The organism is Gilliamella sp. ESL0232, assembly GCF_013346885.1.
Classification (GTDB): Bacteria; Pseudomonadota; Gammaproteobacteria; order Enterobacterales; family Orbaceae; genus Gilliamella; species Gilliamella bombi.
This window is the reverse complement of sequence record NZ_JAAEDW010000001.1, coordinates 288,357-345,267: the sequence shown is the minus strand read 5'-3', so window position 1 is coordinate 345,267 and position 56,911 is coordinate 288,357. Positions and strand designations below refer to the sequence as shown.

Below are 56,911 nucleotides of genomic sequence, written 5' to 3'. Positions count from 1 at the left end.
TTAGTAATGGTCAATAATGTCATAAAGATAAAAAAGATGAAATTTATCATCTGAATTTTTCGTATTTTTATCAATCTAAGATAATAAATAATGTATTTATGGCAATTTTTATAAACAAAGAATGAATTTTTGAGGAATTTACTTGATAATATTTTTTTACACAAAGAATAAATTAATGTTGTGTTGTGTTGTGTTGTGTTGTGTTGTGTTGTGTTGTGTTGTGTTGTGTTGTGTTGTGTTGTGTTGTGTTGTGTTGTGTTGTGTTGTGTTGTGTTGTGTTGTGTTGTGTTGCTTCTTTCATTCTACCATAACCTATTCAATATTTCAAGTAATTGTTTAATATAATATTTTTATATAGTGTATCGATTAATTTTTATAAAATCATTTTTGTTTTAGATAAAAAAGAAATATAGTAACTCACTAAAACAAGCCTATATTGTAAATAAAAAATAACATCATTTAAATATAAAATGCTGACCTTTTTGTTAAGATTTGTAAATATTAGCTTGGATATCTTTTACTTACAGTTAGAAAGAAAATTATAAAAAAGCAATGCATATTAAAGTTGTAATATCATCCGTTGATAATCTATCATTGAAAAAAATAGCTGTACCAATATATAAAGCGATTTACTATTAAATAATTTAAAAAATTTTAGTAGCTATAATATAACCGCTAATGTAATTATTTTTATATACCAATAATTTTTATAAATTCTTATTTATGTTAACGGCTTGCATAAATGGAAATAACATCGCCAGAATCAATATCTATATCAACATTTATATCATCTATAACTATTCCGCCTGCCCCAATGTCCATCCAATTATCTTGCGTTATCTCTTTCGAATAAAAACTTATTGTATAACAGCTAAATCCATTATTTATTCTTATATAATTATTAAAAGATATATAAAAATGATCGATATCGTATTTACATTTGGTCACAAATTCGCTTTTCTTTGCTGCTTCTATCGCTTTGAATAAAAAAGGCGTATACTTTTTATCAAGTTTAAAAATAGTACCTTCGTTCATTATATAAGTACTCCTTACCGAAATACTATATTGTACTTGAATAGCCACACCAGTGACTATTTTCTATTTAGAGATCACCAATAGATTAGAATTCTAATTCATCCCACCAAATATCGATAAGTGGGCTAGTTTTAACACTTTTTAGACCGTGTTCGTTTAGCCATTTTGTGACAATGTCACGATGTTCTTCGGTACAATTGCCTAGTTTTTGGGTGCAAATAATCCCTTTCCAATTTAAATAACCACTCCCCTCATAAGCTAAACCATTGGGTTGAACAGCCTCAAGAATAAACTGATCGACAATATTATCTAAAGTTTCTTCAGTTGTACCTTCTTCAAACGACCAACTAACGGTAAAACCTAATTCTTTAAACTCTTCAATGTGTAATTTTTTTCGTAAACGTCTGCTGCGATTTACCATAATAATTTCCTTCTTATTAAATATAAGTTTGCTTATTTTTAGTGTGATTATGTTTATTGGAGGTTTTCACACCATTTTGATTGGATTGCGACGATCGATTTGAAGATGAACTTCTTTTTTTTGCTGGCGCACGCCTTGGTGGCGATTTTTTTACAGGTTCAGCTTTAATTTTTGGATCAACTTCAAACCCTTTGGTTGTTAATTCTGGAATCTTTTTTTTAATTAATTTTTCAATTGCTTTTAATTGTGGCAATTCATCAATGCACACAAGCGAGAGAGCTTGCCCTTGATTCTGCGCTCGACCTGTTCGACCAATACGATGAACATAATCCTCAGCAACTTGAGGGAGCTCATAATTAACAACGTAAGGTAATAACTCTATATCAAGACCTCGAGCGGCAATATCTGTGGCAACCAATGCCCTAATTTGTCCGCTTTTAAAATCAGCTAATGCTTTTGTACGAGCTCCTTGGCTTTTATTCCCATGAATAGCTGCTGATTTAATGCCATCTTTCGTTAATTGTTCCGCTAAATGATTTGCACCATATTTGGTTCGTGTAAAAATTAACACTTGTTGCCACTGATTTTTACCGATTAAATAAGACAGTAGCTCACGCTTACGACGTTTATCAACTCGATGAACATATTGAGTAATTTGATCTGAAGCACTATTGGTTTTTGCTACAGCAACAGATTCAGGTGACTGCAAAATAGATTGAGCCAAAACTTTTATTTCATCCGAAAAAGTTGCCGAAAACATTAAATTTTGCCGTTTTTTAGGTAGCTTGGCAATCACACGACGAATATCATGTATAAATCCCATATCTAACATGCGATCAGCTTCGTCCAACACCAGTATTTTAATCGTTGACAGATCCACCGCATTTTTTTGCTGTAAATCAAGCAATCGCCCTGGTGTTGCAATTAAAATATCCACACCACTGCGCAATTTCATCATTTGCGGATTAATACTCACCCCACCAAAAACTACTAATGAACGAATGGACAAATAACGACTATAATCACGAATATTTTCACCTATTTGCGCAGCCAGTTCGCGCGTTGGGGCTAAAATCAAGGCATATAAAGGACGTTTGCCTTTTTTAGGTTTTGGATTATTAGCTTCTTTTGCTTGCTGTTCAATAAGTTTTTGTAATATTGGTAAACCAAAGCCTGCCGTTTTACCTGTTCCTGTTTGTGCACTCGCCATAAGGTCTTTACCAGATAAGATTACAGGTATAGCTTGTTGTTGAATGGGAGTTGGATCGGTATAGTTTTGTTCTTGAATTGCTTTTAAAATCTCAGTATCTAAACCAAGAGAGCCAAATGACATGAAATGTATCCTAAATAAATAAAAAATAAATTATTCATATGTATTATAAAGCAATTCAATAATATTTGTTTGATTATTTTGTAAATTTACTTATCGACTATTATGTATACTAATCCAAATTTTAAAATATTACACAAATCTTTACTTAAAATTATTGGAGCACCTTTAATATATAAATATGTTATAAAAAAGAGTATTGATTTGAATTGTGTTTACCTATTAAGATAGATAAATGATATTTATTATCATTTGCAATTATGTTAATATTTGACTCTTTAATAATAATTTACTGGATTAAACATGCTTTTAAACTTTAGCCACATTAAAAAGTTATTAATTGTCTCAATTTTATCGCTTTTTAGCTTTAATTGTTTTGCAAAAGATGATATCACTTTTGCAAACTTCCGAGATATACGCGATTTGAATCCACACCTTTATGGAGGTGAAATGTGGGCTCAAAATATGCTCTATGAGTCGCTTGTTCATTATAATCAAGATGGCACATTTTCTCCTTGGCTTGCCGAAAGCTGGGCTATTACAAACCAAGGAAAAACCTATACGTTTAAACTGAGAAAAGATGTTACCTTTAGTGATGGTGTTAAATTCGATGCTCACAGTGCAAAATTAAACTGGGATGCAGTCCTGTCAAATAAAGTGCGCCATACATGGCTTGAAATGGTACGTTTAATTACTGAAGTCAAAGCGGTAGATGATTATACTCTTCAAGTTAATCTGTCAGAGCCTTACTACCCGTTTTTGATTGAAATTGCAGTAACCAGACCCATGCGCTTTATTTCACCGAATTCAATGATCGATGGTGAAACAAAAAATGGCGTTAAATCTTATATTGGTACAGGCCCTTATATTTTAGGTGATCATAAAAAAGATCAGTATGCTGTTTTTAACGCAAATCCTAACTATTGGGGTGAGCAACCAAAACTGAAAACTGTTACCATGAAAGTTATAGCAGACAACCAAAGCCGTTTAATGGCACTTGAAAAAGGTGAAATTGATTTAATTTATGGTAAAAATATGGTGGATGCCGATTCATTTGAACGGTTTTCAGAAATTGATAAATTTCAAACATTAATGTCAAAACCTGTATCAAGCCGTATCGTATTGATGAATACCACTCGACCCGCTTTAAGCGATGCTAATGTGCGCCGAGCAATCGAACATATCATAAATAAAAAAGATATTTCGGAAGGTATCTTCAATGGTAGCGAAGCGCCAGCTGATACATTAATGGCTACTAATATTCCTTATGCAAATATTGGGTTAAAACCTTACGAATATAATATTAAATTAGCCGAAGAACTACTTGATAAAGCAGGTTGGCTAAAACAAAAAGGTCAGAATTACCGTCAAAAAGATGGCAAATCATTTGAAATAACTCTTTATTATGATAGCAATACTGCATCTCAAAAAACTATCGCACAATATATGCAAGATGAGTTTGAACAGGTTGGTTTAAAACTTAACATTCATGGAGAAGAAGAACAAGGTTATCGTGATCGCCAAAAAGCTGGTGATTTTGATATGGTATTTGATATTTCTTGGGGAATGCCTTATGACCCACAATCTTTTATGTCTGGCATGAAATTACCAGTATATGGTGATTATATGGCACAACAAGGATTGAAAGAGAAAGCTCAAATTGATGCAAGCATTAGTAAAGCATTAATTTCAACTGATGAAAAAGAACGTCAAGATCTTTACCGTTATGTGCTTGAAACATTGCATAACCAAGCGGTCTATATTCCGTTAACTTATGAACGCAACCGAGCTATCGCCATAAAATCACTAAAAGGTATTGAATTTGCTCCTTCGCAGTTTGACATTCCCTTTGAGAAAATGCATTTTTAATTTATTTTGTTAGTTAGTAATAATGTTAAATTACTTTTTTAAACGTTTAATTATGATGATACCGATTATTATCGGTATCTCGTTTATCGCTTTTCTACTTATTAATTTAGCCCCTTCTGATCCTGCTGAAGTAGCATTACGTTTAAATGAAATTATGCCCACGCCTGATGCTATTGAAAGTATGCGCCTAGAGTTAGGTTTAAATGAACCATTTTGGAACCGTTACATCAGTTGGTTATATAACGTTTTTCAACTTGATTTTGGTCGTTCTTTTGTACATCGAGATAGGCTAGTATTAGATGAGATCATTCGAAGCTTACAACCAACACTGCTTTTAGCATTATCTTCATTTATTTTTACGTTGATTATTAGTCTGATCTTAGGCATTTTATGTGCCATTTTTGTTAATTCAGTTTTTGATCATATTTTACGTATTATAATTTTTTTAGGCACGGCTATGCCGAGCTACTGGCTTGGGCTTTTATTTATCTGGTTTTTTGCTAATTATTTAGATTTACTTCCAACTAATGGATATGGCACATGGCAAAATCTAATCCTACCAACTTTAACGCTATCATTCGTTTATATTTCAACCTATATTCGTTTTATTCGTAATAACATGCTAGAAAACATGCGTAACTACTCCGTTTTTTATGCACGTAGCCGAGGACTAAAAGAACGAACAATTATTCTTAAGCATGTATTAATCAATTCGTTACATACCACTATTACCGCATTAGGGATGACAATTCCGCAATTAATTGCTGGCTCATTTGTGGTTGAATATATATTTTCCTGGCCAGGACTTGGACGGTTATGTATTGCAGCTATTATGAATCGAGACTACCCCGTTATCCAAGCTTATATTTTAATTATGGCAATATTATTTGTGGTATGTAATTTTATTGTCGATGTTATTCATCATTTACTAGATCCTCGTTTACGTGATAATGGTGGTTTGTCATGAATGTACTTAAGCAGGTTTGTAAAAATAAAACTGCATTATGTTGTTTAATTATCATTGCAACTATCATTATATTAGGTATTTTAGCCCCTTATATTGCACCATTTGATCCCAATAAAGTACGTATTATTCGTAAATACGCCCCAATGTCTGCTCAACATTGGTTAGGTTGTGATCATCTTGGACGTGATATTTTTTCAAGACTACTTTATGGCATTCGCTCCACGTTATTTTTATCATTATTAACCATGATTATTACCATTGTTATTGGTGCAATAATTGGCCTAATTTCAGGTTATAAACGAGGTAAACTTGATGAGTGTATTATGCGTTTATGCGATATTATGCTCTCTTTTCCTAGCCAAGTAATGATTCTTGCTATTGTAGGCGTACTTGGTGTGGGTATTGAGAACGTTATCATTGCCAATATTATGGTCAAATGGGCTTGGTATAGTCGTATGATTCGCAGCTCGGTTATCAAATATAGCCGTAAAAACTATATTTTATTTTCCCGAGCAATTGGCGCACCACATTCATTTATTATTCGCCGTCACTTATTACCAAATGTAATGTCAGAGTTAGTTGTGTTAGCCACACTAGATACTGGTTGGGTAATTTTAAATATTTCAGCTTTATCTTTCATAGGGCTTGGCATACAAGCACCAACTCCAGAATGGGGACTAATGCTAAGTGAAGCAAAAAACGTTATGATGCAGCATCCTATGCAAATGCTCTACCCCGGAATTGCAATATTAATTGTGGTTGCTGCATTTAATATGCTTGGTGATTGTTTACGTGACATTCTTGATCCTAAGGAAAAAACAGCATGAATAATAAATTACTTGAGGTTAAGAATCTTACTGTAACACTGGATAATGGCAAAACACTGCTTAATGATATCTCCTTTTGCCTTGAGCATCATCAATGTTTAGGTATTGTGGGCGAAAGTGGCTGCGGTAAAAGTTTAACTAGCAAAGCTATTATCGGTTTATTAGAGCCCTACTTTTCGGTTCAAGGCAAAGTTTTATTTAACCCTAAACAGTCTAAAATAACATTACAATCAAATGGTGATTTATTAAAACAAAACCATGAAACATTACGCCATATTCGTGGCAATGCTATTTCGGCTATACTACAGCATCCAATGAATGCTTTTGATCCGCTTTATTGTATTGGCAATCAAGTGGTTGAAACGTTATTGGCACATCTGACAATTAGTAAAAAACAAGCTATTGAAAAAACATTAACTATGATTGCTGACATTGGTCTTAATGATCCAAAACAAATCTTTAAGAAATACCCGCATCAGTTAAGTGGTGGCATGTTACAACGAATCATGATCGGAATAGCATTAATGCTTGAACCTGAATTAATTATTGCCGATGAACCAACCACAGCGTTGGATTCTATTAGTCAACTTCATATTCTGCAATTATTAAAAAATATCAAACAAAAATCGAAAACAGCAATGATATTTATCTCGCATGATTTAAGTGTTATTCACCATATCGCTGATCATATTATTGTAATGAATCAAGGCCAGATTATAGAACAAGGTAGTTGCGATCATATTTTTTATCATTCTAAAAATGATTATACACGTTACTTAATTGATACTCGTAAACAGTTATTAGCCAAATTTAACGACGTTATCCACCCAAATAGATTGGAGACTATCTAAATGACGCCGTTATTACAAATTAATAATCTCAAAAAATCTTTCTTACAACCTAATCAAGGTTTATTTAATCGCAAAAAAACGCCAATTATTAAAGATGTTTCTTTGTCTTTATACCAAGGCGAATGTTTAGGTATTGTAGGAGAAAGCGGAAGCGGTAAAAGTACACTTGGAAAACTAATTTTGGGGCTTGAAAAACCTGATAGTGGCAAAATTTATTTTAATGGGCAAGATATAGGACAACGTGCATGGCGAAAGTCTCCAATGCGACGAGAAATAAGCGCTGTGTTTCAAGACTACAACACTTCAGTTAACCCTTATTTTACCGCTGCTGAAATTATTGCCGAACCCATTTATATTTATGACAAACTTACTGCAAGCCTACTTAAAAAGCGAGTAATTGAACTATTAGAACAAGTAGGATTAAATGAATCATTTTATCATCGATTTCCCCACGAAATGAGTGGTGGACAATTACAACGTATCTGTATTGCACGAGCAATTGCCTGTTCACCTAAATTTGTTTTATTTGACGAGGCAGTAAGTTCACTTGATATTACTGTTCAAACTCAAGTTTTATCGTTATTAGTTGATCTGCAAAAACAGTTAAATTTAACAACCATTTTTATTACACATGATTTAGCGACTATCACTTATCTTTGCGATCGGGTGATCTTCTTTTATCAAGGACAGATTGTCGAACAAGTTGATAAAATAGCCAATTTAAATCAGGTTAATAATGTTTACTCTAAACAACTTCTTAAATCTATTTTAGGTTTTTAAATTATGGCAACTCAATCTATCGTTAATAAACAATATCGTTTTAAAGATTACTTAGCGTTAGTTATTCCGTTTATTATTTCAACTATTACAACTCCATTACTGGGCGTGGTCGATACCGCATTGGTTGGACATTTACCCAATCCAGCCTTTATTGCAGGCATTGCTGTTGGCGCTGTTATTTTTAATACTATTTATTGGCTTTTTGGCTTTTTACGAGTTAGTACCACTGGTTTTGCAGCACAAGCATTAGATGACCCGTTACTGTTGCGAGCATCTTTAATTCGCCCTTTATTTATAGCTATATTTTTAGGAATTATTTTTATCATTTTTCAACAGATGATATTTTCTTCCTCAATGCACATTATCAAACCTAATGAAGAAGTAAAGCATTACGCGGATATTTATTTCTCTGTCTTAATTTGGGGAGCACCGTTTGTTCTTATCAACTACGTTTTAGTTGGTTGGTTAATGGGAATGTCTAAAGTAAAGGCTGTGCTATTTCTACAAGTATTAATTAATCTGCTTAATATTATTATGGCAGTAATTTTTGTTTGGGGCTTTCATTGGAATGTGCAGGGAGTTGCCTTTGCAACACTAATTGCCCAAATAATTTGTACTTTGTTAGGCATTTGGTTTATTTATCGTAATTTACCGAAATCCAATCAACAAACTGATTTAAAATCGATACTATCTTGGCAATCATTAAAAGGAGTGATTTTAGTTAATACCAATTTGATGATTCGTACCATTTGTTTATTAATCGTTACCAACCATTTTATCTCGATTGGTTCGAGTTTTAGCACCGAAGTGTTAGCTGCTAATGCCGTTTTGTTTCAAATTCACTATTTAATGGCTTATTTGTTTGACGGGTTTGCCAATGCCTCAAGCGTATTTAGCGGTAAGGCGAAAGGTACTAAAGATATTAAGTTATATAATCAAACCTTACATTGGTCACTGCAAGCTTGTATTATTTGTCCTCTAATATTAATTGCTTTATGGTTTGGATTTAATACAACAATTATTAAATTATTAACCAATCAAACCGAAATCATCACAATCTGTTTGCAATATCAATATTGGCTTACTATCTTTCCTATTGTGGTTGCTGGTGGTCTTATCTATTATGGCGTTTTTTCTGGGATCAGTTACACTTCTTCTATTCGTGATTCTATGATTCTTGCCTTAATTTTATGGCTGATATCACAATATGTCTGTGTACCAATATGGGGAAATAATGGATTATGGCTTTCTTATATTTTATTTAGCTTAGGTAGAACTTTATTTTTAGTAATGTGGGTAAAAAAATCTAAAAGATATATTCTAAACTAAATAACCAATTATCTTTTGAAAGTCTAGAGTATTTATACCGTTCAAAGCATTAATTAGATAGTTTATATAAAAGATAATACAAAGCTTTTGTTTCTGAATTAACCTGTTGTGTAAGCAACTATACCATTTTGTATTTTTAAAATATATCGTATATTTTAAATAATTAAATCATAGCTATGGTTTAATAAACTTACGATTTGTTCAAACGGCACAGAACCGTCAAGCATTATTGTGATCCAGTGATTTTTATTCATATGATATGCGGGTAATATACCTGAAGTATTTTTTATTATAGAAATTAATTCAGGATCAGATTTAACATTAATTATTTCCACCATATCTTTTGAATTTAGACCTAACTTATTCTTTTCCACTGACATAATTAACCCCAACCATTTAGCATTAGTTTTATGTCTAATAACCTGATAGTTAGGATAATTTTCAAAAGGATAGTCAATTTGAATGTTGTTCAAAGTATGAGCATATTCAATTAATTTATTCTTAAAGCTTATTGTTATTTTTCTTTTTCAATTCACCCAATCTAATACAATAATATAAACAGTTTATTTAATATATAACATGCTAATTAAGCCTTATAAAATCATTGTTATACATAATAATATCAAAATAAAGTGTCAACAATAGCTATAAATTTAACCTATTTATTTTTGTTCTTTACAAATTTCATCTATTGATAACGTTGCTGGCACATTACGATCATCATTGAATTGAAAACGAAATAAAAACCGAATATCATAAGCACGTAATACTTCAATCACGTCTTGCTTATTACAAAATTGAGCATTAAGCCCAAGCCTGATATTTTCTGTAATGTCTACTATTGATACACTTTGGCTATCGGTCGGCATATTATATTCAAAAACAATATTATTAAGATTACCAAAAATGTTAGTTATTTCATAACCCGCATCCACTTTAACCGGAAATTCGCCACCTTCACCTAATATCGACCTTTTTGCACTATCGGCAAAAGCTTTAGTTATGTTTGCTGATGGTGGTAATTCAGCACTATACGCATTCGAAATTGTAAAAAGAGCAGAAAGTAACACTACCAATTTCATTAGCTTTTTCACTTCAATATTCCTTACTTTTAGATTTAACAGTCATATTGATTTTATTATAAAAAACATCTAAATGAAAAACAAATCAAATAAATTCACAACAAAATAAGCGGTTTATAAAATAACCATATGAAAAAATTGATATTTATACTTAATAGTCATATCGTTATACATACGTCACAATTAATTGCTGACAACTAAAAAATATCATTTTAAATCGATACAATCAAAAAAGGTAACCATATTGGCTACCTTTTAATAGTATTAACTGAATAAAATTACTTTTTATGTGGATGAGGATCTTTAACTGAATCACCCTGTCCAGACATAATATACCAACCATTTTTGCTGTGCGGTTTTTTATTATAATCAGGGCAAGGAGGTAACGATTTCTTACTTTGGTTAGAATAAATATAGCCACAGTCAGCGCACTTATAAGTGCCAGACGAAACATCACTACCGTATGGAGCAAATTTTTGTACCATTATAAGTCCTCCTAATAAATTAGTGATAAACCCAATGCTTATCACTGTTATATCTAAACGCTGATTTAAGAAAAAAGCAAGTGTAGTTTTTTAAAAATTGCTCAATAAACAAGTCTTTTTAGGTGATATAAAAACCATCAGGTAGATTATTGATTTTATTAAATTTTTATTTATCATTTGCCAAGCTGTTTGTTAATATTTCTAATTCTACAGATATATCTGAAATAGAAATCAAACAAGTTGTGTAACTATCCCCTAAAATAGTACAACAAAAAAGTAGAAAATTCTCTATGATAAAAGAAAAGGGGATTTAATAATGGATTTTATGTGTGACAGTAGTCGTAATCAACGTCGCTTTAGAACATTCAATGTCATCGATGACTTTAATCGTGAGGCGTTAGGGATTGATATTGCAGTAAGCTTACCAGCAGGAAGGATTACCCGCTACTTAGATAAACTGGCTGAATATCATGGGTATCCATTAAAAATACGGGTCGATAATGGGCCAGAATTCACCGGAAACACGTTTACTAATTGGGCAAAAACATGGTATAATTATAGATTACATCAAACCCGGTAGCCCTTATCAAAATGGCTATATTGAACGATTTATAACACCGAAAGACCGCATGAGACATTAAATAACATGACACCGATTGAGTATAAAAAACTAAAACAAGCAGCTTAATTTTCTACGTGAATTGTATACTAAGTTTGGGATATTTACAATATCATTCCATCGTATCCAATGTATGTAAAAGATTATCAGGTTTCTCTATCAAAAAAAGGTACTAGATTAATGAGTATTATATTTCCTGATTGGTATGACGATTTGTATCAATTTGAATGCGAATCTAAAGGTGTTATATTGAATTTTGAAATTACAGTAAATGGAAATACACGCACGTTCAATTTTTATGATCCGATACGGTTTATTCAAGATATGGAAGATGAAATAGCTGATATAGGATATTTTAAAGATGAATATGCTGTAGTTCTTAAAAAAGTAACAAAAGACAATATTATCAAATATTTATTGTCAATTTGATTTGTATGCTCGGATAACCATGATATTTGACCAGTTTATCTAGATAGTAAATAACACTACCAGCTGATAAGCTCACCGTAATATCAATATCTAATACTTCTCTTTTAAAGTCATCAATAATTACGTACTAAAACAACGTTAGCTTCGACTTCTATCATCCAAATTCATTGACCAACATTCACCTTGTTTGTTGGATAACGATTACTTTTCTAGTGTTCGAGGTAGAGTACGCTTTTTACGCTTTATTTGAAAATTAAGTTTTAACTCACAATACACCCAATAAACACGTTTGCAACTCTATTTATAGCGAGCTTTCCGATACAATAAAAAATTTCGGCCCACCAGCGTAAATGTTTTTCAGCTATATCACTTAATATCAAAATAATCATTGAATCATCCAATAATTTAGTTGGATAATAGTAAGTACAACGACTTAATACCACAATAGCGCGACTGATAGTAATTGATTTACAAGGATAATTATGGGACATTTTATCTTTAGAAAAATCTAAGATATATTCAATTTTGATGGTACACTTAATGAATAATAAAAAAATCCACAGTAGCAAAAAGAAAGAACCCGAATTGTTGAAATGAACTTACATATAAAAAATAAAATGTTACAAAATAAAGATGATTCAATTAAAGATACTTTTTGCTATTTATTATTTGAGATAGGTTTTTTTCATGCCAATCTAATTGAAATTACAATAAAAAATGCAGAAGAATATCTATATCTAGTTAAAAATGATATTGATATAAAAAACCTTTTAATTTGGATTTGTCAATGTGTAGACCAATGTTTCATTTCTCACCATGATAAGGATGATTATTATACTATAAAAAACTATTCTTCTGAAATTGAAAGCAAATGGAATAATGGCTGGAAACCAAGAATACAATCATTAATTTAAAAATTATAAAATATCAAAAAGTTACATCATAATTTAGTAATTTACATTACTACTCTTATTCCAACTAAAACAACTGTCCAGAAAAACTGACCGATGCAAATAGAGAAATACTGTCAGAATGTAGCTATCAGCTTTGAAGTAAGCACATTAAGGAAATTGGACAGGAATCCATAGAGCAACACCTCAGATATTAGGGACAATATTTAGACAAATAAACTGGCTTACATTACAATAATTTCAGATACAATGATCTGGAAATAGAACGCTTTATTCTGGCAAACCTGATTAGATTATTAGGTGGCTTGAATCTGTGTGCACCTAATGAATTTTAATTAGGTTTTGGTCTATTGTTGGGGAATTGTAATAAATCATAGATAATTAGAAGTAAAATATGCAGTGAACTAAATGCAAAAAGGCTCTTGTAACTGTACAAAATAAAACAGGTACAAAGGAACGTATCATTAGGATGATTTTAGTTGGAATGCGAAAATTGGAGCTCAGAATTCTAATGGCACGCATTTGCAGATTTATACCTATAGCGATCCTATGGCGGTGAAATTATTAGGATATTTTATTAATTATGAATAAGAGAAAATACAATAATCCTTACCATCCATTTCCCTATGAAATGAAAGGTCAATTCTTTGAAAGATTGGAAGAAAATAAAACTCGTTTTATTGAGATTTATTCTATTGAATATGAGAAACCTGAGGAAGAAGATGACGAATGGGAATTTTCCTTGTATTCACTTTATATAGATCAACTTATAAGACCAATAATAGATGAGAAAGAAGTGTTTTTTTTATATAAGCTGCGTACATATTATGCAGACCCCACATTAACGGATAATAATAGTGCATTCAATCAATCTATAACTTCATTTGAACAATATGTTTTTTCTAATTTCGATGAGTTATTAGAATATGTTGAACAACGATGGAGAATAGGATTAAGTGATTTTGTTCCAATTAATGAAACACATATACCTTATTGAAAAATAAATTGATAATACCTATAAGTAATACAAACTAATTATAAATAACAATATTACCAAAACCAAAAAATAATAGTGGCAGGCATTTAATTGATGAAAATCAATTTTATTAAATTATTCTAGCTATTTCTATTACATTATCAATATAAAATATTTAAGATAACGTTTAATTTATTATATATTTACAAATATTTTAATAAATAAGGAGTATTAAGTGTTAAGTAAAGCAATTAATTCATGGCTTGATGGCTATAGAAAAATGTTTCGTTATAAAGGACGTTCAACTCGTAGTGAGTTTGGATTTTTTATTCTTATTCAATGTATATTAGTATGGCTCTCTTTTGTACTGCTATTCAGTATGGACAAAATATTACCAAGTACTATATTAGGAATCTGTGTAATGTTAATTTTTATCGTTACTTTTCTTACAATATTGTCTTACAATGTTAGACGATTACATGATATAGGTACAAGCGGTCTGTGGTGTTTTGTTTATCTTCTCTGTCCAGGAGCTATAATAGGTGCATCTTTAATAATAAAACCAACTTCAGGAGAAAACCAATACGGACCTAACCCAAGAATATTGTCAAATTAGTAAAATACTCCTTCACTCCGCATGGTGAAGGGAGTACAATTTCCCCTATATTCAGCTCTATGTTCTTAACTATTTTATCTACCTCTCTTATTCTCAGTTTTAACATAACTTTCAACTAACATTTTAATGATTATAAATATCCTATTTTTAGTACAAAACTAACGTAGATAATGATATTGTTTATTTTCGTGTTTTATATTCAATAAATGCCATATTTAATACATCTTCCTAAAAATGAGCCCAGTCACAGTGACTTAGAAAACCAATATTACAGTGCCGGTTTCAAACAGTGATTGTTACAATATGGACTAAGGCAAAGTATGAGTCGAAGATGAAGCTGCTTTGATAATGCGGTTGTTGAAAACTTTTTCATATACTCACCCCCATATTATTCATGATTGTTACTATAAAAACAGGAAGCTGACTAACAAAGCACTATTTGAATATATTGAAATCTATTATAATTATATACATCATCAAGGTGGGCTCTGTCTAATATTTTGGTGAGAATCTAATTAATTGAATTGGTTAAATTTTTAAAAATACTGGAGAAAATAAATGGATTTAACTGATTTTCTTAGGACTGGGATATATTTGGGATTAAAAGTAGAGTTACCAGAGAAAGAAATATATTCTATTTTTCAAAAAAAAGATTTGGGTAAAAAATATTATTTTGATAAATTTAAAAAAAGTGAAGGTTTTTCTTATTTTTACGATTCACTGGAAATAATGGTTGTTAATTCCAAGATATATTCAATAGGATTTGATTTAGCTCGTCATCCAGTTACTTTATTGAATAATATAATCATATATTCTGAAACAAGTTTTGAACTTATTATGAAATATCTTGATATTGCTGATATAAATTGGTCTTTTGAAAAACAATATTGTTATAGTCGCGAATTAACAATCAAAACCGAAGGAAATGTTTTAATTGGTTGTGTATATAATAAAGGCAATTATTGGCTATCAAAATTCAAAACATTCAAAAAGTAAAAGGGGATTTTCTACTTTTTGACTGTACTATTTAAGGGAATAGTTACAATTGCAAAGATGAGTTAATAGCCAAAGCAGAAGCAATTGGTGTCTATGATTAATGCCGACAAGTTAAGGGATTTATTAATATTTATAATACAGGTAATCCCATAAATCGATTTTGTGGAAAACGCCTAATGATATTTTTAAAGGATCATTTCAACCATGGAGAGTAAACTTGCCGATGTTTTTCTACAGACTTTTTAGCAAGGACCAATTAAGCAACCAACCATCGCCATAGGAATAAAAATTGGAAATATAATCAAACCAATCATATCGCCCTGGATGTCAATATCTGATTCTTTTTTATGATTTGATTTAACAAATACAGTAATTGATTCTGGTAATAAATATTGATCAGATAATGTATTGGATTGCTTATAGAAGTTTCCTTTGGTTTTAAATAGAACTTGATAATAACCATCTCTCAAAATCGATTTTGATTTATATTTCGCTAATAATTTTTTATTGTTTAAGGCTTTTACCTCAGGAATAAAATTACTATATTGAGCAACAATTTCATCACTTAAATTTTCTTGATAAAATGTAATTGATACACTTTCAATATCATCTTTATTTTCAGCTAAAAAATCATGGTAGCTTTTAAGTTCTAGTATGGCTTCGGGACTAGTAAATTGATATGAGTATTCCTTTGATTCAGCAATAATCCCTACACTTTTTTCAACTTTTAATTTTATAATTGTGTCATTACTAGGCAAAATTTGCGTTTGCTTATTTGCACAACCACAAAGACAAAAAATAAAGATAAAAACAAGTTTTTTCATTAGGGTTTTCCTACTTCAAATATTTAGATAAGGATGAATCATTATTTTATGTTATCCCATTTTCTGTAAACTTATTGATTTTTTTAATATACAAGAATAAGTAAAATTAAAGAATAGACTTTTTGAGCTCCAATCAAATTTTCGATGCTTCTTGTTTGGCTTGATGAATGATGGCTTTAGCTATCCATTGCGATAGTGATATTACATTTTGATCATCAAGTCCCCAGATATCCTTGAGTACCATAAATATTTCAGAACCGTAAATAATTGAAATAGCATAAACTACTTTATCATAAAGCTCATTTGGTAGTTCAGCTTTGAGTGGGGATAATATTGTTGTAAGAGTTTCTTTACGATTACCTCGTACCAATTTTTCGGTTTGTGGTGATAATGATGACCGTTCTGTTGCCCACTGTTGTAATGAAACCCTTAATGCTGCACGTAGCGCCCCTTCATGCTTTAGCATTTGAGGAAAAGCAAAAGCTAAAAAATCATTAATACGTTCTTCTGCATTTTGTTTTTTTGATTGCCAACTAAAAATAGGTTCTAATGAACTTTCTACCACAGCTGTAATTAGAGCACTTTGTGTTGGAAAATAGCGGTATGCTGTTGCTCTGGATATACCCGATTTATCAGCAAGTTCAGTTATGGTAAGCTCACAGCCTTGTTCTAATGCTTCTAATGCAATATTAATTAAACGCTCATAAGTCCGTTTTTTTACGCCAACATATGTTGGGTGCGATACTAAAGTTTTCTGAGTCATTAAGAATATATTTAATTTATCGTAATTTTAAATATGATACTGCATTTTAATAAATTAGTTAAAATTTATCATTTCCTAAAAAAATGAGACTTAAATCTCATTTTTGATATATAATGTATGACAATTAATCACCCTTTTGTTACAAATATTTACCTAATTAACTCATTTAGGAGTAATAAATGGCATCAACTAGTACAATTTATTTGGTTACTACATTAGACACCAAAGGGCAAGAAATCGTTTATATTAAAAATATTCTTGATTTAAAAAATCTCAACTGCAAAATTATTGATGTTTCTACACAATCTCATCAATTTAATCATTTAGCAACTATCACAGCAGAAACCGTCGCTAGTTACCATCCAGACGGTAAACAGGCTGTTTTTTGTGGCGATAGAGGTAAAGCAATTGTTGCAATGGCTGAAGCTTTCAAATTGTTTCTGATGACTCAAAACGATGTAGAAGCCATACTAGGTTTAGGTGGTTCGGGAGGAACTGCATTAATTACTCCAGCCATGCAATCATTAGCTGTAGGAATTCCTAAACTAATGGTATCAACAATGGCATCTGGTGATATTTCTGGTTATATCGGTGCAAGTGATATTGCAATGATGTATTCGGTTACTGATATTGCTGGAATTAATGTCATATCTAGGAAAGTTTTAACCAATGCAGCTAATTTTATTGCTGGCTCAATTCTATTTAAAACCCAAGATACGATTGAAGATAAGCCTGCAATTGGTTTAACTATGTTTGGTGTCACAACTAAATGTGTTCAATCTGTATCAACTAAATTAAACGGGCAATATGATTGTTTGGTTTTTCATGCAACAGGCAGTGGTGGCAAAGCAATGGAAAAACTAGCTGATAGCCATTTATTGCACGGTGTGCTTGATATTACAACAACGGAAGTATGTGATTATTTATTTGGCGGTGTTTTAGCCTGCGATGAAGATCGTTTTGGTGCCATTGCAAGAAGCCAAGTACCTTATATTGGATCGTGTGGTGCACTTGATATGGTAAATTTTGCAAGCCCTGATACTATTCCTCAAAAATATCAAGATCGCCTATTTTATCCACATAATCCACAAGTGACATTAATGCGAACAACGCCAGAAGAAAATCAAAAAATGGCTAATTGGATAGCAAATAAACTTAATCAATGCCAAGGTTATGTCACTTTTATTATTCCTGAAGGTGGTTTTTCTGCTTTAGATATTGAAGGTGGTGCTTTTTGGTCACCAAAAGCAAATCAAGCATTTATTGATGAATTTGAAAAAACCTTTATCCAAACTCAAAAAAGAAAGTTAATAAAAACCCCTTATCATATAAACTCACCGCAGTTTTGTGATCTTATCATCAATGAATTTACAAAAATAATGAAATAAATATTTGGAGAATATTATGGGTAGTCAACGCACTCAATTGTTAAAAAAATTCCACGACATGATAGCTAAAGGTCAACCAATTATTGGTGGTGGAGCTGGTACAGGATTATCAGCAAAATGTGAAGAAGCTGGTGGTATCGATCTTATTGTTATCTATAATTCAGGGCGTTACCGTATGGCAGGTAGAGGTTCATTAGCAGGATTACTTGCTTATGGCAATGCTAACGAAATTGTAATGGATATGGCTAAAGAAGTATTACCAGTAGTTAAAAATACGCCAGTACTAGCGGGTGTAAATGGCACAGATCCATTTTGTCAATTTGACCAATTTTTAGATAAATTAAAAGAAGCGGGATTTGCTGGCGTGCAAAACTTTCCAACTGTTGGACTCATTGATGGCAACTTCAGAGCAAACCTAGAAGAAACAGGAATGGGATACGCTTTAGAAGTCGAAATGATCCGCAAAGCACATGAAAAAGATCTACTTACAACACCTTATGTATTTAGTGAACAAAATGCGATCGATATGGCTAAAGCGGGTGCAGATATTTTAGTACCTCATATGGGACTAACGACGGGAGGGAGTATTGGTGCAGAAACAGCATTAAAACTAGCTGACTGTGTGCCACTAATCAATCAATGGGCAAAAGCGGCTAAAGCAATTCGCCCAGACATTATTATTTTATGTCATGGTGGTCCTATTGCTACCCCTGAAGATGCTGAATATATTTTAAAAAATTGCCCTGAATGTAATGGATTTTATGGAGCAAGTTCAATGGAACGTTTACCAACAGAAATTGCACTAAAACAAACGACAGAAAGATTTAAATCAATTCAACGACACTAACAATAATATAAGCAATAACAGCGCAACTAATGTATCGCGCTGTTATTTTTTTAAGAGAAGTGAAATTCGTTAAACTTTATTCTGATCGAAACATTATATTATTAATATCTACGCATATTTGTTATATGGCAATTTAAATTTAACAGAAACCCTAATCCCATGTAAAAATATGCATAAAAGCTTCAACAAATCAGTAAATAGCAAAACCACCAACCACTTTCAAAATTATCTTCGATTTGAAATAATTGTTTAATAATACTATTTAAATAATAAAAAATGAGATTAGTCTAACAATTCCTTCTCAGAAAGATTAAAATTGATAAATATTATTGATAAACTGGCAAATATTTTTACCAGTTTAGGCTTAAATTAATCGCAAAGTAATAGTACTAAGCAGGAACAGATGAACACTCCCCCAAAATGGTTAAGGTTGTTAATTGATGAGAATTGCTCATTTGAACAACTATTAGCCAAACTTACGAAAGCCTTTAACTGTACATTTACTTATAAAAATGATAGTGGTATTGCTAAAGCTAAGTTAGATGATTTTACTATAATAATTCATGACAAAATTGATCGTACTTTTGACATCGTCCTTAATCCATCTTATATTCTTACATTCATGATTACAGAGGATAAATCTTCTAATTACCACGTTGAAAAGCATATTCAAACAACCTTAACCAATCATAGTATTATCTATCAACACTCACAAACCAAAGATCATGCCTATCCCATTGAACTTCCTTTTTGGCAAACGCCCAACGATGACATTGTCATAAAATCCAAAGGCGATGCTTTAACCGCCTATTGTAAAATATGGTATAAACCTGCCAAGTATTCTAAATTTACGGGTATATTTCAGTTTTCTAATGTTTGGGCAATGCGTTTTGAGCGAAACAAACAGTGTGCTTATTACAGTCATTGTGATAGCGATGATGTTAATTCTTGTTATTGGGTTGTTCCTGAATCATCATGGCTTGAGCAATTAGTCAATGAACGACAAACTCATTTCCCTAATAGGCAACAATATGATCGCGGTGACTATTGGCATTACATTATTCAAAGTGATTCATTCTACGTAGAAATCATCGCTAAACAGATCAAAATATCAAAAAAGCAATTAAAAGGTATTTTTTAAGATAAAATGGCAATATATAAAGGTCAAATCATAACTTGATATTCAATATACTATGAATCATCTAAATTTTTTTATAAACAACTTTATAAAGAAAGATAAAAAACAACGATATCACTTTCTCATTAATGGAAAGTGGCAGAAATTTACCAATAATATCAAATATCTTGATAAACATTTGAATCACCATTGTATAAGAATTGATAACAATGCTTTTGAAAAATTTACTCAAATTATAAAACACTATACCATTAAATCAGGATATTATTATGATGCCTATACCAATGGGATGGAAATATCAACCCATTGTCTAGATAATATTCATGATGATAGCCTACTTATCTGCCCTGATAACAATATTGCATTTTATTTTCATCATGATAATTGGATATGGTTTTGCCAAATAAAACCTTAAGCAGCATTATAGATAAAACAGGTAACCCAAAATATGCACTCATTCAATGATATAAATCAACTTTTAATCGACTGCATTAATCTACAGGATAATTTATTAAATAAACTCTATTTATTAGCTAATCTGCCTAAAGCCGTTGAATTAATTAAAACACATTTAACCCAAAAGTTTGATCCCTTGTTATTACACTTGATCAAACAATTTCCAGAAGCAATCAAAATAAGCTTATTACCTGAAATTATCAACATTATGCAATATTTAGATGGCAATACAAAATTATGCCAAGAGATTATTTTAAGTATCAATACACAGTGGCTAGAAAAACATCTTTGGAATTATATTATACCTATTTTAGGGCAACAGAATTATGAAACATTTGGTATATTGATGTATTTATTCAATTCATTTAGCCAGAAGTTATCAAAAAAATTGGCTATTTTAGCTTTACAAAGTGACGATAAAGATGTGCAAGAAATCGGTGAGTTTTATTTATCAAATAATAGATGCCTTTTGGATGATGCTCGAAGTAGCTTGATATGCTGATTACAACAGAATCGTTAAAATCATTTTTTAAGTTAATTGTACAAAGTAAAAAAAGGATTAATCATGCAGGGTTTTTTTGATAGATTAATGCTTGGTGAACTAAAGGATGTAATGATCGCTGGCTATATTGATTATGCTACCCTACCGATTTTTCACCCATTTTATGACAGATTATATTTTATTATTGATGAAGTTATTTTTGAGTTATATCTCAGTGAAGCAGGTATTATACAATATAATGAATTAACAGAAATTAAAGCATGGTTTACTTTAGATGATGATGACCATTTTTCATTGATGTCAATTTATTCACAATTATTCAAAACTGAGCAGGCTGTAATTATCACCGATATAACATACTCATCAATACCCTTCTCCTCAATGAGTATAAGTTACGTCAATGGTCAAGACTGCGGTAATTTACTTTTTGACCCAAATCATTTTTTTGGTTTTACATTTTTATAAAGGTTATAAATGTTAGATATTATTGATTTTATTGAATCATCATATAAAGATAATTCAGAGTTAAAACACAAACTAGAATTAGTCAAAAAATTAATTACCTACTTGTCTGAACATGATATCGACAGAACTGTTGGTGAGATTATACCTATCTTGGGCTGTAATACAGGTTATAGTGAATATCGAATCATTAATGACTGTGAATCGGATAACCCTTCACTGTGGTCTGAGTACCAATATAATGGCGAAAAGGTAAGGCTGAATTCTGGCGATATTGTACTCACAATGAAAAAATAAATTTTTGATAATGGGTTAGCACTATCAATAAGTAAATTAAGCAATAAATTAAGTGATAAAATGAATATAAAAAAATAAACGCACTATTTAAAAATAGACGTTTATTTTATTAGATTAATTTTGCTGGCAAGTTAAGTATTTATGCAGTTGCATTATTGCTATTTATTTCAACCACCAAAACATGACCTTGATCTTTCAAAAAGTATTCATCATCTTGTGGAGCGCGTAATGACATCATTTTATCATCACCCACCTCCATGGTATCGCCTGGCCTCATTGTTGCACCGCTATCACGCAAATACTGTAGGATATTGCCAAACATTTCAAAATAATATTCCCCCTCATCATGGCTATTGGCTAATACAGCAAAATCAGGCAAGCCAAAAATATCCGCACCATAAGTACGCATCCATACCCCTTTAACACCCTCTACCTCATATTTCACAAATCCACAAAAGAACGAGGGTAAGCAATAGCGTAAACTATCAATTCCATCTTTATCTGTAACCAATTTGCGAATAGTATTTATCGGTAGCGAAGTATGTCCATTTCCGTTAATCACAGCTAAAGCATTAAACTCCTCCAAACCAGCTGCTAAACGGGTTAAAGCAAGGTATTGCTCAAGTACATCTTGCTCATACCCAACATAATATAAAATTAAATGGCTATCATTATTGCGAATTTGCGCTTTGATATCCTGATTATAATGTGCAGGTGCAATACAAGTTTCTAATACCTCTGCAGGATATGGAGCATTGATACCGAATAGCTTAATCACGTGTTTTCCCCAACCAACTAAGATATAGCATCCATCATCTAACTGCCCCAATGGCTGTTGGCATTGGATATCTTTCATAGAAGAATCTATATTACGTAATTTATTTAATAAATTATTTTCATCAAAACAAAATTGTCCTTTAAAAACGACTCCTAATGCTAACGGTTCTTTAATCTCTGGATTTTCAACCAGATTCCCGCTTGCTTGTTGTTGCTGTGTTTTTTTGCCAAATAGGCGTGAAAAAATATTCATTTACTATTCCTTAATATTAAGTTTTTCTAAAATCTATTATTATCAATAAGGATACTAACCATTATATTAATAAATCTGATTTATACTAAAGATTACTCAACAAAGTATTCCATCACCAATACCATTCCACCATTTTGTAAAAAAGATTCTTGTACCAATGGATTACGCAATAACATTTTTTTGCCCTCAGTATCTTCAGTAGTATGACCTGCACGTATCATTGCCCCACTATCCCGCAAAGAAAGCAATAAATTATTGAACATGTTCATATATTTTTCTCCATCTTCATAACTATTAGCTAATATAGCAAAATCAGGAAAACCAAAAGCATCGGCACCATAAGTACGCATCCATATGCCATCAAAATGGTCAACATTAAATTCCTCAAATCCAATAAAAAATAAAGGTAAACAATTACGTAACAAATACACGCCTTTTTGTTCGGTTGCCAGTGCACTGGCAACATGAGTTGCTAAAATTTGATGAGCTTTTGCATTAATAAGAGCGCACATATCACTATGTTCAAATCCAACAGCAAACTGTGTTAGAGCAACATATTGTTCAACTAAATCCTCTTCAAAGCCAACATAGTACAACATTATATGGCTTTGATGATGATAAACTTGTTGTCTAAAATCTTGCCTTTTTTGACTACTTTCAATACAAGGTTCTAAAATTTCGGCAGAACAAGGGGAATTAAAGCCAACGATTTTAATAATGTGCTTACCAAAGACTGCATGTATATCAGCTCCATCAGCTATTTGCTCAATTGATGATTGCAAACTAATATTTTTCATTGATGAATCAATTTTGCGTAATGTTTTTAATAATTTATGTTGATTAAAAGAGAGTTTGCCATTGAATAGAACGATCAAAGATAAAGGATTTTCAATAGAAGAATTTGGCACAAAGATGTCATCTGATTGCTGGATTTCATTATCACCACGCCTAAACAAGCGAGAAAATAACCCCATTTTATATTCCTTATTAAATTCATCTTCTATTACCTAAATAGCACAAGCCTAATTGGGTACGGTTTTGTATACATTATATTTATATTGTAGAGTATTTAAAATACCAAACGATCAATTTTTTAACAAACATATCTTGGATGATTTTTAAGCTCATCGACTAAAACATCGATTAAACAACATTGCATCACTTTTATTACGTATAGCGTTAGGTATTATGTTTTTGGCGCATGGGTTAACTAAACTTCTTGTTTTAACCCCCTCTGGTACAGCTCAATACTTTGAATCTATTGGATTTACAGGATTTGTTGGTTATTTAACAATTGCTTTTGAAATTGCTGGTGGCGCTTTATTACTTTTAGGAATTCTAACTCGTATAATCAGCTCACTCACTGTTATTCAGATGATTGTTATAAGTTTTATTCATTCAACAAATGGCTGATCATTTAGCAATACAGGTGGAGGTTGGGAATATCCTGCTTTTATGGCTTTGAGTGCATTTAGTCTTGTATTATTGGGGACTGGAAAAATTAGCGTATTACCTCAAAGATATCATTCATTAACAAAATAATATGATCCTTCTATTGAATTGAACTCTCTAAACAATAACTTCCAGTACAAATAAAAAATATAGAAATTGCTCGTATTGTTTACAGTAATTTGAGAAAATATTATAAACAATACAAGCAGTTCCCATAAATTATTGTTTATAACATTTTTATTATTAGCATGAAAAATACAAAGAAGAATTACAGGTGAAATAGTATGAAAGAATATAGTTGGGTTTGGGTTTTTAAGAGAGACAATATTTCAATGGTATCTGCGGTGTTTTCGTCCCTTGAAAAAGCAGATAACTGGGTAAAGCTTAACAAATTAACAGGCGTTTTGACTAAAATGCCGATAGATATTGGTGGTTATGATTGGTGTATACAAAATAGTGCACAAATGCTTGAGCACTATCATTACCAAGAAGGTATTAGATAAAGTTATATTAAATTGTTAGGTTTGTTTAAACTCACTTTATTAGTAATAGCAAAATTTTATAAATACTATAATTGACATAAATCTTACCAAGAAAAATGATATTTAAGAAAATCAGAATATTAATAATATGATAAATAATGAAATAAAATTCTTGGCAACAAATATTAACTGTTATACCGAAGATCAAGTATTAATTATTGGTATCAGCAACGATCTAATATTTCCCAACAATTACTTAATATTATCTAGATTTGATGAAGATGAAGGTGATGTAGATGAATCAATAGGTATTCAAACTCATCTAACCGAAATCGAAGTAGCTAAAGCAGTTAAAAGTATCGTTTTGAAAAAAAATACACTTACCATAGAGATAAATAAACATAAAACCGAGCAAATACAGGCTAAAAAAATTATTATTGAATTTAATGAACTAGATAACACGTTGTTAATTAAATATATTAACGATATTTTCTCAGATAGTTCAGCAACTGTAATTATTAATGTATAAAAGAAGAAAAAAGAAAAATAACATGCTTTATCAACAAGAATTTATAGCTTGTATCACACAAAAAATATCTGAAAAACAAGACCTGTTAGACATTAGAAAATCACTTGTTTATTTTAAAAACAAAGGCATGTCCAAAAATTGTATGTATGTGTGCTTGCAAAACTTAACATATCCTAATAGTGAAGATATTATTTTAGAATTAATGGATTTTGTAACAGGTTTTTGTCATTCTGATTTGGCTGTATACTAACATCAAAAAGAATAGATGTAGCAATTATCAAGATATAAGTATTTACATCAAATCACCCACATTGCATAAAATGATACAAGTGCGTATGTAAATGTAATAAGCTATTCTTCTTCTGATTTAAATAAAGAAATATTTTCTATGAATCGGTTTATTAGAATTCGGAGACAGAATCAACCTTACCCTTTAAATAACAAATTCACAAAATCTAGGATGGGATCCTTAATGAAATTTATTTATAGAAATGATAAAACAAAATCGCTTCATTGGGAATTTTGTGAGAAAAATAAAGCTCCTTTTATAGAGTTAAGTATTATTAATCATAAATTCACTAATATCTTTTATGATATAAGCAATTATCATATCTCTTTAGAAGAAATTTCTGATGATATAAAAAAATTATATTTAGCTTACATCGAATTTTGTATGCTTTCCGATCCTATAATTGAAGATTCGTATAACCAATACTATTTTTTTAATTTAATCGTAAAAAGTGAGCATGCTAATTTTTTAGCAGAAAAATTATATGATTATCTTTTATTTAGATTAAGCAATTAAGTTAGAATATTTCCACTATTAGTCAGGTTTAATTAAATAGTAGTCAAAACAGTTAGGGCAATATTTTTCTAGCCAATTTTTGGCTCTTGCACTAATAAAACAGCCTAGTATTTCAATTCCCATAAAAAAATCAGAATCATCAAGTTCGTTGCCAACAAAAGTAATATATTCCGAAGGGTTTTGCATATCGATAAGTTTATTTTTGTTTAAATGAATTTGGCTTTCTATACTAGACAAGTAATAATCTGGCATATCCTGATTTAATTTTACATCATTAATGCCATCAAAAATTAAATCCACTGGTTCATATAGATCATCTAAATAATCAGTTATATCTTTATTCACATCCCATTTTGTCCAATCAAGATTAATAATTTTCTTTTTTTCTATTTCATACAAAAATTTAATGCCTTTTAATGAGGAATTTTCGATTAGTTCCTTTATTTCTTTTGTAAAAATAAAGTTATTACTTGAAAAATAAGCTTTTGGAGTAAAAGGTCCGGTACGTTCGATAGCAATAGACTGCTTATTTTCATCCCAAGGTGTTAACCCTGTCCAAAGTATATCGCCCCAGTCGCCCCAAGGAGCGGTTTTATTTTCAATTAAGAATAGGAAGCGCTGATCTTTTGATTTCATGATTATGTACTTTTACATTGACACCCAAATAAACGTGTTATGATACTAGAAATGACAGCCTATATTCCATAGATCACTTAAGCTTTTTGTCAGACAATTAATTTATTTTTTCATCAATGCTTATAGCACCACAAAAACGGTTGCATAGTTATTACATGCGCAGCTATATTTTTGTTAAAACATGGTCAAGCAAAAATCACTATCTATGAAACGATACTCTAGCCAGTTGCCAGATTTTTTACTGTATCCTTGTAATATAAAATTATTCTCTTCAAGCGATATTTTCTGAATATATTCAAAAAACTCTAATTCATGTTTGAATAACGTTTTCTGTTCAAAGCGATTATTCAAATGATTAACGATAAAAACATTTGCTTCAAAAAATGACCAATTAAAAATCGATAAACAAACATTAGTTATGCGTTGTTTTGTCTCTAATTGGTAAACTGATGCAAAATATATCTTAATTTCATGAGAAAATATTTTAGTAGCCAAGATATTGCAATCAGCTGTTTCTATATGTTGTATATTCATTTTTTAGCAGCTTAGTTTGTTTTAAACAATAGATTGCTTTAAATCAACAATATTATCGTAAATATCTAAAGCGCTTGTTACCTAATCATATAGAAGAACGTGATTGGTATAATATTACTTTATCTGGCGATAGCATTGAGTCAATTAAGAAGAATTGCTTTTTTAACTTATCTTAATTTACTATCAGTGACGGTTTATTAAGCTTTGTTGTTAACTCTTTAATACATTCATTCGCCATTTTTTTGTATTTTATCGCATTTTCTTCAGAATCGTTTTCATCCACCATTTTTTCAAAATCGGCAAGTGTACCAAAAAATTCCATTGCTTGAATTGCAAATGCGCTATTAGCCCAACAAGCAAAAATAGTTTGTGACTTATCTTCATCAGTTTTACGATAAGCTATATTCTGTATTTGATCTATATCCAAATATATGCCACGAGTAACCGATAAGTTTTCGGGTAATGATGTGATTTTGGTTGACTGTATATTTAAATGCTCACCAACAAACAAATTTTTAGGCAATGCTTGAATTTGTGTATTCGCTAGACTTAAATACCCTCCTACAGATAAATGTTCTGGTAATATTTGGATTTTTGTATTTCTTAAATTTAAATACCCACCGACAGAAAATTTTTCGGGTAGTTGTTTGATGTTTGTATTTCTTAAATCTAAATCACCACCGACGGTTAAGCCTTCAGGTAATGATTGAATATTTGTATAGGCTAAATCTAGATCGCCACCAACAAATAAGTTTTCAGATAATTTGTTGATCTGACTATTGATTAAATATAAATCCCCACCAACCGACAAATTTCTTGGTAGTATTTCAATTTCTGTATTTTCTAGATTTAAATTACCACCAATCGATAGGTTATCAGGTAATTCTTTTAGCTCAGAAAAGACAAGATCTAAATCGCCACCAATTGATAAATTTTCTGGTAATGATTGAATGTCTGTATTTCCTAGATATAAATCACCACCAATAGATAGATTGTTAGGCAGTTCTTTGATATGTGTAAACGATAAATATAAACTGCCACCAACAGATAAATTGTCGGGTAATAGTTGAATTGATGAATCTGTTAAATCTAAATCACCACTAACAGAAAAATTTTTAGGTAGTGCTTTAATTTTTGTATGAGCTAAAATCAAATCGCCGTTAATCAATAAATTATCGGGTAATACACAAATTCCTTTTTTTGTTAAATTTAAATTATTATTAACTATGATTTTATTATCGTTAATACAGTATTTTACGCCTTTTTTGTTTAATAACTCCAAAAACTTTTCCATTATATCTCGCATAAATAATAAAGGTTGTGATAATTTTATTTTTATCCTGATATCAATATAAAATTACATATAATTACTACATTCGTGTTCTAAATCAAGCAGTAAACTTTCAGCATCAACAACTGGAGTATTAGATAGCCCCGGAACTGAGAAAATACCGACTTGAGTCCCTTTTGATGATAATTTAGGCAATAAATCATCCATTATATAATCAAGAGATAATGCTTTTGGTTTGTAATTTTCCCAACCATCTATAGCACAATTTGCAGCATATTCACGAGCTGGCCATAATATAAGAACTTCACTATTGTCACCATTTATGCCACTCAAGGCAAAACCATCATAATCCAAAACCCAAGCTTTTTCGTTATCAACAATTCTTTTTATAGAATAAATGTATCTCTCTTTGCTACCTTTATTTGACATAGCTTCGATTTCTTTGGCTGATACTTTCATAATTAGTCCTCATATTTTTTGCTACGTTTGGCAAGCATAGATAATAATAATTATCATGTCAATGTTGAAAATTTGTATAAATTAGAGTATTGAAATACAGTATATTGATATCCGTGTTTTTTTATAACCTGTTAAATTTTAAAATAAAATTAAATTAAAGAGTGATTTGAAATGACTGTCCACTAAAATGAGGACAGTTCACATTATTTAGTAATATTCGGCATTGTAGTCATTTTGCCGATCTTATTGGACTAATCAAGGTAGAGTGTTTTTTATTTTATCTTAATTTACTATCGGTAACGGTTTATTAAGCTTTGTACTCAGCTCTTTGATACATTCATTCGCCATTTTTTTGTATTTTATCGCATTTTCTTCAGAATAGTTTTCATCAACCATTTTTTCAAAATCGGCAAGTGTACCAAAAAATTCCATTGCTTGGATTGCAAATGCGCCATTAACCCAACAAGCAAAAATAATTTGCGAGTTATCTTCGCTAGTTTTACGATAAGCTATATTCTGTATTTGATCTATATCCAAATATATGCCACGACCAACAGATAAAGTTTCGGGTAATTCTTGAATTTCTGTCGATTCGATGTTTAAGTGACCATCAACGGATAAGTATTCAGGTAACCTAGTCATTTTGGTAAATTTCAAATCCAAATCACCTTTAATAGAAAAGTGTTCTGGTAATGCTTCTATTTCTGTAAATCCTAAGTATAAATTCCCACCAACTGATAAGTTTTCGGGTAGCATTTTGATGTTTGTCACTGTTAAATTGAGATCACCTTGGACAGATAGGTTTTCTGGTAGTGCTGTTATGTTTGTTTTTGCTAAATTTAGACTACCACTAATCGAAAAATTCTTAGGTAATGCTTTGATTTCCGTATTTGTTAAATATAAATAGCCACCAATAAGTATATTTTCAGGTAATTTTTTGATTTCTGTATTTGTTAAATCTAAATCACCACTAACAGAAAAATTTTTAGGTAGTGCTTCAATTCTTGTATAAGTTAAAATCAAATCCCCGTTAACAAACAAGTTTTCAGGTAATGCTTTAATTCCTTTATTTCTTAGATTTAAATTACCATCAACTGTGATCTTATTGTCTTCAATGAGGTATTTTATACCTTGTTTATTTAGTAATTCTAAAAATTTTTTCATAATTTCTCTTTAGTGATAAAAACTGTTTTAAATAGACTGCATTAATGCGGTTAACAACGGTAAATTTTACTACTACAGATTTTTGCTTAAAAACGGAAAGACCTTTTTTTGACCTTCCCATTTTGGATTAATCCAAAAAATCATCATTTTCAAGGTAATAAATAATAGCATCTAATAAATCTTTTTTTGTAGCATTAGGATGATGTTCAAGTTTATTATCGATAATGGCTTGAAATGTCGGATATTCTAACCATGCTTCATATTTATCAGGTGAATCATCCATTTCATCAAATTCATCTTCCGTCTCTGCAATGTAATAATTGGCATTTTTAATGCAATTGATCTCATTTATAAATTCAGGTTCTACAAAAAAAGACCAAGGTTCATTCAAATTTTTATAAATACGGAACAAATTATCAATTCCTCTTATAGTTTTCATTCATAATCTCCAATTATTATTTACAATAAATTGTATCTGGCTATTTTCTGCCATCATCACAACCATCGTCTTTATTTATTTCATTATTCCACTCTAAACTGACTTGCTCATCATAGCATGGTGGAATTTCTTTATCTAGAACAGGTAAATATTCGCCGTTTATTATATTATATGCATGTTTTCTATAAGGATACTTAGATATTATATTTTTAATATCATCATACAAATTTTCTTTTTTTAACCAGACGTTACCACATTCACCACACCCAAAAAATGGAGGGATATCTTCAATATAAGATACTATACCCGTACATGTTTCTTTAGGGCATCTTAACCCATTAACAACAGGGATTTGTTTATTGTCTAGGTTAGTTAACCGCATTGGATTAAAAGCATAACTCATAAAACAATAAGGGCACTGTATCATAATGAATTTCATGTTTTTTTCACGAGAAACTAAGATGAATCGGTCTTGCTCCTCTGATGCTATAAATGCTTTATTACAATTATCGCAGAATAAATTCATACCGACCTCTTTTAATTAGTACCAAATAAGGGATATTCTTTTAGGATACTTGTGTAAATCTTTATTATTGACGAAATAATGGGCTTTTATGATGTACAACCATATTATCAGCCAATTTTCCTTCCAAATTATTACAAACGTTAATAACTATTTGTAGCTTACTTCACATTGACCAATCACATCAAAAATATGATCATAAGTACTTAAAACATAATGTTCATCTTGTTCCTTATCAAATACTTTATCGAAACAAGATTTTTGTACCAGCTGATATTTTGATTCATCAATCATCGTAATAGTTAAACTTTTTATATTTTTAAATTTAAAACAGATTAAAGCCTCGCCTTCTAATCCTCTGCTGGGTTAGCAATGTGGTAACCACAAAGAAGCTACTACCTTTAATTCCAGTGGAAACATATCAAATATGATGTCTTTTAATATTAAAGCGTCTCTTCCATATATTTCTCCATAGATTGTTTCAATTGCCTGATTGTTTACTTCTGGCATTTTATTTTTCTCCTATTTCGACTATTCCCAAACTGTCGTCATGTAGTTTAATTATTATTTTTAATTGACCGATAAACCGAATGAAAACAACAGTGCTAAAACTGATGCTTTTTTATCCTCGAAACCAAAAGCCGAGGAATTTATATCAAAGGTATATAAAAGCTCATTTTTGTTTAACAACACAAAATGATAATCATGTAATATATCAATCAGTTCAGGCAATATTTGATAAATATCATCATTACAATCAATAACTTTATTTTCATAAAATAAAAAGGCATAGGCCGATACTAAAGATAAATATAAATACATTGATTTATTATGATAATTAAATTTTAGCGATATACATACGTCATAGTTTAAATCAGTATTATCTTCTACTTTAAATAAAGCATGGATATCATTTAGTAGACATTTATATTTTAGGGAGTTATAGGATTCCATCACGAAATGGAAATCTGGGTTGCTTAAATCGCCATATGCTTTTTGAAGTGCATATAAGATCTTTTCTCTTTGAATATGCATTAATATTAAAACTCCCATTTTATGGAATACTTATGTACTTCACTTTTGCAATCCACATGAATGCTGGTTTTAGTTTGCACGTTCCCATTAGGCTCAGTCTCAACCGAACTATTTTTACTCAAACCGCTATAAAGGATCACTTAATAAATTGTGCTAATTACTCATCACCACATATTCATAATTAGCATATTTTTTTAGGGTTATTTCATACCATCATATTCCCAATAAAAACTACTGGCTAATTTATCCAAGGCTTGTATTTCATCAGTGGGATTTATCAAAGCAAGCTGCTGATCTATTGTGCGTCTAACCTTATTCCAATCGTATTGGTATAGTAACAACATTTTATATAATTTAGGTTGTTGCATTCTATCGTTATTTAAATTCATTATCCCTTCTGGAGTGGCAATAATAATTGAATAAATATCTGTTTCATCCTTTCCTGTAATACCAATATTCATTTCTAATAAGTAAAATACTGCATTGTCTTCTGGCTTCCATCGCCAAGGATCATGTATATCTGGGGACCAGTAATGTTTCACTTCAAATTTTTGTTGCCTAATTTTTAATTTATTCATGATATATCGCTTGAGATTTTGCTAGTTATGGCAACCCGATAGAATTATTATTAAATCATATCGCCGTGTTGCCAGTTAGTTATTGTTTATGTTGATTGCTCAAAAGTCATATATGTATTTTTCTTTTCATCTAAAAATATATATAAATAGGATATATCATGGCTAATTTGGGTTATATCTAATTGACCTATAAAAATTAACGGTTTGTTATCTACGGTTGGCCAGTTTGGGGATTGAAGCCATTTAGGTCTATTTTTTAAAAACTTAAAATCTTTCTTAATTTCTAATTTTAACGCTCTTTCTAATTCAACTCCAACTTTATCCCGATGTTTATTCATGATTAAATTAAAGTATGGTTCAGTTAAATTTAACCAACTTGGCTGAATTTTCATAAATAGATCATACTTTTTTTTATGTTCATTATTTAACGAGAAGTTAATATTTCTTTTAGCGAGAAACTTTGAAAGTAAATCTTTACTATCGAGTTCACCTGATGGCAATAAAATATCAATTTCAATAAGATATAAAAATGCGTTTTTATATCTGCTGGTATAGGGGGGAATTTGATTCTCTTCAGATAGAAGATCTTCAATATCCTTATTATAATAAAGTTCTTTTTGAAAATCCTGTGGAGAAAGCGAGCCTGCCAAATAGCTTTTTATAATATCGATAGAATTCATTTTTTATTACCTTTTGGGTATCGCAACAGATCAAGGGCAACATTTCTTTTTTTTCATGTGACTCAATTTTAATTGATTAAATTTTGAGATCTTCTTTTGAAATGTTATCTCTATTTTTTCCTTATATAATCAATAATAATCATATAGTAATTGATGACGATAAACAAATCACACATTATTCCAATTCAAAAAATGACGCCCTTTAATGTATTGGATATTACCGCAGGCGATAAGTCAGCTTGCTGATAAATTATAGTGCTTCCACTACAGAAGTGGATTTCAATTTGTTCTATATTATCTATATGGTTTACTGTATGCTCAGGCAATAATTGGATAATATTAGCTGATAATAAAGCATTAAAATTTGTTTTCATTATTCCATAAGTATCATGGATAGCGATACCACTAACTTCATGGTTATCTTCAGATAAATTAATGAGTTCATAGCCACTATGTTCTTTTTTATCAAGACCTACTTCTATATCAAAAAGCCCGATTTTAGCCGTGTACAAAATGGCTGATTTCATTGTTTCTATTCGGCAATGTCGAAAAAAAGCATCTTTCGCTAAAGCAGAAAGGCACTTCAAAAAGCCACCATTGTTAATAATATCAATAAGATCAATATTTAATTTTCCCATATTTAACATTCTATCTTTTTATTGTCCCTGTTTTTCATTTATCATAAGCATAAAATAAAAAGCCAGATAGTAACAAAACTATATATCTGATAAATTAGACGATTTATCATTTCATTATTTACATTAACCCAATGAAAACACTCAGCCGAAAACTTGCTTTAACACTGTTAGCTATCGAAATGATTACACAATCCACAAAACAGGATATTGAAAATATACTCTTTGCAAATTATCTTGATAAAGAAGGCCAACCTTTAGCATATAACAATATTTATGATGATGCCATTGAGCAATTTTTATTAGGCTATTTTGTTGGCATTAAATTGAAAGGCTATTCTAATCAATATTTAAAACAATATATTAGTGCTTTATACCGTGAACCTATTACCATTATAGGGGACGAAGATATCTTGCATGCATGCCCTTGTTGCCATTATTTAACCTTAACTCATCAAGGACAATACGATGTTTGTCCATTATGCTATTGGGAAGATGACGGCACACAAAATAATGAACTAAACCATTATAGTGCAGTTAATCACTCAACATTAAGCAAATATAAAGCAATATTCGACAAACAAAAAGCTACGTTAACAAATATTTCGTATAAATTAGCTAATAGACATTTATAATACTTGCATCAAATCTAGGTTTGATTATGCAATAAATTAACCACGCTTTTGGAGATTAACATATAAAAGAGTGCTTAGATGACAAAAATATTAGCGTTATGGAATAAACAAACATTACCTATAAAAGACGGGATTTACTTTTCTACTGGTGAATCGATATCCCTTTCAGCCCAGTTTTATCCCCAATTGTTAATTAAAAAAGGGAAACAATTCAACCTTAATCTTTTTTTGGATAAAGATCCTGATAATATCACTAATATAGATATCACAAAAAAAATTACCATAACTAATGGTAATCAATGCTTTTTAGGTGAAGGAAGTTATGGTTCAGAAGGGTTTATTGCCTACTTAACGCCTAAAGATGATTTAAAATGGGTGATCTATTTCGAAACATCAAACCCATTCATTAATGCAACTGAATTGCCAAATCACTTTCTTATAGTGGAATCAAGTGCCGATTTCAAAATAGTGATTGAATTAAATAACCCAATAAATCTTATTTTAACTAAATAAGATTTATTATATTGTTTTTACCCATACAAATAACGCCAAATAACACATGAGGCTAAAATAAATGAGAAACCCGAAAAAGTAATATATGCTTTAACAAAGATATGGCATAATCAGCCAATATTCAAAAATCCAAAAGAAAAATAGAAAACAAAAGCCTAGATGGCTTATTAATTTTTACAAAATGGTTAAACCACATAAAGCAATTTTAAGTAAATGCCTTATACATTATTATTTGCGAATTATTTTTATAATTTGATATTAACAATCTGGCAATTTCCTACATTTAATTTGATGATTTTATGGTATGTAAAGGAATATCTCTGATGGAGAAAAACAAACAACAGGTTGTAGATTTATTAATATCTCATAGTCAAATTTTAGTCAGATCTAGACCATACAGTGAAGAATTATCGCAATGGGGTAAACAAAATATTGCACAAGGTGCAGTTATTCATAAGGATTATGTCATTTTTGACCCATTACCTGATGATGTTTTCGGTGCAAACGTTTTTTTAACCTTATCAGATAGTTTTACAATGGATAACCAAACCCAACGATGCATTGTTGTTCCCTTTTACACACATCCCAAAAATACGATTGAGGTTGCCTCTGCCACAGAAAAATTTACTATTAACCTACAATTAGATGCACCATTATATTCACTGTATTATGAAATCTGCGAAGGTGATGAAGTTTTTTATAAATTTACCTTTATACCTGCACTTGTACCAATCACAGCTCACTACATTATTGATGACCAATGGGGTGGCAAAAAAGGAAAAATACTCCAATCGGGTAAAGTATAACCATCTTCAACCTAATTAACACTAATCAAAGCATAAAAATAAACCAACAAGAACTAAATTGTTTTTGTCTGTGGTGGAAATGTTAAAAATCTTGTCAAAAACTTTCAGGTAACTATATGTTTAAGTAAAAAAAGCATTTAAATATAAACAGTATTCAAGTATAAAATTAAATTTTGTTGGTATTAAATTGTCGATATACCTTAACTACTAATCAAAGGTCTCCAAACGTTATAAAAGATTATTACCTATTTTAATAAAACATTCAGGTAGACCATTGATTTCAGGTTAAACTAACGAAAATACTTAATTAAAATAAACCAGTTACTCGATAATAATCTAATAATATTTTTCTCAAATTAATCGAGAATCAAAATTAAATATTATCAATTTTTTGCTGCCAATACCCGTTCAACTGTATCAACAATGGCTTGAGTTTGGGAATCAATTTCGATATTAACTTTATCTCCGACTTTTTTAGCGTCTAACGTGGTAATAGCTAACGTTTCAGGGATTAAATGAATAGCAAAACGATCTTCTTTTACCTGCCCAATTGTTAGGCTTGCACCATCAATGCCAATAAAGCCCTTATATAATACATATTTCATAAATTCTTTCGGCAATTGTAACGTCATCTCACAATTTGTGGCAGTTTTTTGAATATCAACAATAGTTGCAGTGCAAGATATATGCCCTGACATCACATGACCACCAATTTCATCACCATATTTAGCGCTACGCTCAATATTCACAAAATCATCGATTTTTTTATCACCCAATGTCGTTAATGCAAGGGTTTCTTCCATAATATCAAACGACACGATATCTTTATCGACCCTCGTTACTGTTAAGCAACATCCATCATTGGCAATCGACGCCCCTATTTCAATTTTATTAGTTAATTGATGCGGTAATTTAACTTTATATGTTCTTAATTTATTTTGATCAACAATATCAATAATCTGACCAACGCCTTGAACAATGCCTGTAAACATAGATATACCTCAAATTTTCTTAATATTGAATATTCTATCTCAATCTGATTAGGATTTCCTATTTCTATTTTCTACTGGTATGATCGTTTTATATATTTTCCGATCACTTAGTATCTATAGCGATAACAAATTCATATTTCAAAGTATAGTCAAGGATATATCATTATGTTAAAACTGATTTTAGCCATTTCTGTCGGTTCAGTAGCGGGGGGATTAATGCGTTGGTTCTTATCACTTAAACTCAATGTTATTGCTTTTACTATTCCACTAGGTACATTGCTATCTAATTTAGTTGCTGGCTATATTATTGGCTTTGCAATTGCCTTTTTTAATCACTCTAACCTTTCTGCTGAATGGCGGTTATTGGTAATAACAGGTTTTTGTGGTGGCTTATCAACTTTTTCAAGCTTTTCTGCCGAGGTGGTTAACTTTTTACAAGACGGTCGAATATATTGGGGTTTAGCAACAATATTGATTCATGTAATTGGTTCAGTTTTAATGACATATTTAGGTATTTTATCGTATCAATATTTGCGTTCTTAAAATAACTCAATTAATAAATCACATAAAAAATAATCATAAATAGAGTTTACAACCTTAAAATACTGTATTAATATACACTGTATAGAAAAACAGTACAGAGGTTATTATGCTTATTGAACATTCTACACAACAACTTATGGCTATTAATTTTGAGTCCCCTTTTCAACAAGTATTACAACAACAACGCCCTTTATTAAAATCACTTAATAAAGCTAAAAAATGGCAATTATGGCTTTCTGACCGACCAATGTTAAAACGTTCATGGGTTAATACTGCAGGGTTAGATAAACACAAAGTGATTCATCTAGCAAATTTAAATAATGAAGACCTAGTATCAACCATTGAAAAAGTCTTACAATACAAAACCTGTAGCTATATAGTTGCTTGTATCAATAACCTTAATGAACAAGACAAAGCACGTTTACAAAAAGCCGTATCATTAAGTGATACTTGTCTACTTTTAGTACACGATGAGCAAAGTGAACAATCTATCCAATATCATTAAAAACAAACATATTATTTAAATAAAAGCATATTTTTTAATTTTAGAAAGCAAATCTAAAATGTTTAATAAACTAATATACCACTATAAAAATTAAGTTAAGTATTTGATGTATAAAAAATCAGGGCTGAGCATTTAGCAATGTTCAGCTTTTTTTGATAGTTGTTAATAATAGTAATTTATAATAGCAATTGACACAGTTTTTTTCGAGAAACCTTTCCAATCGCCGTCATGGGTAATTAATCTACAATAACGATTTTTTTGGCAAATAGAATTTACTTAGTAATTAAAATTTTTTGCCTTGCTACTACAATCAGCCATTTTAAAGTATTCTGTTGTACTACGCCTAAAACGGTTATTTTCCAAAGATGTGTTACTTTAATTTGAGTTTGATACGTTAATAATAAGGTAGTTAATAAAGAATAATCAGACTATTTGCTTTCATAGTCCAATCTATGTTTTTAATTAAAATCAATGCGTTATAGATTGTATTCTTTTTTATTATTGTGGCTTTATTTTTCAAGAAAAGCGCTTTTATTATTTAATAACAGTCGTTTAATAACAACTGGTTAATAACAAAAGCGCAAATTTTTAAATCTTATTAGTCGGGGCGTTTTTTGGTTTTAAGTTATTAAAGCTTAAGGCCAACTGGTTTTGCCAGCCGATGCTCCATTGAGCAGCGGCTTAGTTCTTGGCTAGATTGTTCTTGATTAACGCCATAAATATCCCTGTGCTTTAAAACTGAACTAACCACTAAAACGTGCAAATAGCAGAAGCATCATAAAACCCATAAGATCCAGTAACCGTGCCTTCGTATACAAGAAACGGATTACTTCCCATTATATCACTCGTCCAATGCGGGAATCCGAAATCAGCATCGGTATATCCACCAATCAGTGCGCCCCACTCGGTAAATAAACCAGCGCCTATTCGTCTCTGAGGATAATTACCTATTGATAAAGGAGTAGCGCCATTTATGTCTTCTACACATGGGAAACGATCATCTATACCACATTTCGCATTAGTTAAATCGCTTATCCGAGGCAGACGATAACCTATGCTATTACACCAAGATTCTTGCTCAGAAAATGTCCCTAACTTGTTTCCTCGTGCAACAAACCACTGCTTTAACTTAAATCCATATTTCACTACTACATTACCACTACTATCTCGACCCTCTAATTCAAATACCTGTGGTAAATTTGGCACGGCAATTAGACCTGGACTATCTGACTCTTTTTGACTATCACTTGCCGCTGGCCCTGTCAACTTAACGCGCGTTACAACTTTTTCACCCCCCCCATTAGTAACCACTTCTTTCGTTACTGTCGCTGTGATCCCCCCGTGTGTAACTGGCGACCAAGTCAACTGACTTTCATCTACTCCTCCTATGAGTAAATCAAAATATAAATTGTGCGCACCCGTGGTCGGGAAATTTAGGTTGTATAAATCAGGATTAGTTGATTGAACGAAAAATCCGTCCCTATAATTCCATATGTCACCTAGACCATCCAGACCACCAACGAGATTTGGCTTTACAGAACAGATTTGAGGGACGGTATTTGGACTAATGTAATACGTTACTGTACCTCCTTCGAGTTTACTATAATATGGGTCACCATACATAGTAAATAAATAAACCTCTGGACTCTCTAATCTCACCGCATAAGGTGCATTACATATCGTTAACCTACTATTATTATTACGATCACTATTAATCCATCGACCATTTTTATCAAAGATAGACAGAAGGATACCCCCATTTGTCTCTATAGGATCTCCATCATCATCACGCAATTTACCTTGTGCCACCAAGTCATTCATATGGAAGTACTCACTTAATGGCGGAACTATTATATTAATATTACCCCAAGTATACTCTACAGGTACCTTAATTGGTGCTGCCGGTGATGAGGGATTATTTTGTGGTGTAAATGTTCGACCGTCTGATAACTTAATAGCTAATAAGCCATCTATATTAGTCTCTTTAGTGACACCATCATCAAGCGTTAAATAGGGTGCAGTGCCTTGAATGGTATTCGATGTAGTGGCCGATAATGCCTGCGATTCCAATGAATACGGCAGTAACAACAACGGCGCCAGTACCAATTGAATTTTTAAAAATGATTTTGTAGATAATTTCAGAGATATAAATAAGTTTTGAGCAAACACTCGCCGAATAAAATTATTCGATAAATTTAAGACATAGGCTTGCCAAGTCTTGTGGCAAAAATGATATTGCATTACGATTCATCCATCAAGTACATTGTTTTATTGTTATTGTTTTGTTTTATATTTATTAGCTTGTTAAATAAGCTTGTTTTCCTAAATCGATGGAAGTATAGCCGTTAAAAAAATAGTTGGCTAGTTCTTGAGCTTACTTTTTTGTAAAGAAATGTAAAGATAGAAATGATTCAGCTTTAGCAATAAGTCAATTTTTTAGCAAAATATAATGTTAAGTTTATAATAAATTAACTTTTTATTTTTAAAACTTAATATCACTACTAACCGCCAAAACACAAAACCGCCAGTTTGGCGTGTTAACCTAACTTAGTGATCATGCATTTTGATGTTGTGATAAGACAAGCATATTAACCTTATGGCGCTATAAGTATGTTTTGTTCTAAAATCGCTCAGGTAGACAATTGATTTTATTGAAGTTTTTAAATTTTATTTTTTAGCAAAATCAAACGTTTATTCAATTTAAACAAGTCAATGCTTTACCTTTCTATCTTCATCTTGCAAAATTCACTCATCTAGTTTACTTTACTGATACACTGAAAATTAAATAAATGATTAGAGCGTAAACATGACGATATCATTTAAAGAGCAGCAACAGCAAATTAGCTTTGTTAAGCAATTTTTTGCTGAGCAACTTGCCGAGCGTTTATCACTTATCGAAGTGCAAGCTCCGTTACTAAGTAAAGTTGGCGATGGTATTCAAGATAACCTTTCAGGTACTGAGCACGCAGTGCAAGTTAAGGTAAAAGCAATACCTAATGCACAATATGAAGTGGTACATTCACTAGCTAAATGGAAACGTAAAATCTTGAGCGATCACCATTTCAAAGTTGGCGAAGGAATCTACACTAATATGAAAGCATTACGCCCAGACGAGGAGCAACTTTCGCCAATTCACTCAGTTTATGTTGATCAGTGGGATTGGGAAAAAGTAATTCGTCCAGAAGATCGCAATTTAACTTATCTAAAACAAGCGGTCGAAAATATTTATGCTGCCATTAAAGCGACCGAAAAAATTGTTTCACAACAGTATCATCTTTCACAATTTTTACCCGAATCTATCACCTTTATCGATAGTGAGCAGTTATTAAAACGCTATCCAAATTTATCCCCAAAAGAGCGTGAAAACGCAATAACTAAAGAGCTTGGAGCTGTGTTTTTAATTGGTATTGGCGGTAAATTATCAAATAATGAAAAGCACGATGCTCGTGCACCTGATTATGATGACTGGAGCAGTGAAAACGATTTAGGATCTAATGGCTTAAATGGCGATATTTTAGTGTGGAATCCAATTTTGCATAGGGCATTTGAAATTTCATCAATGGGGATTCGTGTCAATCCAGAAACGTTAAAACGTCAATTAAAACTAACAAATGACGAAGATCGTTTAGAGCTTGCTTGGCATAAAGCATTAATTAATGGCGATTTGTTGCAAACCATTGGTGGTGGAATTGGGCAATCGCGTTTGGTTATGTTGCTTTTACAACAAAAACACATTGGTCAAGTACAATCAAGTGTATGGGACGAAGAGGTTAAAGCAAATTATAGCCATTTGCTCTAGTCACAAACATATAAATATAGGGCATTACGCCCTATTTTTCTGCAAAAATTACATAATTAATTTTTAACGGGTCATTTACCTTCGACTGGTGTTGATTCGGTTGGGGTGTTTATTGATGGTTCTGCTTTATCATTACGGCTTTCAGTTTCATCTTTTGTATTAGCTGGCTGAGTTTGTGTTTGCGTTGCTAAACCATCCAAACGAACATAAACAATACGTTGTTGACCACGATCGCATGAACCAACAATTTTACCTTCAATTTGTTGTTCTGATTTATCAGATGGTTCAAGTTTTAACTGAAATTGTGAAGGATCAACACCGTTGTTTTTGATTTTTTCAGCAATATTAGCACTAATTTCATCACAATTTGAAGCTACAGCCAACATGGGTAAACTAAGTAAAAATATACCGATTAATTTTTTCATTTTCTTTCCCTTTTGACGGTTATTTGATTTTTGGATGCATTATAAAACTATCTATTAGTCTGTCTATCTTCTTTTAAGATGTACTTAAAAATAATCTGCCAGCATAATTGCAAATTTCAACAAATCTATCATTTTGTCGGTAATATTAAAGCAAATCGATTAACTTGATTTATTCACTGTACAATTTGATAAGTATTTAACAAACCTGTTAATAACTCAATAACATTTTAATTATTAAATAATTTTCTAAATGATTAAATATTAATCTGAACAATTTTTGAGTTAATTTGATAACAAAAAAAATCTTTTTTTACAATTCTTGTTGAAATTTACTATGAACTCAAACAATAAAAATGCTACCCAAAAAGCGATAATATAAGAGCAACTGATTACTTGTTACATAATGATATTATGTAAATTATAGAGCAGTAAAAAAAGCAATTAACCCAAAAATTACTCCTGGCGAATTAGCAATTGCTAGTGGCCAATCTTTCTTTTCTTGTAGCAGCCCATAGCAGACCCATAGCGAGCAGTTAATGGAAGCGGCCAATGGTTGAATTGGGTTTGTTTTCAATCCATGCAAATTATCGATGATTTGTGGAATATAAGAAACATACATCCCTAATGACGCCACTGTAGCGATAATACCTAAAATACGAAAAGCCTTAGATGAAAGATGCAAAATAGTCTCCTAATATCGTTTCTGGTTTTCACCTGATACTTGTAATTATAACGAGTTAGAATAGTGGCAGTAAACTAACATATTTGGTTCAATGGTAAAGTATAGTTAAAAAAAGGTAAGTAATTAGCCAATTTTTAATTAATCCCTAATGTTATTTATAAGTTATTTTATATTTAATCATAATGTTATAAAAATTTTTCATTTGTTTGCATTGCGTTACAAAAGCAAATAACAAGGAAAAACTAATTTCAATAATTGGTTAAAAGGTGATATTTTGCTCAATTGCCTATTGAGCTTTTTTGAGTGTGGTTTATTTGCGGATAATTAAAAAAGGGACTTAAGGTATTTATTCACTTTATGACTTAATAAGTACTGAATAAACCTGTTGATAACTCTGCAATCAATTGATTATTAATATATTTATTAAAAAGATTAAATATTAAACTACCAAAAAATCAATTTTATTTTATCTAAAAAAGCAAGTGTTTTTATCATATTTTTGAGATTATTTGCTGTTCAAAATGCCCATAACTTAATCTAATTGTCCCTAAGTTATCGCCAAAGTCAGCCCCTTGCGATACCGTCACTCCTTTTGATAACAGTTTATTAAGCACAGCTAATTCTTGCGCTACCGTTTTTACAGGTAAATGCGCATATAAATGAAAGCCACCTAGTGGAGGTTGATAAGTAATCTCACCACCGAAATAGCAATCCAACCAATGCATTAACTGCTCTGCTTTGATTTGTAACGTTTGCCGTAGCTGTTGTTGATGGACAGTGTGATGATGTTGTAGATATTCTTGAGCTAATAATTGTGGCAATATACTTAACCCCGAATCAATGTGTTGCCGAATATTAGACAGATTTTTGATAATATTACGCGGTGCCACCATCCACCCAATACGAATATTTCCCCCTATATATTTTGATAGCGATCCTAAATAGATAACTTGATTATGCTGATCCCATTTTTTTATGGGCAATACTGGCAAATTTGGTTTAAACGCTAAACCGCTATAGGCGTCATCCTCAACAATACCTATACATTGCGAACGACAAAATGCAACAATTGCCTGTTTTCGTTTATTACTCATAACAAAGCCCATTGGGTTTTGAAATATAGGATTCAAAAATAACCACTTTATTTGATGTTGTTGTACGCAATTTGATAGGCTTTCAAGGGTAATACCTTCATTATCACATTCAATACCATATAAACGTAATCCAGCAGCCTGAAACAAAGGTAAAGAGTAAAAATAGGAAGGAGATTCAATTCCAACTGCATCTCCTGGCTTAAGTAAACCCTGTGTAATAAGAAATAACGACTGTTGCGTGCCCGATGTAATTAAAATTTCGTTAATATCAACTTGCATAGAAAACTGAGTTTGCATGTAAGTTGCAATTTGAGCTTTAAGCGATGGTAAACCTAATTGTAATGCATCGCTGTTTTTTTCATGCATAATCAATTCATTTAACGAGGTATCAGGTAGCTGGAGTTTGGGAATTAAATTAGTTGGCAAATCACCATTAGCCAGATCGCAAATATGCACTTGTTGCGCACGCACTTGTGCCACTTTTTGTTGATAAAATGATTTTTTATCTCGATAAAAATGGGCTGGTAAACGCCAATTGATCGATGAATAGGTTTGCACGCCCCATTTTTTATTATTGACATAAGTGCCACTGCCTCGACGTCGAAGTAGTATGCTTCGTTCAGTCAACAGCTCCAGTGCATGTACTACAGTTGAGCGGTTAATCTGTAACATTTTAGCTAGCTCCCTTTCTGAAGGTAACTTTTCGCCAGCAATCAAAATTCCTTGCTCAATATAATGTTCAATTAAGTGAGTCAATTGTTGAAAAAGTGATCCTTCAAATTGGGTTAGTTTTTGTTTTTGCCACATATTTTATTTTAGACACTTGTTTTCTTAGAAAATGCATTAAAAATCAAATAAAATCAATAGTCTATCTGAACTATTTTTATAATAACACCAACAAACCTAAAATTGGATGGCTTTATTATAGTCCAATTGGCTGTTTCGTCTAACTGTTTCTTTTTGAATAATACTTTTCAAACAAGGCCAATTTTCAACTAGGAGTAAAAAATGAATCAAATTACAGGAACACAGACTGTTAAACGTGGTATGGCACAAATGCAAAAAGGCGGCGTAATTATGGATGTTGTTAATGCTGAACAAGCTAAAATTGCCGAACAAGCTGGTGCAGTTGCGGTAATGGCTTTAGAGCGAGTACCATCAGATATTCGAGCAGCTGGCGGTGTCGCTCGAATGGCAGATCCTACTATTGTTGAACAAGTCATGAATGCTGTTAGCATACCTGTTATGGCTAAAGCACGTATTGGCCACATTGTTGAAGCACGTATTTTAGAATCAATGGGGGTTGATTATATTGACGAAAGCGAAGTACTAACCCCAGCCGATGAACAGTACCATCTTCTTAAAGATGAATTTACCGTGCCTTTTGTTTGTGGTTGTCGTGATTTGGGTGAAGCACTGCGTCGAATTGGTGAAGGAGCATCAATGTTACGTACCAAAGGCGAACCAGGAACAGGGAATATTGTTGAAGCTGTTCGCCATATACGTAAAGTCAATGAGCAAATCCGTTTGATAACAGGAAAATCAAAAGATGAGCTAATGACTTTTGCTAAAGAAATTGGCGCACCTTATGAACTTGTATTACAAGTAAAACAACTAGGTAAGTTACCAGTTGTGAATTTTGCCGCTGGTGGCGTTGCGACCCCTGCCGATGCAGCACTTATGATGCAACTAGGTGCTGATGGTGTTTTTGTTGGATCGGGCATTTTTAAATCTCAAAATCCAGAAAAATTTGCCAAAGCCATTGTGCAAGCTACTACTTATTTTGATGATTATCCACGATTAGCCGAATTATCAAAAGGATTAGGCGAGGCCATGAAAGGCATTGAAATCAGCACACTTGCTCAATCAGAAAGAATGCAAGATCGAGGTTGGTAATGGCAAAATCATCCAAACTAAGCAATGTTAAGTACATTGGTGTGCTCAACTTACAAGGAGCAGTTAGTGAGCATATTTTGATGCTAAATAGTATTGATAATGTACAAGCAACACTAGTTCAGAAACCGGAACAATTAGCTAATTTAGATGGTTTAATCATTCCCGGCGGAGAGTCGACCACAATTAGTCGATTAATTAAACAAAATGGGCTTTTAGCGCCCATTCAACAATTTGCTAAACAAGGCAAAGGAATTTTAGGTACTTGTGCTGGGCTAGTGCTTTGTGGCAAAACGACAACTCATAACGAAGTCGAATTATTAGATTTGATGGATATTTGCGTTGAACGCAATGGTTTTGGTCGGCAAATTAACAGCTTTGAGACAATGTTAGATATACCAACTATTGGTGAGCAAATTCCAGCAGTATTTATTCGTGCTCCATATATTGCAAAAGCTGGTGAGCAAGTCAATCAGCTAGCTTTTATTGATAATCATTGTGTAATGGCGCAGCAAGATAACATTTTGACTTGCTCATTTCATCCCGAACTAACCGTCGATAATCGAATTATGCGTTACTTTGTTGAGAAATGTTGTAATTAATTTATTAATATTTATTTTATATTGTTGATAATAGATTATTAATGACTAGCTTAAGCGTTCAATAAAATTTCTGAACACAGCTAATAACCATAGCCAGCTATTCTGTCGGTAGACATCCACTGCCCTCGTCTGAGGGCTTTTTTGATTTATATGCCACCTACTCGGCGGTAAACGCACTCTATGAATGCGCTTTGATTTGAATACTTTTCTAAACCGCCTACACGGCAGTGAACGCCAGAAATGCGGGGAGAAACTGTTCGTGGGTTTTCTAAACTGCCTACACGGCGGTAAACAATTTTATGATAGTTAAAGTATCAAAATAGGTGTTTCTAAATATTGGCCTCGGCGACCTCAGGACTAAGGTCTAAGGTCCAAGGAGCAAACAACATAAGTGCTGTAAAACGGGAAGTACCCATAGAAGTTGCCAAAGTGTGAGCCCACAGTGAACGGGTGGCTATCCTTAACCTTAGCAGCTTCCTTCCAGTAGTCGTCGTCGGTATCGCTCATCCAGTAGTTGTCGTCGGTATCGCTCGTCCAGTAGCGGTTGTCGACAAAGCTAGCACCAGTGTAGCCGTACATGCTGCCCCACTCGGAAAAAAAGCCTGCACCAATATAGCGCATGTAATTATTATCTGATGAAGATGGGCTGGCGCCTACAGGACCTGCCGCGTTAGTTAAATCCCTGATCCTTGGCATCCGGTAGCCTATATTATTACACCATGCTAACTGGTCATTATGACGTCTACCATTAACATATCCATTGGGATTATCCCGAACGACGAACCACTGCCTCAACACAAATCCATATTTTACTACCTCAATGCCATATCTATCTCTACCCACTAACTCAAACGTTTGCGGTAACTTTGGTACAGCAATTCGGCTAGGATTTGGATTATCCCATTGATTTCTGGCCTCTGGACCTGTTAACTTAACACGGGCGACAACTTTTGCAAAATCCTCCCAAGGAATCCAATAGTCATTATTAGCTACAACATTTGTCACTGTTGCTGTAATTCCCTCATGCGTGACCGGTTCCCATGTCAAGTCTCTCACATCTATTCCTGTTATAAGTAAATCAAAATATAAATTATGCGCTCCTGTAGTTGGAAAATTGAGGTTGTATGATTTAGGATCGATTGATTGAACTAGGAAGCCCTTCTTAGGATTCCATATGTCAGCTGGACCTGCGTATTCGTCATTACCCAAAAATAGATTCGGCCTTGCATAATGGATAACTGCCGACGGTAGCAGTATTGCATCACTACGATTACCCGTTCGAACCTTTTTGCCATTCGCCTGTACATTCCATAAAGAAGACAATAATAACAATATCAATACTAACGGAACTTTTCGGAATAATTTTGATAATAATTTGAAAAATAACTTTGAAGATATAAACGTGGTGGGGTTAAAAATCCAACTAGTGTGTTTATCTGATAAATTTAAGACATAGTTTTGCCAGGTTTGGTGTTTGGTGTTTGGTGTTTAAAATGATAATGCATTACGGCTCACCTGTCAAGTAAATTAATGATTTATTTTAATTTTTATGTTTATTTGATTGTTTAATGAACTATTCCTTTAAGGAGATTAAAGTATAGCTATTTTAAAAAAACTTGGCTAGTTTTTTATGCAATTTTTTAATTAGAATACGGTGTTAGGTTTTGTAAGTCTTAACTTTTGTGAAAATAATGAATATTGGTGATAATTTCTAAACTAAGGAATTAGTGAATTACCTAACAACCAATGGACATATAATCCTTATCATGTTATGGGATGTATTACGCCCATAAAATCGTTTAGGTAGAGTATTGATTTTATTTAATTTTTTTATTTTTATTAAAATCAACCAGTTATACAGAAATTTCTATTTTTTATACAAAATACCGTCTACACGGCAGTGAACTAATCGATTTAAAGCAAGTAGTGATAAAACAATTTCTAAACTGCCTACTCGGCGGTAAACTGGAAATTTGATAAAAATAAATATCCGAAATTTTTCTAAACCGCCTACTCGGCGGTAAACTATGGTGTGTGCGTTAATGCTGTGCTGCATATTTTCTAAACCGCCTACTCGGCGGTAAACTAGAAACCGATATAATATAAACCTTGTTTCGCAAAAGACAAATAGGATTTTTGCTTTTGAAAACCCTTTTTTTTAGAGCTTTTTTAGTGTGTTGTTTTTATTTGATTTTATTTATTGTTAAAAAAAAAGGGTTAGCAATAGTTTGATCTTTTTAAAATGAGTGAAATTATCTGTTCAAAAATTCATTTCTTAACTCACCATCCAAAATATTTAAAATTTCAAGCTTTCACTAGCGACTATTTGGCATTAACAACTAACATTAGCTATGAGTATTAATATGAATTAAAACAAATAAATCCCTTTAGTTTGCCGCATCAGGCCGATAACTGTTATAATCTTTATTATTATTTTCAATGTTGGATCACCTACTATGTACATCATCTACGGTATCAAAAACTGCAACACGATGAAAAAAGCTTTTACTTGGCTTGATGATCATCATGTAAGCTATCAATTTCATAATTATAAAACCAACGGGCTTTCAGACGAGCTGTTGGATGATTTTTTACAATTAGTTGATTGGCAAAGCTTGCTCAATACACGAGGTACTACTTGGCGTAAGTTAGATGAATCTATTCGTGCTGAGGTCAATAATGCTCAAACGGCTAAAAAGATTATGTTAGCCAATCCATCTATTTTAAAACGCCCTTTGCTTATCGATGGGAAGCGTGCATTGTTGGGCTTTTCAGAGGAACTTTATTCACAATTTATTTCGCAATCTAAATAAAAATCGAGACCACTATGACTGAACCTGTTATTGCACTGACTCAAGCACTCATCGCCGAAAAATCAATAAGTCCTGACGATAAAAATTGTCAAAAAATGATTATTGAACGGCTAAAACCGCTCGGTTTTACTATTGAAGAAGTTAATATTGGAAAGACCAAAAACTTATGGGCTTATCATGGCGAAGCTAACAGCAAAACCTTAATGTTTGCAGGACATACCGATGTCGTACCTGCTGGTGATGAAAGCAAATGGCTTTATCCTCCGTTTTCGCCAACCATTGATGAACAAGGCGTGCTTTATGGACGTGGTGCATCTGACATGAAAAGTGGCGTTGCTGCCATGGTTTGTGCGGCTGAAGATTTTGTTAAGCAACATCCAAATCACGCTGGGCGAGTAGCTTTTTTAATTACATCGGACGAAGAAGCCGATGCAACCGATGGCACTGTTAAGGTTGTCGATTTGCTAATGAAACGTCAAGAACGTGTTGATTATTGTATCGTGGGCGAACCGTCAAGCGATGCTGTACTTGGCGATCAAATTAAAAACGGTCGCCGTGGTTCACTAACAGCTAATTTAGTTGTGCATGGTATTCAAGGTCATGTGGCCTATCCTCACCTTGCCGATAACCCTGTCCATCGCTTTGCTCCTGCATTAAATGAACTAGTTAGCACTGTTTGGGATGAAGGCAATCAGTATTTTCCTCAAACAACTATGCAAATTGCCAATATTAATGGTGGTACAGGTGCCGAAAACGTTGTGCCGGGTGATCTAAGTGTGCAATTTAACTTTCGCTATAGTAGTGAATTGACCGATACGATAATTAAAGCGCGCGTTGAGCAAATTTTACAAAAACATAATTTGAACTATACGTTATCTTGGCGATTATCAGGACATCCTTTTTTGACGCCACAAGGAGATTTAACTAATGCTGCTGCAAGTGCTATTAAGGAATTTACCAACATTGATACCAAGCTATCGACCAGCGGCGGTACGTCGGATGGACGCTTTATTGCTAAAATGGGCTGTCAAGTGATCGAACTAGGTGTATTAAATAAGACTATTCACAAAATCAACGAAAACGCCAACTGCAAAGATATAATTACCTTAACTGCAATTTATAACCGCATATTAGAAAAATTACTGTTGGCATAATTGTGGCACAATTGTTATTGTGCCTAGCTATTATAACTTGGAGATAGCGATTTTTATCTAAGAGGAAGTACGATGGAATGGCTTAAAGATTACTGGTGGATAATTGTGGTGATTTTAATTGGGATTTTTATTAATACTATTAAGGCGCTGAATCGACTAAGTTATAAAGCGTATCTTGAAAAAAAGAAAGGGATAAAACCTATCCCTTATCAAGATGATGACGACGATTGGCCATCAACAAATTCGACGAAGAAAAAATAACTCCCTGCTTAACGAAAGTCTTGGCTACTACTATCAAATAAGGCTTGATGACGGTAGCGATCAACCCACATTGCCGTTGCGCCACATACCGCAATAGGCATAACAATTAAATTAAGCAATGGCACCATGGTAAAAAAGCTGACTATCATACCAAAAGTTAAATTATCTACCCGATCTTGCTTGAGTAATTCACGCATACGGTGAAAAGTAATTTTGTGGTTATCAAAGGCATAATCAGCATATTGGATATTAATTTGCCAAGCGGTAAATAAAAACCAAACCACTGGCGTTACTGATTGCCCAATAACAGGAATAAAGTAAGTTAGCAGTATCGGAATTGCCCATAATAAATAGTTAACTAGTTTTTGTAGTTCACGTTTAAAAATACGAGGAAGATCCTTAATAAGACTCATCCACGACATATCTGCTGCGGGAATCCCCGTTAATTGTGCTTCAACTTGTTCAGCTAACAAGCCATTAAACGGAGCCGCTATAATATTGGTTACCGTACTAAAGAAATAACAAAACAAAATAACTAAAGCTAAAATAACCATAAAAACAATAATATAACCAAGCCAATGCAACCAACTTGGCATATACGACACTCCCCAATCAACCATGCCCGAGATAGCCGTAAAGAACCAATAAAATAATGCTGACATAATCACAACATTGGCAATTAATGGTAAAAAAACAAATCGCTTAATGCCTGGACTAAACGCTAATGACCAACCTTTAAAAAAATACTCAATACCTGTTGTGGGTTGATTGTTTGGATTTTGAGTTTGTTTTTTTGAATGGCGATGTTGTGCTTGGTTTTCTAATTTATTTTGCGTCACATTCGATTCCTTTTTAATTAAAACGAATTATGTTGAAACTAGTTAAGTTTAAACTAGTTGGGTAAAAATTAAGTTGAACTTAAACATGGTAACTATTGTAAACATAGCCCTTGGTAACCTGCAATGATAATCAGCTATCTTTATTATTGGTTTTTTCGTCAAAAAGCACATTATTGCCATTATTTACTAACTATGAATCGCTAACTATGAATTGCTAACCATGTTTTGATCTCTTGCTTGATGGTTTGCATTAATGCATTTTTTCCTGCAAGTTGATATGAACTAATGAGCAAAGATTGATTGTTTTTGCTTTTTATCAGTGCTGATAACACAGGCAATGTTAGTTGTTGCTGTGGTTGTGATTGTGGTTTTTGCCATTGTTGATGCGTTTGATTATAGCGAACTAATCGACACAGTGTGGCATAAGTGGCTTCAAACGGTCGATGATAGTAAGCAAATCCGTTTAGTTCATCCAAATCGTAGGCGTCTAAATCTTGTGTTAGTTGTGACTTATCCTTACTTTCAATCATCTCAGTAAATGGTAAATCAATAATATCTTTGAGCCAATAAACATTACGCTGTAATTTTTGTTTTAATTTAATGGTTAGATTTCGCCCTGAATCAGTTAATGGCTTTAGCGCCATAACTGAATAACTACCACTATTTGCCTGTTTATGACTACTGACGTGCACCAAAACAAACCCACAAGCAATCCAAAATTGGTAATTAGACGGGGTATAAGCAAAGCTAACCGATAAAAAGTCGATATTCTGAGCTTTGGCATCTTCAAAGATAGTTTGCACAAGTTGCCTTGCTATATTTTGTCGCCGATAGGCACTAATAACCGCAATACGATTAATCCGAACTGAGCGCAATTTAGCCGCCTGCGGCTCACCTGCGTGGGCGACTAACGACTGTGCTACTAAATTACCTTTTGGTCGACGCGTACCTTGCCACACTTCGGTGATTAAACTATCAGGTAAGTTACCTTCAACAACAGTGAGTGCAGCAGCTATTTGGTTATTGTTAGCTGTTGCTTGCCAAATTGTCAAATTTTGCGCATCAAACAGACGTCTTAAATCAACTAACGTAGTTTGGTAATGAGCTACTTTCAATAAATAAAATATTGACCTTAATGTATCAACATTATTACGTTCAACTTTTGAATATTGGATTAATGATGGGCATGCATCAAAATTATCGCCCTGTGTTAATAAACCATTAAGTAACAATCGATCGCTAAATTGCTCTAGCATATCGCCTGCCTGCCAGCGGATAGGGCTAAATAGCTGAAAATATTGATATGCTTTATTTGATAACAATTTCAACAAAAAGCCCTGTCCTGTGCCCTCATACCCATCAGCAGTCGTTGTTAATAATACTCGAGTGTTATTTGTTTTAGCTAGTTTTAACAATTTTTCCAGCATGGGAAGTGGGATCATGGCAGCTTCATCAATAATTAAATAATCGGCAACGGTAATACATGATTGAGCAATTAATTCATCTGGGGCAAAAAATGGGGTATCGGGCTTAGCAAAAGCAAAAAAGATGGTCAGTGCTGATTTATTTGGTGCTGTCACAATACAACGTTGGTAATGGCTAAATAATCCAGCTAGTGCCGATTTACCGCGTCCACGTTTAGCGACTAATACGTTAATAGGCTTAGTGCTATTTAATAATTGTTTTAAAGTTGCTTGTTGCTCGGCTAAATCACAAACGTCATCAATAATAACTTCAGGCAGGGATATCTTAGAGGATATAACCTGTTTTGATGAAATTTTAGGATAAATTGATAAACCAAATTCAGTTAAAGTCTGTATTAAATGTGCAACGAAATTAGGCACATTAATGGGCATTTGGCTTTCGTTCCAGCGTAAGCTATCTTGATCATGCCAAGTAGACAGATTCTTAGGCAAGAATAAAACCAATATACTACCTTTAACTAACGTACCAACAAGCATAGCAAAGGCATCAAGATTAAATCCTACCGTTGCATCAAAAATAGCATGTCGATACTGTCGTCCCAATAACTGTTTAGTTTGATTGGGCGGTATTACATCAGAAATTAATGTGTTGGGTAAATAACTAGAAAGTTCAAAGTGAGATGTAACCGTTAACCAATCACCTGAGTAATGACAAATAGCCTGGCTAAGTTGCTCGAATAACTGTGTGGCTTCACCCTGTAACACCCATAGCGTTCTTGTGCTGTTGGGATACTTGTGCATAAGGTTAACTTTTTCCAATTAACAACGACAAAATACCTGCAGCAATCAGAGGACCAACAGGAATACCTTTGAAAAAAGCCACACCAATTAGCGTACCAATAATTAAACCATTAATAATTGTAGGGTGCGCACCAATGAGGGATATACCTCGCGTACCTAGCCACGATACTAAAATTCCAACAAAAATAGCTAATATAGATTGCCAAGTGGTAAATGATTTAGCAATATCGCCTATTTTTAACGAGCCATCAGCTAAAGGCACCATCATTGCGGCAGTTAAAATAACAATACCAATTGTTAAGCCATATTGATTTAAAAACGGAAAATAAGTGGCAAGCGGCGTTAATTTAAACAGTAACAATAATAGCACTGCAAATGTCACGGTATTATTGTGTGTTAAATAACAAAGCGCCGCTAACCCCAAAAGTAGAAAAAAAGAGATATCAAACTGTGCGAACATTACAAAGGAACACCAATTCGTTTTGCTACTTCTTCATAGGCTTCAATCACACCCCCTAAACCTTGGCGAAAGCGATCTTTGTCCATTTTTTTCATTGTCTCTTTTTCCCACAAACGACAACCATCAGGAGAAAACTCATCACCCAAAGTGATTTCGCCTTTAAATAATCCAAATTCGAGTTTGTAATCAACCAATATTAGTCCTGCTTTATCAAACAAATCAGTCAAGATGGTGTTAATTTTAAAGCTAAGTTCTTTCATTCTAGCAAGTTGATCATCGCTAGCCCAACCGAAAGCCTTGCAGTGTGATTCATTAACCATTGGATCATGCAATGCATCGTTTTTTAGAAATAATTCAAACGTAGGAGGATTTAAAACTTTACCTTCTTCAACTCCTAAACGTTTAACTAAAGAGCCCGCTGCTCTATTACGTACCACACATTCAACAGGTACCATTTGCAACTTTTTAACCAGCACTTCATTGTCAGATAATAAGGCTTCAACTTGAGTTGGAATGCCAGCTTCACGCAATTTGCTCATAATAAAATAGTTAAATTTATTATTAACCATGCCTTTACGATCTAACTGTTCAATACGCAAGCCATCAAATGCCGATGTATCATTACGAAACTCAAGAATTAATAAATCGGAGTTTTCGGTGGTATATACTGTTTTAGCTTTACCACGATAAAGCTCAGCCAACTTTTTCATGTTTATAACCTTATATCAATTGCCAATAAATAATTAAGGAGCTATTCGCTCCTTAAATTCCAAACTTACTCTTGATTTGCACCGCTTACTGCTGTTGCTGGTTTTTTGCCTTCGGCATTTTCTTTTTCAGCCTCTTTATCTTGTGCTTTTCGTGGTACAGCCCGAACTGAATCAGGTGCAACATCATCCATTATGTCATTAAATAAACTTACAACATAGCGTTGCACTTCAATTGGTTGCGAAATTAAATCTTCAGTACCACGGGTTAATGAGGTGATTGAAATGGTGATTGTTTCAGTATCGCCTACCAAGTTTCGTGTCATTGAATAACTGGCTTCAACGGCTCGATTTTCGTCTGCACGCACCATAAAGGCTTTATTGGTTTTAATGCTGTTATTATCACGGCTAGCGATAAAGATATTTTTCTTATTTAGGCTGTTAGGAATACGATCCCAGACATTATTGCTTAATGGCACATTAAAAGTGACCGAACCGTTATTATAAATCGCAAATGCATCTTGAATAGTTGGGATCGGTAAAATTGGCGGTCTGATATCAAGCTTTTTACCTAATTCGCCTTTAACCTCAGTTTTAACAACATAAAAATCGCCACTTTCCGCAGGCACCGAAACACCTTCAGGAATAATTAACGGCTTTAACGTAGGTGATTTAAGGTAATCTTCATTACCTTCAACTTCACGCTTATAATTTTGATCACTACCACAGCCAACAAGAAATAAAGAAGTCACAACGGTTAAAACAGCTGTTTTTTTAATGACGTTACCTTTAAATAAGGTTAAGTTTAATGTTCTGTTTAATGTGCTATTTAACATAAATATCTGCTTTTAAAATTAAAGGTTATATTACAATAAATTCGCGTCTTTTAACGCTTGTTCAACCGCAGGAATTGACGATGTGCTCAATGAGACCATTGGTAATCTAATTGTTGCATTTTGCATTAAACCTAATCTTGCACAAGCCCACTTAGCTGGTGTTGGATTGGGTTCAATGAACAAATTGTGATGTAAAGCCATTAAAGTATCGTTTAAATTGCGGGCTTCTTTAATTTGATTATTAGCCGCAAGCTGACAAACTGTAGCAACCGCCTTAGCTGCAACATTAGCTGTAACAGAAATAACGCCATCGCCACCTAAAATCATAAAATCTAAAAAGGTTGAATCATCACCACTCAATAATTTAAAATCAGGCCCAACCAATTTTCGAGTAGGATAAACTCTCGAAAGATCGCCTGTTGCATCTTTTAATGCAACAATATTTTTGATTTTAGCTAACCGTCCAACAGTTTCAGGCTTGATATCACTACTCGTACGGCCTGGTACATTATATAAAATCTGTGGCAACTCCGTACTTTCGGCAATAGCTTTAAAGTGCTGATACATACCTTCTTGTGTCGGTTTATTATAATAAGGTGCAACCGTTAAACAGCCTACGACGCCAATATTTTCGACCTTACTGGTTAATTCTATA

At 32.4% G+C, this 56,911-nt stretch carries 68 protein-coding genes and 3 pseudogenes (2 of these 71 only partly in view); 35 read left to right on the top strand and 36 right to left on the bottom strand.

What is annotated here, in order from left to right:
• From GYW75_RS01565 to rhlE, 5 genes and pseudogenes are all read right to left on the bottom strand, one after another.
• Window positions 1–50 carry the start of a hypothetical protein gene (locus GYW75_RS01565; protein WP_174798173.1) on the bottom strand. 1,384 nt of this gene lie to the left of the window's left edge, so 50 of the gene's 1,434 nt are visible here — the first part of the coding sequence; it begins with the start codon at window positions 48–50; its stop codon lies beyond the left edge, outside the window.
• Between the two features lie 122 nt (window positions 51–172).
• Complete coding sequence (locus GYW75_RS12520) at window positions 173–301, bottom strand: hypothetical protein (protein ID WP_255456960.1); 129 nt, start codon at window positions 299–301, stop codon at window positions 173–175.
• A gap of 425 nt (window positions 302–726) precedes the next feature.
• Window positions 727–1,035: a hypothetical protein gene (locus GYW75_RS01560; RefSeq protein ID WP_174798172.1), complete on the bottom strand. Its 309-nt coding sequence runs from the start codon at window positions 1,033–1,035 to the stop codon at window positions 727–729.
• An 85-nt stretch (window positions 1,036–1,120) separates the two neighbouring features.
• Window positions 1,121–1,456 carry a YggL family protein gene (locus GYW75_RS01555; RefSeq protein WP_085164089.1) on the bottom strand — a complete coding sequence of 112 codons (336 nt, stop codon included), beginning with the start codon at window positions 1,454–1,456 and terminating at the stop codon, window positions 1,121–1,123.
• Window positions 1,457–1,511: 55 nt separating this feature from the next.
• Window positions 1,512–2,789, bottom strand: a pseudogene (gene rhlE / locus GYW75_RS01550) (ATP-dependent RNA helicase RhlE); the annotation flags it as partial.
• A gap of 300 nt (window positions 2,790–3,089) precedes the next feature.
• Here rhlE and nikA point away from each other — a divergent pair.
• From nikA to GYW75_RS01520, 6 genes are read left to right on the top strand one after another with little or no spacing between them, the layout of a single operon-like run.
• Window positions 3,090–4,655 (top strand): nickel ABC transporter substrate-binding protein, encoded by a 1,566-nt coding sequence (gene nikA, locus GYW75_RS01545; protein ID WP_085164091.1) that lies wholly within the window; start codon window positions 3,090–3,092, stop codon window positions 4,653–4,655.
• A 22-nt stretch (window positions 4,656–4,677) separates the two neighbouring features.
• Window positions 4,678–5,622: a nickel/cobalt ABC transporter permease gene (opp1B, locus tag GYW75_RS01540; protein ID WP_065589797.1), complete on the top strand. Its 945-nt coding sequence runs from the start codon at window positions 4,678–4,680 to the stop codon at window positions 5,620–5,622.
• Window positions 5,619–6,449: a nickel/cobalt ABC transporter permease gene (opp1C, locus tag GYW75_RS01535; RefSeq protein WP_085164092.1), complete on the top strand. Its 831-nt coding sequence runs from the start codon at window positions 5,619–5,621 to the stop codon at window positions 6,447–6,449. Before opp1B ends, opp1C begins: the two co-directional genes overlap by 4 nt.
• Window positions 6,446–7,300 (top strand): ABC transporter ATP-binding protein, encoded by an 855-nt coding sequence (locus GYW75_RS01530; RefSeq protein WP_174798171.1) that lies wholly within the window; start codon window positions 6,446–6,448, stop codon window positions 7,298–7,300. The genes opp1C and GYW75_RS01530 overlap by 4 nt, the downstream gene beginning before the upstream one ends.
• A complete protein-coding gene (locus GYW75_RS01525; protein WP_085164094.1) occupies window positions 7,301–8,080 on the top strand; it encodes an ABC transporter ATP-binding protein in 780 nt (259 codons plus the stop codon).
• A 3-nt stretch (window positions 8,081–8,083) separates the two neighbouring features.
• Window positions 8,084–9,409: an MATE family efflux transporter gene (locus tag GYW75_RS01520; protein ID WP_174798170.1), complete on the top strand. Its 1,326-nt coding sequence runs from the start codon at window positions 8,084–8,086 to the stop codon at window positions 9,407–9,409.
• Between the two features lie 155 nt (window positions 9,410–9,564).
• Here GYW75_RS01520 and GYW75_RS01515 read toward each other — a convergent pair whose 3' ends face one another.
• The 3 genes from GYW75_RS01515 to GYW75_RS01505 all read right to left on the bottom strand — a co-directional run bounded on the left by GYW75_RS01515 (window position 9,565) and on the right by GYW75_RS01505 (window position 10,976).
• The gene (locus tag GYW75_RS01515) at window positions 9,565–9,882 is read right to left on the bottom strand and encodes an MmcQ/YjbR family DNA-binding protein (RefSeq protein WP_194240414.1); all 318 of its coding nucleotides are present in this window, start codon (window positions 9,880–9,882) and stop codon (window positions 9,565–9,567) included.
• 189 nt (window positions 9,883–10,071) lie between these two features.
• Window positions 10,072–10,503 carry a hypothetical protein gene (locus GYW75_RS01510; protein ID WP_065589791.1) on the bottom strand — a complete coding sequence of 144 codons (432 nt, stop codon included), beginning with the start codon at window positions 10,501–10,503 and terminating at the stop codon, window positions 10,072–10,074.
• Between the two features lie 266 nt (window positions 10,504–10,769).
• Window positions 10,770–10,976 (bottom strand): hypothetical protein, encoded by a 207-nt coding sequence (locus tag GYW75_RS01505; RefSeq protein ID WP_034910630.1) that lies wholly within the window; start codon window positions 10,974–10,976, stop codon window positions 10,770–10,772.
• A 316-nt stretch (window positions 10,977–11,292) separates the two neighbouring features.
• Here GYW75_RS01505 and GYW75_RS01500 point away from each other — a divergent pair.
• From GYW75_RS01500 to GYW75_RS01475, 6 genes and pseudogenes are all read left to right on the top strand, one after another.
• Window positions 11,293–11,664 (top strand): annotated as a pseudogene (locus GYW75_RS01500) (DDE-type integrase/transposase/recombinase); the annotation flags it as partial.
• A 111-nt stretch (window positions 11,665–11,775) separates the two neighbouring features.
• Window positions 11,776–12,024, top strand: coding sequence for a hypothetical protein (locus GYW75_RS01495; RefSeq protein WP_174798168.1), 249 nt, complete (start codon window positions 11,776–11,778; stop codon window positions 12,022–12,024).
• A gap of 593 nt (window positions 12,025–12,617) precedes the next feature.
• A complete protein-coding gene (locus GYW75_RS01490) occupies window positions 12,618–12,938 on the top strand; it encodes a hypothetical protein (protein ID WP_034915866.1) in 321 nt (106 codons plus the stop codon).
• A 580-nt stretch (window positions 12,939–13,518) separates the two neighbouring features.
• Window positions 13,519–13,932 (top strand): hypothetical protein, encoded by a 414-nt coding sequence (locus GYW75_RS01485; protein WP_034915862.1) that lies wholly within the window; start codon window positions 13,519–13,521, stop codon window positions 13,930–13,932.
• 214 nt (window positions 13,933–14,146) lie between these two features.
• On the top strand, window positions 14,147–14,527 hold the full coding sequence (locus GYW75_RS01480; protein WP_085166059.1) for a DUF805 domain-containing protein: 381 nt from the start codon (window positions 14,147–14,149) through the stop codon (window positions 14,525–14,527).
• A 558-nt stretch (window positions 14,528–15,085) separates the two neighbouring features.
• Entirely contained in the window at window positions 15,086–15,523 is a 438-nt protein-coding gene (locus GYW75_RS01475) for a hypothetical protein (RefSeq protein ID WP_174798167.1), read from the top strand.
• Window positions 15,524–15,765: 242 nt separating this feature from the next.
• On the opposite strand, the gene GYW75_RS01470 is transcribed toward GYW75_RS01475, so the two are convergent.
• Together GYW75_RS01470 and GYW75_RS01465 are read right to left on the bottom strand one after the other, a co-directional pair.
• Complete coding sequence (locus tag GYW75_RS01470; protein ID WP_174798166.1) at window positions 15,766–16,347, bottom strand: hypothetical protein; 582 nt, start codon at window positions 16,345–16,347, stop codon at window positions 15,766–15,768.
• Between the two features lie 133 nt (window positions 16,348–16,480).
• Window positions 16,481–17,110, bottom strand: coding sequence for a TetR/AcrR family transcriptional regulator (locus GYW75_RS01465; RefSeq protein ID WP_065589788.1), 630 nt, complete (start codon window positions 17,108–17,110; stop codon window positions 16,481–16,483).
• A 179-nt stretch (window positions 17,111–17,289) separates the two neighbouring features.
• Between GYW75_RS01465 and GYW75_RS01460 the strand changes: the two genes are divergently transcribed.
• From GYW75_RS01460 to GYW75_RS01435, 7 genes are all read left to right on the top strand, one after another.
• Window positions 17,290–18,498: a Tm-1-like ATP-binding domain-containing protein gene (locus tag GYW75_RS01460; protein ID WP_085164729.1), complete on the top strand. Its 1,209-nt coding sequence runs from the start codon at window positions 17,290–17,292 to the stop codon at window positions 18,496–18,498.
• 16 nt (window positions 18,499–18,514) lie between these two features.
• On the top strand, window positions 18,515–19,345 hold the full coding sequence (locus GYW75_RS01455) for a phosphoenolpyruvate hydrolase family protein (RefSeq protein ID WP_174798165.1): 831 nt from the start codon (window positions 18,515–18,517) through the stop codon (window positions 19,343–19,345).
• A 403-nt stretch (window positions 19,346–19,748) separates the two neighbouring features.
• Window positions 19,749–20,486 carry a hypothetical protein gene (locus GYW75_RS12300; RefSeq protein ID WP_202983893.1) on the top strand — a complete coding sequence of 246 codons (738 nt, stop codon included), beginning with the start codon at window positions 19,749–19,751 and terminating at the stop codon, window positions 20,484–20,486.
• Between the two features lie 52 nt (window positions 20,487–20,538).
• Window positions 20,539–20,898 carry a hypothetical protein gene (locus tag GYW75_RS12415; RefSeq protein WP_238786374.1) on the top strand — a complete coding sequence of 120 codons (360 nt, stop codon included), beginning with the start codon at window positions 20,539–20,541 and terminating at the stop codon, window positions 20,896–20,898.
• A 33-nt stretch (window positions 20,899–20,931) separates the two neighbouring features.
• Entirely contained in the window at window positions 20,932–21,441 is a 510-nt protein-coding gene (locus tag GYW75_RS01445; protein WP_174798164.1) for a hypothetical protein, read from the top strand.
• A 63-nt stretch (window positions 21,442–21,504) separates the two neighbouring features.
• Window positions 21,505–21,906: a hypothetical protein gene (locus tag GYW75_RS01440; RefSeq protein ID WP_085164737.1), complete on the top strand. Its 402-nt coding sequence runs from the start codon at window positions 21,505–21,507 to the stop codon at window positions 21,904–21,906.
• 9 nt (window positions 21,907–21,915) lie between these two features.
• The gene (locus tag GYW75_RS01435) at window positions 21,916–22,200 is read left to right on the top strand and encodes a hypothetical protein (RefSeq protein WP_065589784.1); all 285 of its coding nucleotides are present in this window, start codon (window positions 21,916–21,918) and stop codon (window positions 22,198–22,200) included.
• A gap of 139 nt (window positions 22,201–22,339) precedes the next feature.
• On the opposite strand, the gene GYW75_RS01430 is transcribed toward GYW75_RS01435, so the two are convergent.
• Together GYW75_RS01430 and GYW75_RS01425 are read right to left on the bottom strand one after the other, a co-directional pair.
• The gene (locus tag GYW75_RS01430; RefSeq protein WP_085164739.1) at window positions 22,340–23,230 is read right to left on the bottom strand and encodes a DUF4261 domain-containing protein; all 891 of its coding nucleotides are present in this window, start codon (window positions 23,228–23,230) and stop codon (window positions 22,340–22,342) included.
• A gap of 92 nt (window positions 23,231–23,322) precedes the next feature.
• The gene (locus GYW75_RS01425; protein WP_085164741.1) at window positions 23,323–24,204 is read right to left on the bottom strand and encodes a DUF4261 domain-containing protein; all 882 of its coding nucleotides are present in this window, start codon (window positions 24,202–24,204) and stop codon (window positions 23,323–23,325) included.
• Between the two features lie 178 nt (window positions 24,205–24,382).
• Between GYW75_RS01425 and GYW75_RS12295 the strand changes: the two are divergent.
• The 5 genes and pseudogenes from GYW75_RS12295 to GYW75_RS01400 all read left to right on the top strand — a co-directional run bounded on the left by GYW75_RS12295 (window position 24,383) and on the right by GYW75_RS01400 (window position 26,498).
• Window positions 24,383–24,772 (top strand): annotated as a pseudogene (locus GYW75_RS12295) (DoxX family protein).
• A 194-nt stretch (window positions 24,773–24,966) separates the two neighbouring features.
• Window positions 24,967–25,185: a DUF7710 domain-containing protein gene (locus tag GYW75_RS01415; protein ID WP_065589781.1), complete on the top strand. Its 219-nt coding sequence runs from the start codon at window positions 24,967–24,969 to the stop codon at window positions 25,183–25,185.
• A gap of 151 nt (window positions 25,186–25,336) precedes the next feature.
• A complete protein-coding gene (locus GYW75_RS01410; RefSeq protein ID WP_065589780.1) occupies window positions 25,337–25,693 on the top strand; it encodes a hypothetical protein in 357 nt (118 codons plus the stop codon).
• Window positions 25,686–25,943: a hypothetical protein gene (locus GYW75_RS01405; protein WP_238786372.1), complete on the top strand. Its 258-nt coding sequence runs from the start codon at window positions 25,686–25,688 to the stop codon at window positions 25,941–25,943. The genes GYW75_RS01410 and GYW75_RS01405 overlap by 8 nt, the downstream gene beginning before the upstream one ends.
• 222 nt (window positions 25,944–26,165) lie before the next feature.
• On the top strand, window positions 26,166–26,498 hold the full coding sequence (locus tag GYW75_RS01400; RefSeq protein ID WP_085164743.1) for a hypothetical protein: 333 nt from the start codon (window positions 26,166–26,168) through the stop codon (window positions 26,496–26,498).
• A gap of 18 nt (window positions 26,499–26,516) precedes the next feature.
• Here the strand turns inward: GYW75_RS01400 and GYW75_RS01395 are convergent, their stop codons facing one another.
• The 12 genes from GYW75_RS01395 to GYW75_RS01340 form a co-directional block, all read right to left on the bottom strand.
• Window positions 26,517–27,134, bottom strand: coding sequence for a hypothetical protein (locus GYW75_RS01395; RefSeq protein ID WP_174795983.1), 618 nt, complete (start codon window positions 27,132–27,134; stop codon window positions 26,517–26,519).
• A 174-nt stretch (window positions 27,135–27,308) separates the two neighbouring features.
• A complete protein-coding gene (locus tag GYW75_RS01390; protein WP_174798163.1) occupies window positions 27,309–27,668 on the bottom strand; it encodes a hypothetical protein in 360 nt (119 codons plus the stop codon).
• Window positions 27,669–27,840: 172 nt separating this feature from the next.
• Window positions 27,841–28,962, bottom strand: a complete 1,122-nt coding sequence (locus GYW75_RS01385) for a hypothetical protein (protein ID WP_174798162.1) — start codon at window positions 28,960–28,962, stop codon at window positions 27,841–27,843.
• Between the two features lie 63 nt (window positions 28,963–29,025).
• The gene (locus tag GYW75_RS01380; RefSeq protein ID WP_085164754.1) at window positions 29,026–29,418 is read right to left on the bottom strand and encodes a DUF2750 domain-containing protein; all 393 of its coding nucleotides are present in this window, start codon (window positions 29,416–29,418) and stop codon (window positions 29,026–29,028) included.
• Window positions 29,419–29,700: 282 nt separating this feature from the next.
• A complete protein-coding gene (locus tag GYW75_RS01375) occupies window positions 29,701–30,582 on the bottom strand; it encodes a hypothetical protein (protein ID WP_174798161.1) in 882 nt (293 codons plus the stop codon).
• 127 nt (window positions 30,583–30,709) lie between these two features.
• Entirely contained in the window at window positions 30,710–31,021 is a 312-nt protein-coding gene (locus GYW75_RS01370) for a DUF7716 domain-containing protein (RefSeq protein ID WP_174798160.1), read from the bottom strand.
• 40 nt (window positions 31,022–31,061) lie between these two features.
• A complete protein-coding gene (locus GYW75_RS01365) occupies window positions 31,062–31,547 on the bottom strand; it encodes a hypothetical protein (protein WP_174798159.1) in 486 nt (161 codons plus the stop codon).
• A 363-nt stretch (window positions 31,548–31,910) separates the two neighbouring features.
• Window positions 31,911–32,054 (bottom strand): hypothetical protein, encoded by a 144-nt coding sequence (locus tag GYW75_RS01360; RefSeq protein WP_174798158.1) that lies wholly within the window; start codon window positions 32,052–32,054, stop codon window positions 31,911–31,913.
• Window positions 32,055–32,114: 60 nt separating this feature from the next.
• Window positions 32,115–32,579, bottom strand: coding sequence for a hypothetical protein (locus GYW75_RS01355; RefSeq protein ID WP_143422057.1), 465 nt, complete (start codon window positions 32,577–32,579; stop codon window positions 32,115–32,117).
• 200 nt (window positions 32,580–32,779) lie between these two features.
• The gene (locus GYW75_RS01350) at window positions 32,780–33,157 is read right to left on the bottom strand and encodes an Imm8 family immunity protein (RefSeq protein WP_085164763.1); all 378 of its coding nucleotides are present in this window, start codon (window positions 33,155–33,157) and stop codon (window positions 32,780–32,782) included.
• Between the two features lie 86 nt (window positions 33,158–33,243).
• Window positions 33,244–33,837: a hypothetical protein gene (locus GYW75_RS01345; protein ID WP_174798157.1), complete on the bottom strand. Its 594-nt coding sequence runs from the start codon at window positions 33,835–33,837 to the stop codon at window positions 33,244–33,246.
• A gap of 185 nt (window positions 33,838–34,022) precedes the next feature.
• Entirely contained in the window at window positions 34,023–34,475 is a 453-nt protein-coding gene (locus tag GYW75_RS01340; RefSeq protein ID WP_174798156.1) for a hypothetical protein, read from the bottom strand.
• A 131-nt stretch (window positions 34,476–34,606) separates the two neighbouring features.
• On the opposite strand from GYW75_RS01340, the gene GYW75_RS01335 reads away from it, so the two are divergent.
• The 3 genes from GYW75_RS01335 (at window position 34,607) to comJ (ending at window position 36,426) form a co-directional block, all read left to right on the top strand.
• Window positions 34,607–35,107, top strand: a complete 501-nt coding sequence (locus tag GYW75_RS01335; protein ID WP_174798155.1) for a CPCC family cysteine-rich protein — start codon at window positions 34,607–34,609, stop codon at window positions 35,105–35,107.
• A gap of 78 nt (window positions 35,108–35,185) precedes the next feature.
• Window positions 35,186–35,620 carry a hypothetical protein gene (locus tag GYW75_RS01330; protein WP_174798154.1) on the top strand — a complete coding sequence of 145 codons (435 nt, stop codon included), beginning with the start codon at window positions 35,186–35,188 and terminating at the stop codon, window positions 35,618–35,620.
• Between the two features lie 323 nt (window positions 35,621–35,943).
• Entirely contained in the window at window positions 35,944–36,426 is a 483-nt protein-coding gene (comJ, locus tag GYW75_RS01325) for a competence protein ComJ (protein ID WP_085164772.1), read from the top strand.
• Between the two features lie 383 nt (window positions 36,427–36,809).
• Here comJ and GYW75_RS01320 read toward each other — a convergent pair whose 3' ends face one another.
• On the bottom strand, window positions 36,810–37,418 hold the full coding sequence (locus GYW75_RS01320; protein WP_174798153.1) for a riboflavin synthase subunit alpha: 609 nt from the start codon (window positions 37,416–37,418) through the stop codon (window positions 36,810–36,812).
• 165 nt (window positions 37,419–37,583) lie between these two features.
• Here GYW75_RS01320 and crcB point away from each other — a divergent pair, with 165 nt between their 5' ends.
• Window positions 37,584–37,961, top strand: a complete 378-nt coding sequence (gene crcB, locus GYW75_RS01315; protein ID WP_085164775.1) for a fluoride efflux transporter CrcB — start codon at window positions 37,584–37,586, stop codon at window positions 37,959–37,961.
• Between the two features lie 106 nt (window positions 37,962–38,067).
• Window positions 38,068–38,466, top strand: a complete 399-nt coding sequence (locus GYW75_RS01310; RefSeq protein WP_065589978.1) for a cell division inhibitor SulA — start codon at window positions 38,068–38,070, stop codon at window positions 38,464–38,466.
• 750 nt (window positions 38,467–39,216) lie between these two features.
• Here GYW75_RS01310 and GYW75_RS01305 read toward each other — a convergent pair.
• The gene (locus tag GYW75_RS01305; protein ID WP_174798152.1) at window positions 39,217–40,707 is read right to left on the bottom strand and encodes a hypothetical protein; all 1,491 of its coding nucleotides are present in this window, start codon (window positions 40,705–40,707) and stop codon (window positions 39,217–39,219) included.
• Window positions 40,708–41,272: 565 nt separating this feature from the next.
• On the opposite strand from GYW75_RS01305, the gene asnA reads away from it, so the two are divergent.
• The gene (gene asnA, locus GYW75_RS01300; RefSeq protein WP_174798151.1) at window positions 41,273–42,265 is read left to right on the top strand and encodes an aspartate--ammonia ligase; all 993 of its coding nucleotides are present in this window, start codon (window positions 41,273–41,275) and stop codon (window positions 42,263–42,265) included.
• A gap of 71 nt (window positions 42,266–42,336) precedes the next feature.
• Here the strand turns inward: asnA and GYW75_RS01295 are convergent, their stop codons facing one another.
• The 3 genes from GYW75_RS01295 to GYW75_RS01285 form a co-directional block, all read right to left on the bottom strand.
• Window positions 42,337–42,690, bottom strand: a complete 354-nt coding sequence (locus GYW75_RS01295; protein ID WP_085164780.1) for a DUF1161 domain-containing protein — start codon at window positions 42,688–42,690, stop codon at window positions 42,337–42,339.
• A 418-nt stretch (window positions 42,691–43,108) separates the two neighbouring features.
• Window positions 43,109–43,372, bottom strand: coding sequence for a SemiSWEET family transporter (locus GYW75_RS01290; RefSeq protein ID WP_034914233.1), 264 nt, complete (start codon window positions 43,370–43,372; stop codon window positions 43,109–43,111).
• Window positions 43,373–43,863: 491 nt separating this feature from the next.
• Window positions 43,864–45,273: an aminotransferase-like domain-containing protein gene (locus GYW75_RS01285; protein ID WP_174798150.1), complete on the bottom strand. Its 1,410-nt coding sequence runs from the start codon at window positions 45,271–45,273 to the stop codon at window positions 43,864–43,866.
• 201 nt (window positions 45,274–45,474) lie between these two features.
• Here GYW75_RS01285 and pdxS point away from each other — a divergent pair, with 201 nt between their 5' ends.
• Together pdxS and pdxT are read left to right on the top strand one after the other, a co-directional pair.
• Entirely contained in the window at window positions 45,475–46,362 is an 888-nt protein-coding gene (gene pdxS, locus GYW75_RS01280; protein WP_174798149.1) for a pyridoxal 5'-phosphate synthase lyase subunit PdxS, read from the top strand.
• Window positions 46,362–46,961, top strand: coding sequence for a pyridoxal 5'-phosphate synthase glutaminase subunit PdxT (gene pdxT, locus GYW75_RS01275; protein WP_174798148.1), 600 nt, complete (start codon window positions 46,362–46,364; stop codon window positions 46,959–46,961). The genes pdxS and pdxT overlap by 1 nt, the downstream gene beginning before the upstream one ends.
• Before the next feature lie 357 nt (window positions 46,962–47,318).
• On the opposite strand, the gene GYW75_RS01270 is transcribed toward pdxT, so the two are convergent.
• Complete coding sequence (locus GYW75_RS01270) at window positions 47,319–48,293, bottom strand: hypothetical protein (protein ID WP_238786371.1); 975 nt, start codon at window positions 48,291–48,293, stop codon at window positions 47,319–47,321.
• Window positions 48,294–49,417: 1,124 nt separating this feature from the next.
• Here GYW75_RS01270 and GYW75_RS01265 point away from each other — a divergent pair.
• The 3 genes from GYW75_RS01265 to GYW75_RS01255 all read left to right on the top strand — a co-directional run bounded on the left by GYW75_RS01265 (window position 49,418) and on the right by GYW75_RS01255 (window position 51,189).
• Complete coding sequence (locus GYW75_RS01265; protein ID WP_174798146.1) at window positions 49,418–49,774, top strand: ArsC family reductase; 357 nt, start codon at window positions 49,418–49,420, stop codon at window positions 49,772–49,774.
• 14 nt (window positions 49,775–49,788) lie between these two features.
• Window positions 49,789–50,928, top strand: coding sequence for a succinyl-diaminopimelate desuccinylase (gene dapE / locus GYW75_RS01260; RefSeq protein WP_174798145.1), 1,140 nt, complete (start codon window positions 49,789–49,791; stop codon window positions 50,926–50,928).
• A 72-nt stretch (window positions 50,929–51,000) separates the two neighbouring features.
• Entirely contained in the window at window positions 51,001–51,189 is a 189-nt protein-coding gene (locus GYW75_RS01255; protein ID WP_065589987.1) for a YpfN family protein, read from the top strand.
• 8 nt (window positions 51,190–51,197) lie between these two features.
• Here GYW75_RS01255 and cysZ read toward each other — a convergent pair whose 3' ends face one another.
• From cysZ to dapA, 6 genes are all read right to left on the bottom strand, one after another.
• Window positions 51,198–52,028 carry a sulfate transporter CysZ gene (cysZ, locus tag GYW75_RS01250; RefSeq protein ID WP_174798144.1) on the bottom strand — a complete coding sequence of 277 codons (831 nt, stop codon included), beginning with the start codon at window positions 52,026–52,028 and terminating at the stop codon, window positions 51,198–51,200.
• Window positions 52,029–52,228: 200 nt separating this feature from the next.
• A complete protein-coding gene (locus GYW75_RS01245) occupies window positions 52,229–54,253 on the bottom strand; it encodes a tRNA(Met) cytidine acetyltransferase TmcA (protein WP_174798143.1) in 2,025 nt (674 codons plus the stop codon).
• A 4-nt stretch (window positions 54,254–54,257) separates the two neighbouring features.
• Window positions 54,258–54,713, bottom strand: coding sequence for a DUF441 domain-containing protein (locus tag GYW75_RS01240; RefSeq protein ID WP_065560553.1), 456 nt, complete (start codon window positions 54,711–54,713; stop codon window positions 54,258–54,260).
• On the bottom strand, window positions 54,713–55,423 hold the full coding sequence (purC, locus tag GYW75_RS01235) for a phosphoribosylaminoimidazolesuccinocarboxamide synthase (protein WP_034914211.1): 711 nt from the start codon (window positions 55,421–55,423) through the stop codon (window positions 54,713–54,715). The genes GYW75_RS01240 and purC overlap by 1 nt, the downstream gene beginning before the upstream one ends.
• A gap of 65 nt (window positions 55,424–55,488) precedes the next feature.
• Window positions 55,489–56,256, bottom strand: coding sequence for an outer membrane protein assembly factor BamC (bamC, locus tag GYW75_RS01230; protein WP_174798142.1), 768 nt, complete (start codon window positions 56,254–56,256; stop codon window positions 55,489–55,491).
• Window positions 56,257–56,286: 30 nt separating this feature from the next.
• Window positions 56,287–56,911, bottom strand: the 3' portion of a protein-coding gene (gene dapA / locus GYW75_RS01225) for a 4-hydroxy-tetrahydrodipicolinate synthase (protein ID WP_065589991.1). It continues 254 nt past the right edge of the window; the window shows 625 of its 879 coding nt (coding positions 255–879); its start codon lies off the right edge, out of view — the gene reads right to left on this strand; the stop codon is at window positions 56,287–56,289.

Excerpts from the sequence above, each read along its gene's own strand:
- GYW75_RS01340 (WP_174798156.1), bottom strand. The coding sequence starts at position 34,475 with ATGGGAAAATTAAATATTGATCTTATTGATATTATTAACAATGGTGGC.
- pdxS (WP_174798149.1), top strand. The coding sequence starts at position 45,475 with ATGAATCAAATTACAGGAACACAGACTGTTAAACGTGGTATGGCACAA.
- bamC (WP_174798142.1), bottom strand. The coding sequence starts at position 56,256 with ATGTTAAATAGCACATTAAACAGAACATTAAACTTAACCTTATTTAAA.
- GYW75_RS01345 (WP_174798157.1), bottom strand. The coding sequence starts at position 33,837 with ATGAATTCTATCGATATTATAAAAAGCTATTTGGCAGGCTCGCTTTCT.
- GYW75_RS01365 (WP_174798159.1), bottom strand. The coding sequence starts at position 31,547 with ATGAATTTATTCTGCGATAATTGTAATAAAGCATTTATAGCATCAGAG.
- GYW75_RS01360 (WP_174798158.1), bottom strand. The coding sequence starts at position 32,054 with ATGCCAGAAGTAAACAATCAGGCAATTGAAACAATCTATGGAGAAATA.
- GYW75_RS01295 (WP_085164780.1), bottom strand. The coding sequence starts at position 42,690 with ATGAAAAAATTAATCGGTATATTTTTACTTAGTTTACCCATGTTGGCT.
- GYW75_RS01330 (WP_174798154.1), top strand. The coding sequence starts at position 35,186 with ATGACAAAAATATTAGCGTTATGGAATAAACAAACATTACCTATAAAA.
- GYW75_RS01485 (WP_034915862.1), top strand. The coding sequence starts at position 13,519 with ATGAATAAGAGAAAATACAATAATCCTTACCATCCATTTCCCTATGAA.
- pdxT (WP_174798148.1), top strand. The coding sequence starts at position 46,362 with ATGGCAAAATCATCCAAACTAAGCAATGTTAAGTACATTGGTGTGCTC.
- GYW75_RS01475 (WP_174798167.1), top strand. The coding sequence starts at position 15,086 with ATGGATTTAACTGATTTTCTTAGGACTGGGATATATTTGGGATTAAAA.
- GYW75_RS01430 (WP_085164739.1), bottom strand. The coding sequence starts at position 23,230 with ATGAATATTTTTTCACGCCTATTTGGCAAAAAAACACAGCAACAACAA.
- GYW75_RS01355 (WP_143422057.1), bottom strand. The coding sequence starts at position 32,579 with ATGCATATTCAAAGAGAAAAGATCTTATATGCACTTCAAAAAGCATAT.
- GYW75_RS12415 (WP_238786374.1), top strand. The coding sequence starts at position 20,539 with ATGAATCATCTAAATTTTTTTATAAACAACTTTATAAAGAAAGATAAA.
- GYW75_RS12300 (WP_202983893.1), top strand. The coding sequence starts at position 19,749 with ATGAACACTCCCCCAAAATGGTTAAGGTTGTTAATTGATGAGAATTGC.
- GYW75_RS01310 (WP_065589978.1), top strand. The coding sequence starts at position 38,068 with ATGCTTATTGAACATTCTACACAACAACTTATGGCTATTAATTTTGAG.
- GYW75_RS01240 (WP_065560553.1), bottom strand. The coding sequence starts at position 54,713 with ATGTTCGCACAGTTTGATATCTCTTTTTTTCTACTTTTGGGGTTAGCG.
- GYW75_RS01395 (WP_174795983.1), bottom strand. The coding sequence starts at position 27,134 with ATGAAATCAAAAGATCAGCGCTTCCTATTCTTAATTGAAAATAAAACC.
- GYW75_RS01560 (WP_174798172.1), bottom strand. The coding sequence starts at position 1,035 with ATGAACGAAGGTACTATTTTTAAACTTGATAAAAAGTATACGCCTTTT.
- GYW75_RS01385 (WP_174798162.1), bottom strand. The coding sequence starts at position 28,962 with ATGGAAAAGTTTTTGGAGTTATTAAACAAAAAAGGCGTAAAATACTGT.
- GYW75_RS01370 (WP_174798160.1), bottom strand. The coding sequence starts at position 31,021 with ATGAAAACTATAAGAGGAATTGATAATTTGTTCCGTATTTATAAAAAT.
- GYW75_RS01465 (WP_065589788.1), bottom strand. The coding sequence starts at position 17,110 with ATGACTCAGAAAACTTTAGTATCGCACCCAACATATGTTGGCGTAAAA.
- GYW75_RS12520 (WP_255456960.1), bottom strand. The coding sequence starts at position 301 with ATGAAAGAAGCAACACAACACAACACAACACAACACAACACAACACAA.
- GYW75_RS01460 (WP_085164729.1), top strand. The coding sequence starts at position 17,290 with ATGGCATCAACTAGTACAATTTATTTGGTTACTACATTAGACACCAAA.
- GYW75_RS01350 (WP_085164763.1), bottom strand. The coding sequence starts at position 33,157 with ATGAATAAATTAAAAATTAGGCAACAAAAATTTGAAGTGAAACATTAC.
- opp1C (WP_085164092.1), top strand. The coding sequence starts at position 5,619 with ATGAATGTACTTAAGCAGGTTTGTAAAAATAAAACTGCATTATGTTGT.
- GYW75_RS01305 (WP_174798152.1), bottom strand. The coding sequence starts at position 40,707 with ATGCAATATCATTTTTGCCACAAGACTTGGCAAGCCTATGTCTTAAAT.
- GYW75_RS01400 (WP_085164743.1), top strand. The coding sequence starts at position 26,166 with ATGAAATTTATTTATAGAAATGATAAAACAAAATCGCTTCATTGGGAA.
- GYW75_RS01245 (WP_174798143.1), bottom strand. The coding sequence starts at position 54,253 with ATGCACAAGTATCCCAACAGCACAAGAACGCTATGGGTGTTACAGGGT.
- nikA (WP_085164091.1), top strand. The coding sequence starts at position 3,090 with ATGCTTTTAAACTTTAGCCACATTAAAAAGTTATTAATTGTCTCAATT.
- GYW75_RS01380 (WP_085164754.1), bottom strand. The coding sequence starts at position 29,418 with ATGAAAGTATCAGCCAAAGAAATCGAAGCTATGTCAAATAAAGGTAGC.
- crcB (WP_085164775.1), top strand. The coding sequence starts at position 37,584 with ATGTTAAAACTGATTTTAGCCATTTCTGTCGGTTCAGTAGCGGGGGGA.
- GYW75_RS01525 (WP_085164094.1), top strand. The coding sequence starts at position 7,301 with ATGACGCCGTTATTACAAATTAATAATCTCAAAAAATCTTTCTTACAA.
- GYW75_RS01320 (WP_174798153.1), bottom strand. The coding sequence starts at position 37,418 with ATGTTTACAGGCATTGTTCAAGGCGTTGGTCAGATTATTGATATTGTT.
- GYW75_RS01255 (WP_065589987.1), top strand. The coding sequence starts at position 51,001 with ATGGAATGGCTTAAAGATTACTGGTGGATAATTGTGGTGATTTTAATT.
- purC (WP_034914211.1), bottom strand. The coding sequence starts at position 55,423 with ATGAAAAAGTTGGCTGAGCTTTATCGTGGTAAAGCTAAAACAGTATAT.
- comJ (WP_085164772.1), top strand. The coding sequence starts at position 35,944 with ATGGAGAAAAACAAACAACAGGTTGTAGATTTATTAATATCTCATAGT.
- GYW75_RS01440 (WP_085164737.1), top strand. The coding sequence starts at position 21,505 with ATGCAGGGTTTTTTTGATAGATTAATGCTTGGTGAACTAAAGGATGTA.
- GYW75_RS01285 (WP_174798150.1), bottom strand. The coding sequence starts at position 45,273 with ATGTGGCAAAAACAAAAACTAACCCAATTTGAAGGATCACTTTTTCAA.
- GYW75_RS01390 (WP_174798163.1), bottom strand. The coding sequence starts at position 27,668 with ATGAATATACAACATATAGAAACAGCTGATTGCAATATCTTGGCTACT.
- opp1B (WP_065589797.1), top strand. The coding sequence starts at position 4,678 with ATGTTAAATTACTTTTTTAAACGTTTAATTATGATGATACCGATTATT.
- GYW75_RS01445 (WP_174798164.1), top strand. The coding sequence starts at position 20,932 with ATGCACTCATTCAATGATATAAATCAACTTTTAATCGACTGCATTAAT.
- GYW75_RS01425 (WP_085164741.1), bottom strand. The coding sequence starts at position 24,204 with ATGGGGTTATTTTCTCGCTTGTTTAGGCGTGGTGATAATGAAATCCAG.
- asnA (WP_174798151.1), top strand. The coding sequence starts at position 41,273 with ATGACGATATCATTTAAAGAGCAGCAACAGCAAATTAGCTTTGTTAAG.
- GYW75_RS01505 (WP_034910630.1), bottom strand. The coding sequence starts at position 10,976 with ATGGTACAAAAATTTGCTCCATACGGTAGTGATGTTTCGTCTGGCACT.
- GYW75_RS01415 (WP_065589781.1), top strand. The coding sequence starts at position 24,967 with ATGAAAGAATATAGTTGGGTTTGGGTTTTTAAGAGAGACAATATTTCA.
- GYW75_RS01490 (WP_034915866.1), top strand. The coding sequence starts at position 12,618 with ATGAACTTACATATAAAAAATAAAATGTTACAAAATAAAGATGATTCA.
- GYW75_RS01335 (WP_174798155.1), top strand. The coding sequence starts at position 34,607 with ATGAAAACACTCAGCCGAAAACTTGCTTTAACACTGTTAGCTATCGAA.
- dapE (WP_174798145.1), top strand. The coding sequence starts at position 49,789 with ATGACTGAACCTGTTATTGCACTGACTCAAGCACTCATCGCCGAAAAA.
- GYW75_RS01405 (WP_238786372.1), top strand. The coding sequence starts at position 25,686 with ATGTATAAAAGAAGAAAAAAGAAAAATAACATGCTTTATCAACAAGAA.
- GYW75_RS01375 (WP_174798161.1), bottom strand. The coding sequence starts at position 30,582 with ATGAAAAAATTTTTAGAATTACTAAATAAACAAGGTATAAAATACCTC.
- GYW75_RS01520 (WP_174798170.1), top strand. The coding sequence starts at position 8,084 with ATGGCAACTCAATCTATCGTTAATAAACAATATCGTTTTAAAGATTAC.
- GYW75_RS01470 (WP_174798166.1), bottom strand. The coding sequence starts at position 16,347 with ATGAAAAAACTTGTTTTTATCTTTATTTTTTGTCTTTGTGGTTGTGCA.
- GYW75_RS01555 (WP_085164089.1), bottom strand. The coding sequence starts at position 1,456 with ATGGTAAATCGCAGCAGACGTTTACGAAAAAAATTACACATTGAAGAG.
- GYW75_RS01435 (WP_065589784.1), top strand. The coding sequence starts at position 21,916 with ATGTTAGATATTATTGATTTTATTGAATCATCATATAAAGATAATTCA.
- GYW75_RS01495 (WP_174798168.1), top strand. The coding sequence starts at position 11,776 with ATGAGTATTATATTTCCTGATTGGTATGACGATTTGTATCAATTTGAA.
- GYW75_RS01265 (WP_174798146.1), top strand. The coding sequence starts at position 49,418 with ATGTACATCATCTACGGTATCAAAAACTGCAACACGATGAAAAAAGCT.
- GYW75_RS01455 (WP_174798165.1), top strand. The coding sequence starts at position 18,515 with ATGGGTAGTCAACGCACTCAATTGTTAAAAAAATTCCACGACATGATA.
- GYW75_RS01530 (WP_174798171.1), top strand. The coding sequence starts at position 6,446 with ATGAATAATAAATTACTTGAGGTTAAGAATCTTACTGTAACACTGGAT.